Source organism: Rhizobium sp. RSm-3, assembly GCF_001854685.1.
In the GTDB taxonomy this organism is placed as follows: domain Bacteria; phylum Pseudomonadota; class Alphaproteobacteria; order Rhizobiales; family Rhizobiaceae; genus Rhizobium; species Rhizobium ecuadorense.
The window spans coordinates 1-55,118 of the sequence record NZ_MAWZ01000002.1 but is presented as its reverse complement, the minus strand read 5'-3'; the positions used below and the strand labels follow the sequence as shown (position 1 = coordinate 55,118).

Below are 55,118 nucleotides of genomic sequence, written 5' to 3'. Positions count from 1 at the left end.
AAATTGCCGAGTGTGTTGAAGAAGCGATTGCCGGAAAAATCGGGAATGGTCAGCACGCCGTCGGCACTGAGATGCACGAAGCCGGCATGACCGCCGCGATGCGAGACGTCCACCTGCCGCTCGCCATTGTCGCGATCGACATAGGAGGCGACGAAGAAGGTATCGGCGCCTTCGATCATCCCACGCATGCGATGGTCGAGTTGGCGGGAATGCAGCGGCGCCACCGCTGTCGGCCGATCGGGATCGCGGACAAAGACGGAGGAGCGCGGCTGGATATATTGCGGGCAATTGCCGAAGCTCTGGCCGACGCGCACGCGGAACGCTTCGGCATCCGTTCTGCGGATGACGCCGTTCAGCCGGTTGCGCCGCCGGGTCTCGAGCTGGATGCCGAGCATGGCAATCGCGTCGCCATCCTCCATGCCGTCATCGGCGGGATCGGCCGGGTCGCGCGGCAGGTCGACATCGAGGGCCTCCGGATCGGGCGAGGACATGAAGCCCGGTCGCCCAGCCCGCAGCGTTGCCCAGACATCGCCGTTGGCATCGACGGCGCCGAGCACCAGGAAAGGCAGCATCGGAAAGAAAGCGCGGTGCTGCTCCGGCATCGCCTTGCGGACGAAATTGCGTCCGGGCCCATCCATGCGTTCGACGACGCCGACGCTGCGCTGCATGGCGAGTTCCCCCTGATGCCAGGGTGACGTCGCGTCCTGTCTTGTCTGCTCCGGCATCACGGCCTCCTTACGGGCACCATTTCAGAAACCGGGACGATGATCCGTCCCGGCGATGTCTCATGCGGCAAGGCCGATCTTCGTCTTGCGAAAGCCGACGAAACCCGGCAGCGCCTCGATACGCGCGAGCCAGGCGCGGACGTTTGGATAGGCCGAGAGATCGACATTGCCCTCCGGCGCATTGGCGATGTAGCTGTAGAGCGCGACGTCGGCGATCACCGGATCGTCGCCGAGCAGGAAGCTGCGGCCGGAGAGCTCTGCCTCGATCAGCGCGAGAATGCGGTGCGCCCGGGCGATTACCTCGTCTGCGCGGAAATCGGCACTGAAAACCGTGACCAAGCGGGCAGCGCACGGCCCATAGGCGATCTCTCCCGCAGCAACCGACAGCCATTTCTGCACCCGTGCCGCGGCCAAAGCGCCTTCCGGCAGCCAATCGGTACGGCCATATTTGCGCGCGAGATAGACGAGGATGGCAGAGGAATCGGCAATGACCGTGCCGTCATCGTCGAGCATCGGCACCTGGCCAAAGGGATTGAGCTTCAGAAACTCCGGCGCCTTGTGGGCGCCTGCCGCCATGTCGACCTCGACCAGTTCATAGGGCAGGCCAAGCAGCGACAGAAACAGGTGAACCCGGTGAGAATGACCGGAAAGCGGGTGATAGTAGAGTTTCATGATGGTTTCCTTTGGTCTTCCCGAACGACGGGCTTGATGATGGCCGCTTGACCACCTGCGCATAATTTATTGCCTTCCATCTGATTGCAGTAGAATGCTATTCCGGAAGGCATATTCCCAATTTGCGGAAGGATAGAATGGACCGCCTCGACGCCATGACCGTGCTTCTTGCCGTCGTCGAACAGGGTAGCCTGTCGGCCGCCTCCCGGCATCTGCGCTCGCCGCTGGCAACTGTCAGCCGCAAGGTTTCCGAACTGGAAACGCATCTGAACGCCCGGTTGCTGCAGCGAAGCAACCGCAAGGTCACGCTGACCGAAGCCGGCCGCTCCTATGTGGAGGCGGCGCGGGAAATTCTCGATCGGGTGGACGAGGCGGAACGGGCGGCGGCCGGCGAATACAGCGCGCCGAAGGGCGAGTTGACGATGACCGCGCCGATCGTCTTCGGGCGGCTGCATGTCCTGCCCGTGGTGGTGGATTTCCTCAAAGCCTATCCCGATATCAATCTGCGGCTGATGCTCGGCGACCGGCTGTCGAACCTCGTCGAGGATCACATCGATGTGGCGCTCAGGATCGGCAATCTGCCGGACAGCAACCTGATCGCCGTCAGGCTCGGCGCGATCCGCCGCACCGCCTATGCCAGCCCGGATTATCTGACGCGGCACGCCACGCCTCGGCATCCGGGCGATCTTTCCGCACATGACTGCATCACCTTCGAGAGCCTGGCCTCGACGCTGAGCTGGACATTCACCGAGCGAAAACGCGATCTCACCGTGCCGATCCGCTCACGGCTTGCCGTCAATACCGCCGAGGCGGCGGTCGATGCTGCGGTCGCCGGCCTCGGCATCACCCGGGTACTGTCCTACCAGGCCGCCCGCGCCGAGATGGCCGGGCAGCTGGTGCCGCTGCTTGTCGATTTCGAACCGCCGCCGGCACCGGTGCATCTCGTCTATCCCGCGCAGGGGATGGTGCCGTTGAAATTGCGGGCGCTCATCGATTTCGCGTCGCCGCGCCTGCGCGCGACGCTCAACAGATCTCAGGCGAGCCTGCCCTCTTCCGCCTTGTAGAAATATTGACTGGCCACCAGCCAGCCCTTCAGCGGCCTGAGCGGCGGAATGCAGGTGGCGAGCATGAAGGGGCCGGTGACCAGAAGCTGCACCCAGATCGGCGCCGTAAAGGCCACCTCCAGCCAAACGCCGAGCAGCACGCTCGGTATGCAGGCAAAGCAAATGACGAAAAAAGCCGGACCGTCGGCCGGATCGGCAAAGGAATAATCGAGGCCGCAGGTCTCGCATTCCGGCTGCAAGGTCAGGAAACCCTTGAACATATGGCCCTGGCCGCAGCGCGGGCAGCGCCCCCTGATGCCGGTCTGCAGCGGAGGAAGCGGGGGATATTCGGTCTCCATAATGATCACACCTTATTCTGCGCGGGCATAAAACCAATCAATGCCCAACAATGAATGCATTCAATGCAAATACATTGTTGGGACATTGCCAGTCAACTCGTCAGAATGCCGCAGATGTCGGCAGGGCGGCCGACCGCAGATCGTGCAGACATGATGGAAGGGTTGGAAGGACTTATAACTTGCCTGAAGGCTTCGCGGCGGCGTTGCCGGGTCAGAAGAACGAAGCCGCCATTTCCGGCGGACCCTGAAGCGCATGGGCCATAAATTCCAGCGCGCCCTGCAGTTTGTCCCGGGTGATCGGGCCGCCGAGGCAGACCCGCACGGCCTCGGGCGCTGCGCCCTCGACCGTGAAGGCATCACTTGCCACGACGCCGATGCCGGCGGAGCGCATGTGGCTGCCGAAGGTGGAGCGGGTCCAGCCGTTGGCGAGCGGCAGCCAGATGTTGAAACTGATCGGATCGGCGCGGTAGCTGCCTTCAGGCAGGATGGCGGCGACCATCTGCTGACGCGCGGCGGCCTCGGTGCGGATGAAGCATAGGATCGCATCGGCAGTGCCGTCCTCGATCCAACGGGTGGCAAGCGCCAGGGTCAGCGGCGAGGCCATGACATTGTTGGCGCGCATGGCGCTGACGAAGGGCCAGACGGCCTTGCTATCCGGCGCTACGACATAGGCAAGGCGCAGACCGGCGCCGATGCATTTCGCCAGGCCGCCGATATGCCAGGTGAGATCGGGGGCTATTGCCGCGAGCGGCGCCGGGCCCTGCTGCGGAATGAAGCCGTAAGCATCGTCTTCGACGATCGGCACGTGATATTTGCGGGCAACCGCTGCGATTTCCTCGCGGCGCCTGGCCGGGATGGTCAGCGTCGTCGGGTTCTGCAGCGTCGGATTAAGATAGAGCGCCTTCGGCTTCAGCCGCTCGCAGGCTCTCGCAAAGGCGTCCGGCAGGATACCGTCCTCGTCCATTGCCAGGCCAGTCAGATTGAGCCGCAACTGGGCAGCGACCGAACGCATGCCGGGATAGGTGATGATTTCCGAGAGCACGGTCTCGCCCGGTTTTGCCAGCAGGCCGAAGATCGCCAGCAGGGCCGGATGGGCGCCGGGGGTGACGAAGATCCGCTCCTGCGAGGGCCCGAGCCCGCGACGGCTGAGCCAAGCGGCGGCGGCCTCTTTGTCGATCTCGGAACCGCCGAAGCCCTGATAGCGCAGAAGCGGAATGAGGTTTGCTGCTACTGCCGCCATGCCCTCGCGCATGCGGGCAAGCAGTTCCGGATCATCCGGTTCCGGCGGCATGTTCATCGAGAAATCGACGACGGATGCGCGGCGCGGATCGGGCGCGGCGTCAAGCGCGAGACCCTGGCGCTCCCCGTCCGCGCGCCCGGTGACGAAGGTGCCGCGGCCGACATGCGAATCGACAAGTCCGCGCTTCTGCGCCTCGACATAACCTCTCGCTACCGTGGTGAAATCGACATTCAGCCGCTTGGCGAGTTCGCGCTGCGGCGGCAGCCGGTCGCCGGCCACCAGGTGGCCGCTGCGCAGATCCATTTCGATCACATCGGCGATCGCCATATAACGGGGGCTGCTGCTGCGCCCGAGATCGGGATGCCAGTCTTTCATGTCGTAATCCGTGCAGCCTGAGTCTTGATGGGATTGACTGTATATTGTTGCACGATGACGCTGTCACCCAAAATATCCTGTCCGGAAATTGGGTGCCGGCAGCGGATGGCATGGCGCGGCTTTTTCCATGCGATTTGATTGCCCATTGGATGCATTGCGCATTGGGTTCCAGCGGCTTGGAATTTCCATCGGCCACAGCCTTGCCGCCGCCCACCCATCTTCTTACCTATTCAAGACAGAGTGCGCCGGATTTTCCGCCTCTCGCGCCGGCGCCTATCGGGATGAAAGCATGAATATCGATCCGATCTTGCGGTCAGTCGTGGCCGTTCGTTCTTCCATTCCGGACGATGCCTTCACAGCGGAGACGCTGGGCACTGTCCGGGAGGGCAGCGGCGTAGTCATTCGCGACAATGGGCTGGTGCTGACCATCGGTTATCTCATTACCGAGGCCGAAGAGGTCTGGCTGACCACCCATGACGGGCGCGTCGTTCCCGCGCATGCGCTTGCTTATGATCAGGAAACCGGTTTCGGCCTGCTGCAGGCGCTTGGGGTTCTGAATGCGCCGGCAGTGGATCTCGGCGACGCGGCAAGCGCCAAACCCGGCGATGCCGTCGTGCTTGCCGATGGCATCGGCGAATTCGTCGAGGCTAATATCGTCGCCCGGCAGGAATTCGCCGGCTATTGGGAATATCTGCTTGATGAGGCGATCTTCACGGCGCCGGCCCATCCCTCATGGGGCGGTGCGGCGCTGATCGGTTCGGACGGCAAGCTACTGGGCATCGGTTCGCTTCGCCTGCAAATGAGCCAGGGCGACGAGGTCGCCGATATCAATATGGTCGTGCCGATCGACCTTTTGACGCCGATCCTCGACGATCTGCTGAACCGCGGCCAGGTCAACAAGCCGCCGCGGCCCTGGCTCGGCGCATTCTCCGCCGAGAGCAATGGCGGCGTGGTGGTGATGAGCGTGGCCGAAGGCGGTCCGGCCGCCCAGGCTGGTCTGCGCCAGGGCGATATCATCTCGGAGATCCGCGACGAAGAAGTCGACGGCCTGGCGGATTTCTACCGCAAGGTCTGGAGCAGCGGCCCGGCCGGCGCCGAGATCCCAATGCGGATTCTCAGGAACGGCCGGGAGGCCTGGCTGCGCATCAAGTCCGCCGACCGCAACAGCTTTCTCAAGAAGCCGCAGCTGCAGTAACTCGCCGCTGCTGCTTCGACGAATTCTACCGGCGGAGATCTCCGGCGATCCAGCCGATCGCGGCCTTCACCCGGCGCGGCACGAATTGCCGCGACGGGTGCACGGCATGGATCGGCAGGCTGTACTTTTCCCAATCGGCGAGCACCTCGGTCAGCCGCCCGGCGGCGATGTCTTCCTCTACCAGGACCAGCGGCGCATAGACTATACCGGCGTCCTCAACTGCGGCAACGCGCATGGCTTCGCCATTGTCGATACCGATATTGCTGTCGATCTTTGCCGCCAGCACCCGTCCATCCTGATCTTCGAAATGCCATTGATCGCGCGGGACGAGGTTGAGGCTTAGGATGCAGCGGTGCTGTTGCAACTGCTCGGGATGTGTCGGCACGCCGTTCTTGCCGAGATAACCGGGAGAGGCGCAGCAGACGAAGCGATAGGTGCCGATCCTTCTTGCGATCAAGGACGATGGCCGCAGATGCGCCACCCGAACGGCAAGGTCATAACCCTCAGCGATCAGATCGACGTTCCGGTCCGTAAGATTGAGCTCCAGACTGACTGCGGGATGCTGATTGGCAAAGCGAGCAATGGACGATGCCAGCCGCTTGACGCCGAGCGTCGTCGGGCCGCTGATGCGGAGGTGGCCGGATATTTCGTGGTTGGCTGGGCCGGCGAGGTCGTTCAACTGCTCCAGCTCATCGATGACCTTGCTCGCTCTCTCCAGAAATCTGAGGCCGATTTCGGTCAGCCTCTGGGTTCGCGTGGTGCGCTCGATCAGCTTCACACCATAGTCTGTTTCCAAAGCCTGAATGCGCCGGCCGACCATGGCGGGCGACAGGTTGAGTCTGGCGGCAGCTTTGGCGAAACTACCTGATGTCGCGACGGCGACAAAAGTCTTCAAATTGGTGAGATCGGTCATTCGATACTTTTATGCAATTATATACCGCCATTCAATGCCATTCATGATGGGATCGCGGTCGGCTATATCCAAGTCATTCAACTCGATGAAGGAACCGACCACATGAAAACCGCTATTATCGGAACTGGAAACATGGGCGCCGGCTTGGCGCGTCGCCTGGCAGGCAAGCGCGATCTCATCCTCGCGTCGCGCAATGAGGCCGCGGCAAAGTCGCTTGCCGAGGAGATCGGCGCCACAGGCGCATCGATCGCCTCCGTGGCGGAAGCCGATATTCTGGTGCTGGCGCTGCCTTATGCTTCGGCTCTCGAATTTGCAGGAACGGCGGCATTGCAGGGCAAAATCGTCGTCGACATCACCAATCCGCTGAAGCCCGATTTCTCCGGCCTGCTGTTTGGTCACGACACGTCGGCCGCCGAGGAAATCCAGCACAGGGCCAAAGGCGCCAAGGTCGTGAAGGCCTTCAATACGATCTTTGCCGAGCTGTTTGCGGCCTCCCCGAAGCACACCGCCACCATACCGGTCTTCCTGGCCGGAGACGACGATGCTGTCGAAACCTCCGCAGCGCTGGTGACGGACGCCGGCTTTGCTGTCGAGAAAACCGGCTCGCTCGATGCCGCTCGCCTTCTCGAGCCCTTGGGAATGCTTAATATCCGCCTTGGTTACGGCCTGGGTCGCGGTACCGGGATTGCTCCGAAATGGGCTGCCGTCGACGGCTGAGATCGCGGCTGGTCCCGCCCACGTGGGGCCAGTCACTCCTATCGGCTGATTGGACGGCTGACCGACTTCTCCAGCAGAACTGGATCGCCTGACATGAATGGGCTGCCGGGCCGTCAGACCCGTTCGTTGACTTGGGACGGCGGTTGAAAAATGGTGGCGTCGTGCCATCTTGAGGATGGGAGCGGTGATAAGGAGTTCTGCGGCCCATGTTCGATCATGTCTCCATTGGCGTCAAAAACCTGGAACGAGCCCGCCGTTTCTACGATGCGGCGCTGGCGCCGCTCGGATATGAGCGCCTGTCCAATTCCGACACCATGATCGGTTACGGCCCGGAACGGGTCGGGCTCTGGGTGATGCAGGTCGAGCAGCCCGTTCTTGCCGATCTGCGATCCGGGCTGCATTTCTGCTTCGTCGCGCCTGATGAAGCCGCCGTCGATGCCTTTTATGCGGCGGCAGTCGCCTCCGGCGGCACGGATAATGGCGAACCGGGCATCCGGCCGGATTACGGTCAGTTCTATTACGCCGCCTTCATCATCGATCCGGACGGCTACCGCCTCGAAGCCTATTTCCATAAAGGCGAGCTGTAACAGGCTCTAACTTTTTTACGCCGCCGCTCTCGATATCGAGACGCGGCAGCCGGCGGCTACGAGCGCCTCGCCGGCGACGTCGAGGAATAGACCGCGGAACCAGCGTGCCCGGCCGTCGGCCTGATCGACCCGGCGATAGAGCATGGTCACCGGATCGGCCGGCAGCGACAGCGGCGGCGCTGCGATCGTCAGCCCATGCAATTGCGCCATGCAGCGGCCGATCGATTCCGGCACGATTGAAATGGCGGGCATCGCCCGCAGCGCCGTCGGCAGGGCGGAAAAGCGCGGCACTGTCGCCACCACACGCCTGACATGGCCGGTGCGGCTCAGCGCGGTGTCGATACTGGTCGAGGCATTGCCCTCGAACGAGACGGTGAGATGGGCGACGTTGGCGAAATCCTCAAGGCTCAATGGCGCCCTCAACTTGAGTTGAGCGTCATCGTAAATGCAGATCGAGGCCTGGTTGAACAGCGGCGCGCGGATATGCCAGGAGGCCGGTTCATCATGCACGGAAACGCTGAAGTCGAAGACCCCTTCGTCCAGCCGGCGGGCGGCATCGCGCTTTTCGGAAGCGATGCCGATCAGCCGGGCGCCGGGCGAAAGCTGGAGCAGGCGGGCGGCAAGCGGGCCGAAGAAAGCGGATTCGAGATTGTCGCACATGCCGATGCGGAACTCGCCCTGCCAGCTCGCCGGATCGAATTCGGCCTGCGGGCGGATGGCGCGCTCGATGCCCGACAGCGCATCCTCGATCGCCGGTGCAATCGAAAGGGCGCGCGGCGTCGGCTGCAGGCCGCGGCCGACGCGCACGAACAATTCATCATCCAGCGCCTCGCGCAGACGTCGCAAAGCGGCGGACAGGCCTGGCTGGCCAAGCAGCAGCCGTTCGGCCGCGCGGCTGACATTGCGCTCCTGCATCAGCACCGAAAAGGCCAGCAGCAGGTTCAGATCGATTTTGCGAAGCGTGGCATCATTCATCATCGTGAGTAATACCTGGCATGGCTACTATCAATTTGCAATAGGTCAGGAAGCTGTACATTTTCTCGTTCCCTGCCGTCCGCGCACCCTCCCTCGACGAGGCGGCAGCAAAGAAGGAACGATTTCGATGACACTTTCCAAATCGAAAAGCGGAGCGGGGCTGGCATTACTGCTGCTCTGCGCCGCCAACTTTCTCGACGCCATGGACGTCTCCACCATCGGCGTCGCGCTTCCCGCCATCCAGGCCGAACTCGGCATGGAGGCGACATCGCTGCAATGGGCCGTCAGCGCCTATGTGCTCGGCTATGGCGGCTTTTTGCTGCTCGGCGGCCGGGTCGCCGACGTCTTCGGCCACCGCCGCGTCTTCCTCTGGTCGCTGGCGATCTTTGCCGCCGCCAGCATCGCCGGCGGCTTCGTCGGCAGCGGCCCGACGCTGATCGCCGCCCGCTTGATCAAGGGCATCGCCGCCGCCTTCACCGCGCCTGCCGCCCTTGCGCTGCTGCTCTCCGTCTTCGGCGAGGGGGCGGCGCGGGCCAAAGCGCTCGGCGTCTTCGCCTCCACCGGCGCCACCGGCTTCGTGCTCGGTATGGTGCTCGGCGGTGCCGCGACGATCTTCAGCTGGCGGGCAACGCTGGTGATGGGCGCGCCGGTCGCCATCCTGACGCTCCTTCTTGCGCCGCTGGCGCTGCCGGTCGACCCGAAAAGGACCGGGCCGCGACCAATCTTCGACTGGGCCGGCGCGCTGACGATCACCCCCGGGCTGCTGCTTTTCGTCTTCGGCATCACCAATGCCGCGGCCGCCGGCTGGCAGGCTTTTGCGACCTGGAGCTCGCTCACGGCGTCGCTGGCGCTGATCCTCCTCTTTCTTCTGGTCGAAGCACGCCACGCCGATCCGATGGTGCCGCTCGGCATGTTCCGCCGGGCGAAGCTCCGCCATGCCAATGCAATTGCCGCCCTCTTCCAGGGCGCCTATGTCGGCTTCCAGTTCCTGGCGACGCTCTATTATCAGAACGTCATCGGCTGGTCGGCCTTCACCACCGGCTTCTGCTTTGCGCTTGGCGGCGTCTTCGTGATGTTTCTGGCGCCACGTTTTGCGAGCCTCGCGCAAAATCGCGGCGCCACTGGCCTGATGGCAACGGGTGTCGGCCTGCAGGCCTTCAGCTATATCTTCTGGGTAACCGCACTCGGACATGTCGACCCGATCCTGCTTGTGCTGTTCTCGCAGATCCCGCTCGGCCTCGGTTACGCATTGACCTATCCTTCGGTACAGGTCGCAGCCCTTTCCGACGTCGAGGACGACAAATCGGGGCTCGCCTCCGGACTGCTCTTCGCTTCCTTCCAGATCGGCGGCGGCATCGTGCTCGCAGCCGCCTCGGCGGTGTTCGGTGCCGCACCGCATTTCGGCTGGGACCCTTATGTCGCCGGCATCGCGTTCGTGGCGCTGCTTGCGATCGCGATCACCCTGCTTGCAGCCGCCGGCCCGCGGACACCGGCCGCCCGGACGTCGGCCTATCAGGCGGCGGAATGACGCTTGCGGCCCGCACCCCGAAACGGTGCGGGCCATTCATAAGAAAAAACGAATATTAGCATCAGAATCCCATTGCCTTGCCTCGGCGAAAGGAGCATGGTCTCGGCCTTCGGCAGCCATTGTACGGGCGCTGCCGACTGAGGGTTTCATACCCTCGCCCCGACGAAAGGAGGGCCCATGTCTTCCACTTCCGCAAAGCCGCACCTGACCTCGTCGGATCTCGACATGCTGCAGGGCGTGCTCGATGAGGCTGGCTACGATGCCAGAATCCCGACCGACGATGAGCGCGTCTTCAACGTGGCGGCCGTACTGCTGATCCGGCTGTTCCAGGAGGGCGTTACCTCACCGGCCATGCTCTCGAAGGCTCTCGAATACCATTTCGGCAAGCCGAAGGCGCCGCCGAAACCGATCACCCCTATCTGCAATCGATATGCGATACAGGGATTGCCGCGCGAAAGACGCGCCGCCGGCTGATACCGGCATGTTCCGAATGGCGAGGTGACTTTCCGCAGATGAAGGTTTTCCTTCATCGAAGCCAGCCTGGCTGAAGGACAGGCTGGGGTGCTGAAATATGGCTTTCTTGCGGCAGCGCCTTAATGGAGTCTCATTTTCATGCCATAGGAATGTCATTGATGATTGACCGAAACATGCTGTCGCGGGTTTCCGGCGCTGCTGTTTTCCGGGCGAAAGCCCCGGCATCGGGTTCAGCCAGCGTTTTCATTCCATTCCCTGCGGTCCGCCGCTGCCGGGTTGCCTTCGCTACGATCCCGCGAACTTCGATCGCGACCGACAAGCGGGGGTGATTGCGGCGCAGCCCGCAGCTTTCAATTGCAATGAGAGAGGAGATTTCATCCATGGCAAAAGGGCAAATGAGAAGCAACCGCGAAGTCCGCAAGCCGAAGAAGGACAAGCAGGCGGCGAAGACGGACAGCACATTCTCCAACCAGATGAAGACGGCGGCCAATAGTGCGCCGCACGGCAGCGCCCCGAAGAAGTAGCGCCTCACATCTGCGTGGCGGGGACGGCTTGCGCCCCCGCTGCCGGCAGGACTGCATAATTCCTCAACGCGGAATCGATTTTCGGAATGGATCGTGGCAGCCTCGAAGCGGTGGAGCGTCTTTGGCGCATGCCGCCGGACGCGCCGCGCTCCGGCGCGGCACTATCACCCATTGACATGCTTTCAGAAAAACGGGAAGTGCTGCGACCATGACCTCTCTTGAAAGAATGCACCCGTTGGATCATCCGCCCTTCCTCCTTCGCTCGGCCTTCGGCCTTTCGAACATCGCTGCTTTTCACGGCTTCATTCTGTGATCGAATCCGCGCGCCGCAACGAGAGCGAGGAAATGCAGTTTGCCGCTTCGGGCCAGCCGGATGAAAACCCGGCGCGATCCGATGCTGATAAAGGGGCTTTCGCTGAAAAGCACTGGTTGAAGATCCTTGCCGGATATCGCCAGCCACGGACCGGACGCAGCGCTTTCGAGCTTGCCGTCACGGTCGTCCCGTTCGCGCTGTTCTGGGCTGCCGCATGGGCCGCGGTTCATTACAGCTTCTGGCCCGGCCTGATCCTCGTCATTCCCGCCGCCGCTTTCCTGCTGCGGCTGTTCATGATCCAGCATGATTGCGGCCACGGCTCGTTTTTCGCGCGTCGCCGCCTCGACGACTGGGTTGGGCGCATAATCGGCATCCTGACGCTGACGCCTTACGACTATTGGCGCCGGGCGCATGCGGAACACCACGCCTCGGCCGGAAACCTGGACGAACGCGGCGTTGGCGACATCGAGACGCTGACAATCGCCGAATATAATGCGCTGTCGCGCTGGGGCCGGCTCGGCTACCGGCTCTACCGGCACCCGGCCGTGATGTTCGGGATCGGGCCGGCTTGGCTGTTCATCTTCAAGCAGCGCCTGCCTTTCGGCATGATGCGCTCCGGCGCCCTGCCCTGGGTCTCCACAATGGCGACCAATCTTGCCATCGCGCTCGCCGCCGCTCTGCTGATCTGGGCGGTCGGGATCATCCCGTTCCTGCTGGTGCACCTGCCGATCGTGCTGCTTGCGGGTGCCGCCGGCGTCTGGCTGTTCTACGTCCAGCACCAGTTCGAGGAAACGCATTGGTCGAAGAAGCCGGAATGGCAGTTCCAGCATGCGGCCCTCCACGGCGCCTCGCATTACGACCTGCCGCCGGTGTTGCGCTGGATCACCGGCAATATCGGCATCCACCACGTGCACCATCTGTCGAGCCGGGTGCCCTATTACCGGCTGCCGGAGGTGCTACGGGACCATCCTGAACTCGCCGACCTCGGCCGCATCACGCTGATGGACAGCCTGCGCTGCGTCAAACTGGTGCTGTGGGACGAGCAGACAAAACGGCTGGTGTCGTTTCGTGAGGCGGCGGCCCGGTAACAGGCAGCCTCAGCGGTAGCCCGTGACATCCGCCGGTTTGCCGGGCTCCTGCACCTCCACCATGTAGCGCCAGCAATCCGGCCGCGAGCCGTCGATGTCGTCGAAGCCATAGAGCCTGGCCAGTCCGCCGCTCGACAGCGACTGACCGTTCCAGCGGGCGCGGTCGGGATCGGCGGCAATCGCCGCTACGGCGCGGCCGACGAAGCGCGGCGTTTCGGAAATGGCGAAATGCGGCTGCACCTTGGTCGCCTCGCGCCAGTTCTCCTCACGCACGCCATAGGCATCCAGCATCATTTCGGAGCGCAGCCAGCCGGGCGTGATCGAAACCGCCATGGCACAGTGTTTTCCCAGATCCTGCGCATGCGCCCAGGCCATGCGGGTAACGCCCGTCTTGACGAGGTCGTAGAAGGGCGACAGCCGGTAATGCGTGGCATTGTAGTCGGCCGTGCCGTCGGTCACCTCGACCAGCAACCCGCCCCGCCGCTCGATCATCAGCGGCAGCGCGTAATGGGCGGTGATCAGATGCGTGTCGATACCGAGCCGCAGCATGCGCAGGCCTTTGTCCAACGAATGCTCCCAGACAGCCTTGTCCCATTCGAACAGTTTTTCACCGCCCCAGATGTCGTTGACGAGAATATCGAGCCGGCCGGCCTCCGCCCGGATACGGGCAACCAGCGCCTCGACCTCAGCCTCGACGAGATGGTCTACCCGCACGGCGATCCCCTTGCCGCCCGCCGCCGTTACCAGCTCGGCCGTCTCTTCGATCGTCTCCGGCCTGGCATATTCGGATTGACGCGCGCGCGTCGTGCGCCCCGTCACATAGACGGTAGCGCCGGCAGCGCCGAGCTCCACCGCAATGCCGCGGCCGGCGCCGCGCGTGGCACCCGCCACCAAAGCCACCTTCTCCCGCAAGTCCGCTGTCATGTCTCCATCCTCCACACCGAAATTGGAAAAAGTCCTTGTATATAAACGAACGTTCGTTCATAAATAAGGCAAATGCAAGAGGAATTACATGCCGCGCCGCCGCACGCTTTCCGATGAACAGCTTCTCGCCATGGTGCTGGCGCTAATCCATGCCGAAGGGCCGGATGCGGCGACCTTTGCGGCGGTGGCCAAAGCCAGCGGCCTTTCCGGCTCGACGCTGGTGCAGCGTTTTACGACCAAGGCGGCAATGCTGCGCGCAGCCCTGCTTTATGCCTGGGACAGGCTGGATGCGGAAACGGCAAGGCTTGCCGGCAGCGTTGAAAAAACGCCGGACGGCGCCGTCGCGCTGCTCGTCGGCCTGTCGCAGGATTACGGCGAGAATGCCGCCGCCTATGGCGAGGGATTGCTGGTGCTTCGCGAAGATTTTCGGGATGCGGTGCTGCGCGCCCGTGGGGCCGCCTGGGGCAAGGCGCTGACGGCGGCGACCGCACGCTGTTTCGGATCGGCGAGCGCGCCTGAGACGATCGCCCGGCTGATGCTGTCGCAATGGCAGGGCTCACTCACCTGGTGGGGTTTTGGCGCAGAAGGCCGAGTGGATGAATATGTGGAGACGGAGCTGCGGCGGTTCCTCGCCGCGATCCCCGTCCATTCGGCTTAAGAGGCCGTGAAGATCATCGCCTTGATAAAATAGAGCAAGGCGGCGGTCGCGACGATCGTCGCCGATGTGAGCAGCAGTCCGATCAAGGTGACGAGACCATCCCGCTCCATCAGGGCGACGGCGAGCACGACCAGCGACAACACCGGCAGAATATTGCCGAAGGGGATCGGCAGCGCGATCACCACGGCAAGCAGGAAGACAGGAATGCCAAGAAGTGCCTGCGCTGTCGGACCAGTGAGGGCCCGCAGCCGGCCGGCGCGCACGAGCTTTTCCACCCGGGCGATCATCGGGACGGCGTGCCCCACGATAAGATCAAGCGCCGCGGGCGAAACCCGGCGATCGCTGACGATGGCGGGCAACCAGACCTTCCGGCCACCGGCGACGATCTGGAGAGCGACCAGCGCGAGCGCGATGCCGAAAACCATTCCGAACGGCCCGGGAATTGGGGTCAGCGCCGGGATTGCCAGAAACAGGATGGTGAAGGCGATGCTGGTCTGGCCCATCGCTTCCAGAGCCTCGCCGATGGAGAGGCCGCCCTTCACCCGGGCGATTTCCAGCATCTCCCGAAGCCGCGCAGTGGCGACACCGCGCGGCAGTTGTCCATTTCCGTCTTGATCGGTCACACGGTCTATTTTCAGCTGGTTGCCGTCACGCACCCTCGCCGTCTCCCTTCAGGGCACTGGCGAGGGCTGCGCATTTGGGGTCGCTGCCGTCGAGAAGTTCTGCCGGCGCGGTATGGCCGATCGCTATGCTGACGACTGTGGCCGCCGCCCAGCCGTAGTCGCCGGTGGCGCGCTCGATGAGCTTTGGTCCCTGGGATGTCAGGCAGGCCTGGGACTGGCGGACGATCTCCACGGGAAGCCTGGCGCGCTCAGCCTGTTGCTGTATCTCAGCCTGCAGAGGGCCGACGACGAGGATGGCAAAAATCCAGCCGATGAAATCCGAAATCATATCTGTTTCCTTCCTTTGTTAACGTATTCCTCGCAGAGCCCGCTCAGGCGGGCTGCTGCGGATCCCGCGTCTTGAGGAGGCTCCAGACCACACCGGCGGCGATGATCGCGAAGGTGATGCTCAGCGAGAGCGCAGCCGGGAATTTTTCCAGGCCCAGCAGATCGGCGAGGAAGATCTTCGAGCCGATGAAGATCAGCACGATGGCAAGCGCCGGCTTCAGATAGCGGAAGCGATGGATCATTGCCGCCAGCGCGAAATAGAGGGCGCGAAGGCCGAGGATCGCGAAAATGTTCGAGGTGTAGACGAGGAACGGATCGGTGGTGATCGCGAAGATCGCGGGAACCGAATCCACGGCGAAGATGACGTCGGCCACTTCGACCATCACAAGCGCCATGAAGAGCGGCGTGATGAACCATGTCATCCTTCCCGTCCTGGGGTTTGCCTTTCTGACGAAGAACCGTTCACCGTGATGTTCCTCGGTGACGTTGAAACGGCTGCGCATGAAGCGGACGAGGACGTTCTTCGAGACATCGGGCTCGGCCTCCTTGACGAACAGCATCTTGATGCCGGTGACGATCAGGAACGCGGCGAAGATATAGAGAAGCCAGGCGAATTCGGCGACCAGCGTGGCGCCGACGCCGATCATGATGGCGCGCAGTAGGATGACGCCGAGAATGCCCCAGAAGAGCACCCGGTGCTGGTAGATGCGCGGCACGGCAAAGAAGGAGAAGATCAGGGCGATGACGAAGACATTGTCGAGGGCCAGCGTCTTTTCGACGACGAAGCCCGTCAGATAGGCAAGGCCGGCCTCGGAGCCGAGATACCACCATACCCAACCACCGAAGGCGAGACCGAGCGCGATATAGAGGGCGGACAGTCTGACGCTTTCGGCGACGCCGATTTCCTTGTTCTGTTTATGAAGAATACCGAGGTCGAACGACAGAATGGCGATGACGAGGGCGAAAAAGCTCGACCACATCCAGAGCGGCGTTCCCAGCCACTCGACGAACAAAAAAGACAGATTCAAGGATAATCCCCTGTCGGCACTGGTTGTCGGAGAAGAGGTCCGACATCGCAAGAGTGCCGAAGCTCTCGCCAGAGGGGCCCGGACCAGCGGGTTGCACCGCAAGTGGGGTCTCACTTTTCAACAATCAAGCAGCCGCCGGTGCCAATTTTATATTTTTGCGCCGGAGAAAAGGCGGCCGTGCAAATGCGTCATTCGCCCCGCAGGAAAAAGCCGCGGCGCCGGCCGCTTCAGGCTTCTTCCTCGTCCTTCTCTTCGCCGACGGTCAGCGGCCAGTCGACGACGTAATCCTCGAGATCGTCGATATCGATCTCGTTTTCGTTGATCGTGCGGCCGCGCGCGGAAATGCCGGCGGCATGAACGGTGTCCGGATCACCGGAGATCAGCGGATGCCACCAGTAGAGGTCGTGGCCTTCATTGACCAGCCGATAGCCGCAGGTGGGCGGCAGCCAGGCGATATCGGGGACGTTCTCCTTGGTCAGCTGCACGCAATCCGGCACGAAATCCCAGCGGTTCTCGTAGCTGGAGCAGCGACAGCTTTCGCCGTCGAGCAGCTTGCAGCGGACCGAGGTGAAATAGATATCGCCGCTATCCCATTCCTCGATCTTGTTGAGACAACAGAGGCCGCAGCCGTCACAGAGGCTTTCCCACTCGGCGACAGTCATTTCGGCAAGCGTCTTGCGCTTCCAGAAGGGCAGATCGTTCATCGTTCGTTTCTTGCAACAGCGGCCCGCAAATTCACGTGACCGCCATCTATCTCTCTTGTTATCAGCCGCAAAATCAATCAATTCTTCAGCATGCTCCTGGTATCGGAGAGCTTTGCGGCCATATGGCGGCCCCGTGCTTTCGTCGTTTTCCGACAGCCGGAGAAGAGCGAAGCGCGATCAGGCGGGAATACAGGACGTGCAGGATCCGGACAACCCCGAAACGGGGACTGAAGCAGGCCCCAAAAAGGCGGCGCATGACGCGGCGGAGAAGCGGCCGGCGAAGAGCCGCCACATTCTGCTGCGCATCGATTCGTGGATCGATTCGACCGTCTGGAACGCCGGCTTCCGCGCCGCCGAGATCTGGGAAGATATCACCATCTTCTTCCGCCGCTTCCGCGTGCGCGGCTGGAAGCGCATGGTCTTCGAACTGGCCGGCGAAGGGCTGACGCTCGGGGCGGCCGGCTCGGTGCTGATGCTGCTGCTTGCCCAGCCCGCCTTCGAGGCGACCAAGGAGGACTGGCGCAACCGCGGCGATTTCGCCGTCACCTTTACCGACCGCTACGGCAACATCATCGGCCATCGCGGCGTCATTCACCAGAATTCCGTGCCGATCGACGAGCTGCCGGATTCCCTGATCAAGTCGGTGCTGGCCACCGAAGACCGGCGCTTCTTCGACCATTTCGGCATCGACGTGATCGGCCTCTTCCGCGCCATGGTCACCAACGCCCAGGCCGGCGAAGTCGTGCAGGGCGGCTCGACGCTGACCCAGCAGCTCGCCAAGAACCTGTTCCTCTCCAACGAGCGCTCGATCGACCGCAAGGTCACCGAAGCCTTCCTCGCTCTATGGCTCGAGTCGAACCTTTCCAAGAAGGAAATCCTCTCCACCTATCTCGACCGCGCCTATATGGGCGGCGGCACGTTTGGCGCGGCCGCGGCGGCGCAGTTCTATTTCGGCAAGAACATCACCGATGTGAACCTGGCAGAATCCGCCATGCTCGCCGGCCTGTTCAAGGCGCCGGCAAAATATGCGCCGCACGTCAACCTGCCGGCGGCGCGTGCGCGCGCCAACGAGGTGCTGACCAATCTCGTGCAGAGCGGGCTGATGACCGAGGGACAGGTGATCGCCGCCCGGCGCAATCCGGCCACCGTCGTCGACCGCAACGAGGTGGAATCGCCCGACTTCTTCCTCGATTGGGCCTTCGACGAGGTGCAGCGGCTTTCGCCGCGCTTCCACCAGCATTCGCTGATCGTGCGCACCACGATCGACATGGGCATCCAGCAGGCGGCCGAGGAATCGGTCGAAACGTCGCTGCGCGAATATGGCGAGGCCTATCACGCCAAGCAGGGCGCCATGGTGATGATCGAGAACGGCGGCGCGGTACGCGCCATGGTCGGCGGCCGCGATTACGGCGAGAGCCAGTTCAACCGCGCCACCAGGGCACTACGCCAGCCGGGCTCCTCCTTCAAGGTCTATACCTATTCGGTGGCCATGGAGAGCGGGATGACGCCGCAGACGACGATCGTCGACGCGCCGATCTCCTGGGGCAACTGGAGCCCGCACAATTATGCGAACCACTATGCCGGCCGCATAACGCTCGAGACAGCGATCGCCCAGTCGATCAACACGGTGCCGGTGCGGCTGGCCAAGGAGAAGCTCGGCATCCAGCCGATCCGGGCCATGGCCAAGAACCTCGGCGTCGAAACGCCGATCCGCGACGACGTCACCATCCCGATCGGCACATCAGAGGTGACGGTGCTCGACCAGGCGACAGCCTATGCCACCTTCCCGGCCGGCGGCTACCAGTCGCGCCGCCACGGCATCACCCAGGTTCTCGATTATGACGGCGACGTGCTCTACGATTTCGACCGCGACGAGCCGGCGCCCAAACGTGTGCTGTCGGAGCAGGCCGACGCCTATATGAACCAGATGCTGTCGCGGGTTCCCTATGTCGGCACGGCGCGCAAGGCAGCACTCGACAACGGTATCGTCACGGCCGGCAAAACCGGTACGACCCAGGCCTATCGCGATGCCTGGTTCGTCGGTTTCACCGGCAATTACACCTGCGCCGTCTGGTTCGGCAATGACGACTATACCTCGACCAACAACATGACCGGCGGCTCGCTGCCGGCAATGACCTTCAAGCGCGCCATGGACTATGCCCATCAGGGTGTGACGCTGCGCGCCATTCCCGGCATCGAAAATCCCCTGCCCTCGGAAAAGGATCTCGCCAAGACCGTCGCCGCCAAGCCGCAGGACGGATTGCCGCAGCTCATCCGGCCGCGCATGCTCTCGGTTCAATCGACCGACATCATCAAGAAGCTCGGCGAAAAACTGAAAAATGCCGCCCCGCTCGCGCCGGCGAAGGTGGCGAGCGCGGAGTAGATGCTGCGTGGATGGCGTCGAATGATGCCCGGGAGATCGGCGAGACCCGCCCTCATCCGCCTGCCGGCACCTTCTCCCCGTAAACGGGGCGAAGGGGATATGCGGCGACCTCTCCGTTCCCATCAACTTCGCGCAGGGCACGTCCCCTCGCCCCGTTTACGGGGAGAGGGTTAGGGTGAGGGGCAGACATCGGCGTTAACCGGACAGATCAACGTCCCATGTCGTCGCATGGCATTCCACCCTGCCAGAATCAGTGGTAACCCTTCATCTGATATGGTTTCCAAGGTCTTGACGTGTTTCGATTCCCCCTCTTCATCCTGGTCACGCTGATCGTCGCCTTCGGCGGTGGGATCATGATTTCGCTGTACGCGCTGGATGCGACACAGGGTTTCGGGGCGATCAAGCTCGGTGCCTGGGAGGCCTTCCCGGCGCTGCAGACGGTCGATGCCGATCCTTACGCCAAGTCGCACAGGGCGCGCGCCGGCAAGCTGCTTTACGGCAGTGCCGAAGGGCTGACCTTCACGGCAAGCGTCGATGACGACGGCGCGCGGCTGAATGCCGGCTGCCGCTACCGCATTAGCGGACAAACGCCACCTGCCCGGCTCTGGACGCTGTTTACCGCCGACAATGGCGGCAGTCCGGCGGCGGTCAAGACCGGGCATCCCGCAGCGCTCAATTCCTGGACGGTGCTGCGCCAACCCGACAGCAGCTTCTCGATCGAAATCTCGGCCGCGGCGCAGCCGGGCAACTGGCTGGCCTTACCGGAGGCCGGCACCTTCAGACTGGTGCTGACGCTGTTCGACACGCCGACCGCCGGCAGCTCCGGCGTGATCGACCTCGCCATGCCGAAGCTCGCCAAGACCGGATGCGGCAATGCTTAGGATCTTCTTCGCCATCCTGACCGGGCTTTTCGGCGCAGCGCTGCTGCACCTCGTCATCATCCTGTCGCTGCCGCATTTCACCGGCAGGGATGCAGCGACCCGCGTGGCGGCGGAGGGCGACCTCAACAATTTCACTCTGCTCGGCGGCCAGTATGACGAGGCAGGCCTTGCCAATGGCGACCCCTTCGTGCGCACCGCCGTCTGCTCCTTCAACGTCGATGACGCGCCGGTGCATTTCACCGCCAAGGGCAATGTGCCGTTCTGGTCGATCGCGATCTACGACAGCGCCTCGAACGAGGTCTTCAGCATGAACGACCGGACCTCGGTCGGCGGCGCGCTCGACGTCGTGGCCGGCGGGCCGATCCAGCTGACCGACCTCCGCAAGAACCTGCCGCAGGAATTGCAGCAGGCGATCCTGGTGGAGATGGCGCGGCCGGACGGTTATGCCGTGCTGCGGACGCTGGCGCCGCAGGCAAGTTTTGACGACGCGGCGCGAAACTTCCTGACGGAAGCCGGCTGCGAGCAATTCAGCGCCCGCTGAAGTTGAACGGACGTTACTTCTTGTTGACGCGCGGCGCCGGCGCCGGGCCATGTCTAGGGCTCTCGGCCAGCCGTTCGTAGCGGACGCCGGTGAACCAGAGGATCTTGGCTTCGCGGGGCTCTTTGTCCGGGCGGCGCGGCGCCCGCGGCTGCCGATCCGCCAATGCGACTACTATTGCCATTCTCGTCTCCATGCACTGCCCGAGACGGATGAACTTGCGATGGATTTCACCCTGCCCGCCAAAGTGCGAGCCGGCGCGTCCTGCGGTGGCGGAGTGACCGGACCGAGGGCATTCGCGCCTTTCCCACGGCACCTGATTGAAATACCGTGACCAGGAGTTTCTACGATCCAAACACTCAAATCGCGTCGTTCCCATCCGAATTGAGACAGATGACAGTTAACAGTTTACTAATATTCGGCGGAAGCCAAACATAGTTCACGTCACTTCTTCTGTAACGCGCAACGAGTTGATTTGGTTTCACGCCGCCCGCTCAAAGCGCCGACCGTGTATCGATGTATAAACTTAGAAACAATTCATAGGGTTGGCATGAATGCTGCAAGCCTACTCACGGGCAAAGCGGCGATGTTGCAAAAATGCTTCATGAAAATATTTAATTGCGGCGACCTCGGATGCGCGTATGGTTGCTCCAGTCGATCACCTATTTCCGGCCCCGATCGATTGCGGATATGCACGCTTTCGCCGGAATGCGGAGGCTAGCGATGTCTTTGCTGGTGAATTCATATTTCTCGCCTGACGATCTCGACGTGCTGCGCGGCGCGCTCGATGCGTGGTGCGCGGAACGGCGCGTCGACATCAAAAGCGTCGAGGCGCAGTATGCGGCATCCGCAGCGCTCGACCTCTATCAAGCCGGCCACGACAGCCGCGAAAAGCTGCTGGACGCACTGCGCGATCGCAAGGCCGCCTGAACTTTTCCCCCATCGCGCCAGCAATGTGCAATCGTTGCAGTGGCCCCTTCAAACCAGGCTTTTTATATTGCCGGCTCATCATCTGGCGACACGCTCCGCGTGTACATTTCTGTTACATTTTAATAAAATCTTCAGCATGCATTAACCCTGTCGGTGTAGGATTTGTTCATAACCCATGTGGCCCGGTATGCGTTCCGCCAGCGCATATCGGCCCGTGGATCCCCTTGGTTCGGCGTTTTCGGGGTGTTCTTGTGCGTGACCGGTTTCGAGACCTAGAGGGCCCATTGGCCGTCAGGAAAAAGGACGTGGTATTGATGGCGACCGTTAGCAGTTTCGAGAACCTGTCTCATCCGACACGGTCCGAACTGCGCCAATTTGCCGAGCTTTTCATGCCGCTCTTCCAGGCATCCTCCGACGAGGCCAAACGCCAGGCGGTCGCGGCACTCTCCCAATGCGAAAACATGCCGGCGGCCGTGGCGCTGTTCATCGGCAACCAGCCGATCGAGATCGCCGCCCCTTTTCTTGCCGCCTCCAAGGCAATCGCCGACGAGACGCTGATCACCATCGCGCGCATGCAGGGTGCAGCGCATGTCAAAGCGATCGTCAGCCGCGATTCACTCTCGCCAAAGGTCATCGATGCGCTGGTGGCGCTGCGCCAGAGCCAGCCGCGGCCGGCCGCCGCATCGACGCCTATGACGGAATCACAGACGGTGCCGCTTTCACCGGCGCCTGGAGAAACCAACGAGGCGGATGCGCTGCAGGAACAGCGGGTTGCCAATGAGGAGGCGTTGCGCGAGCGTATTCTCGGTCTCGCCGGTCATCTCGGCCGGGCCGACGAGGACAGGCTCGGCTTGCGTACGCTCACCGACATTCAGGAGGCGCTGCTGGTGCGATTCGCCCGCTCGCGCGAGGCGATGCATTTCGCAACCGCGCTTGCCGATGCGCTGTCGGCCAGCCGCTGGCTTGCCGAGCGCATCATGCTCGATCTTTCCGGCCAGCAGCTCGCAACGACGCTGACGAGCCTCGGCATGGGCTTTCTCGACGCCGTTTTCGTGCTGGAAAAGCTCTATCCGCATCTTGCCGAACAGCAGCACAATGTCACGCGCGGCTGGATGGTGCTCGATGCGCTCGACCCGGAAGAATGCCACGAACGGGTAGAAGCCTGGCGGCGCGCCGATCGCTACACCTACAAGCCCGAGGTGGCCAATGCGCCCGCGCTACAGGAAACGGCGAACCACCGCTTCCTCAATCAGGCGCCGGCGCAGCGCGACATGCGCATCCTGGGGCGGCGATCCCGCTGAGATCAGGAGCGCCGCCGGCCCTCAGCCATCCCGCGCAAGCGGGATCATGTCTCCCAGTTCCTCCGCCTCGAGCTCGACGATCCAGAGATCGGGGTCGAATCGGCGTTCACGCTCCAGCATGGCGCGCACTGCTTCCGGCTCGCTGCGCAACAGGCGGATTTCGAACAGACGGCTGCCCGCCTCCCCCTCGCCGAAGGCGGTCTGCGGCGCCGGCGCGTAGAGGGTTTCCAGGCCGTCGCGAAAATGCTGGCGGATGAAGACCGCCCCCGCCTCCTCCGCCCCCTTCTTCTCGACGGCGGCGAAATCGCCACTGGCGAAGACGCGGCGCAGGAGGGCGGAAACGAAGATGTCGGCGCGTAATCTCATCGGCGCGGTATAGACCGGGGCGCCGTCGGCGGCAATGCGGGGCAAACATTGCCCCGGGCAATCAGACCTTGACGGCCAGCCGCACCCCTCCCCAATGCCGTCCGCGGACGGTGATCGGAGCGGAAATATCCTTCATCATCACGAAATTGCCGCCGCCCATGTCGCGCCGATAGGTCTGGACGAGGAAGGGCGCGGTGCTGCGGCCGGCGGCAAGGCCGACACGATCGGCGAAGATGCGGCGATTGCGGCAATTGGCGGTGTTCCAGACGACGTCGCCGGGTCGTTGCGGCTGCGAGAATTTCCGGTTGTGGGTGGGGAGGTAGCCGTTTTCGTCGATCGCCGCGCAGAAGGCGATGCGCTCGTCCGCGGCTGCCGCGGGTTCCTGGATCGGCGGCAGCAGGCGGTCGGTGAGCTCGGTAAAGGCCGCCATCATCTGGGCCGGATCGGAGCCCGGTATCGGCCGATAGCGCCGGTCGAACAAAGCATCGAGACCGATCTGCCCCTCGGCGACGGCCCGTTCGAAGGCGCCGGAAATCTGCCCTGCTACCGATTGCGCTTGCTCGATCCAACGGCTGTCGGCGGTCTTGACGCCGGCGCTCGCCGTCAGCTGGATCAGCGTTTCGGAAAGGCCGACGACGCTGTCGACACGTTTGGCCGCCTGCTGCAGGGCGACATTCGAGCCGGTGACCTCGGCCGACATCTCGCCGAGTTTTTCGACGAAGCCGGCGCATTGCTGGTCGACCGCCTCGGTGGTGTTGGCCATGACCGTCGAACTGTCGAGGATGCGGGTGATGACATGTTCCATGCTTTCGAAGGCCCCGCGCATCGCCTCCGACTTGTCACGCACGCCGCCGGCACTATCGCGCGCATCGCTGCCGACGGCCGATAGCCGGTCGATCTTCACCCGCAGTTCGTCCAGCGTCTGCTGGATCGAGCCCGTCGCCTTGGACGTCTGCAGCGACAGCGCCCGGACCTCGGCAGCGACGACCGCGAAGCCCTTGCCCGCATCGCCGGCGCGTGCCGCCTCGATCGCGGCGTTCAAGGCCAGCAGGTTGGTCTGGCGGGCGATGATGCTGATCTCCTCGGCGATACCGTCGACATCGGCAAGCGACTTGGAGAATCCGGCAATCTCGGTGCCGATCTCTTCAGAGGACCGAACCATGTGGCCGATTTCGGCGACCGAGCCCGTCAGGCGGTCGGCCGATTCTTTCAGCATATGGCGGGCCTCGGCCGCCGTGCGGTCGGTCTCCCGCAGCGACATAGCGACCGAGCGGTTGGTCTCGGCAATCGACAGTGCGGTACGGGTGACATGATCGAAGGCGGAGGCATGCCGGGCCGACATCGCCGCCATGTCCTGGATGGCGCCAGCGATATCGACGAGATCGATGCCAAGGGTGGAAGCCTCTTCGGCAAGCCGCATCAGGATGTGGCGTAGCGCCGCCTGATCAGTGCCATCCGCTTCCGCCGGATCTCCGGCCAGATCGTCTATCCCTTTCAGCGCATGCATGACCGACGCTCCCCCGTCCCAATCGGAAAAGCTTCGGGCAACATGGTTAACAACTTGCAAACAGCAGCCGCACCTTAGACTTAGGTTGCAGGGCAAAGCCGCGGTATTGCTAAATTGCGCCGATTTCCTTGAGCTTTTTCAGCACCGCCTGGGTCGGCTCGCCGTTTTCGGGCAGGTTGTAGTGCTTCTGGAAATGGCGGATGGCCGCGCGGGTCTGCTCGCCGGCGACGCCGTCGACGCCGACATTGGCATAGGCCATGTTGGAAAGGCCCTTCTGGATCTTCAGCACCAGGTCGACATTGGTGATTTCGCTCGATGGTACCTGCTTTGCGGCCGAAGGAGCGGTTTTCACCGACTTTTCGGCGCTGCGGATCGCCGCGGCCACCGGGTCTTCGGCCGCCGCCTTCGAGTTCACATCCTCGGGCGGCCTTTCCACGGGCACGGTCGAAGGGCCTGATGCATCCGTCTGCAGCGCCGCCAGCACCTCCGGCGTCGGATCGCCGGTCTGGGCCATGCCGACGGTTTCCTCGAAGAAGAGGATGGCCGCACTGGTGCGTGGGCCGATGACGCCGTCGGGTATGCCATTATAGAGGCCGCGGCGCACCAGTTGCTGCTGGATGTCCATGACGAGCTGGCTCGGCTGCTGACCGGGCGCGGCAGGCGCCGGCGTCGCGTTGGTGGTGGTCGCGGCATCCTCCGGCCGTTCGATGCGGAAGGTGGTGACGTCGCCCTGCTGCTCCTCGGCCGGGCGGCGGGCGCCGAGCACATTGGGAGACTGCGGATCGCGGGTGCGGAAAATCGGGTGCGGATGCAGGCCCGGCTGATACCAGAGCGCGTTGGCGGCGACGAAGGAGAAGATGACAACGAAGGTGATCGTGCCGCCGGCAACCGACGGATTACGGCCGATGACGCCGCCGAGCACCGATGCGCCCTGCAGGCTAAGGCCGCCGAGCGCCGCCGCACCCGACATCAGGAGGCCCGGCTGCTGCCGTCCCCTTTTTCCCTTAGGCGATTTTCGCTTGCGCGCGGCCATCGAAACGCCCCTCCCCCAATTCTGCACCTGCATTGACCGCGCCCTTCAGCCGCGGCGGGAACTCGACAGTCGCACCATGACCGGCGTCTTCGGCGCATACGGCACCCGAGCCGTCCACCGCGATCTCGATGGTGATGATCGTGCCTTCGCCGGGCTGGCTGGCGATGGCGAAATGCCCGCCATGCAGCGCCACCAGCCCCTTGACCAGGGAAAGACCAAGGCCGGTGCCTTCAAAGCGGCGGGTATAATCGTTCTGGATCTGGACGAAGGGCTGGCCGAGCAATGCCAGCTTGTCGGCCGCAATACCGATGCCGGTATCGCTGACCGTCAGCTTGAGGATGCCGTCGCGCGCCGCCGCATCGACCGAGACGACGCCGCCGGCCTCGGTGAATTTTATGGCATTGCCGACGAGATTGATGAGGATCTGCTGGATGGCGCGCTGATCGGCGACGATCTCACCGAGGCCGCGCTGGATCCGGCTCGTCAGCGTCAGGCCCTTGGTCTTGGCCTGCAAAGCCAGCATCGATTCGCAGGATTTGACCGAGCTTGATATATCGAAAGCTTCGAGGATCAGCTCGTAACGGCCGGCTTCGATCTTGCTCATGTCGAGCATGGTGTTGACGACGGACAAGAGATGCGCGCCGGATTCGCGGACCAGGCCGACATATTCGCGCTGGCGGTCGTTTTCGAACTTGCCGAAATATTCACCGATCAGGATGTCGGAAAAACCGAGAATGGCGTTCAGCGGCGTGCGCAGCTCGTGGCTGACGGCGGCGAGGAAGCGCGATTTGGCGTCGTTTGCCGATTCGGCATCGGCGACGCGATTCTGGGCTTCGGCCCGCAGTTGCTGCTCGACGGAGACATCGCGCAGCTGGGCAATGACGGCGGCAAGCTCGCCGTCGGCGTCGCGCCGGGCCGTCATGTCCATTCTGAGATAAGCGAACTGGCGCTGATCGCGCGCGACCGAGGGGCGGTCGATGCGCAGATCGACGCACTCGGCATCCTCGCCCCGGCGCAGACTATCGAGCGCCTGCAGGAAAAGGATGCGGTCGGAGACATGCACCTGCTCCAGGAACCCCCTGCCCTTGGGATCGCGCATCCAGGCGAGAAAATCGCGGCGGTCGCGGCCGCCGATCGTGGCCACACTGCCATGCGGGTCGAGGAAGAAGACCAGGCCCGGCGTGGCGGCAAGGAAAAAATCCTCGGCCGACTGCGTCGCGATGCCGGCCGACGAACCCTGACGGGCGAGCGCGATGCTACCGACGGCGGAAAAGAGAAAGGCGGCGCAGACCATGGCGACACCCGCCGGCAAGGCGACGGCCGGACTGGTGACCGCCGAAAGGCCGATGGGCGCAGCAATAAGAGCGGCCGACGAGAACAGCACGAGGCGGCGCAGGATCGCGAGCTCACGCTGGCGCACGGCTTCGCCGCCGCCCGTCCGGGAGAGCCAGCTTGTCGCCGCCCGGTCTACGAGCGCCGTCACCCAGCCGCCAATGTTACTCAATACTCGCACGCAATACCCGCCCAAAAAGGCTGTCTGTCGATCCGGACAATAGGCCCCGGCGGCTTAAAGAAAGGATAAGGCAAAAGCGCTGTTCACAGCCGGAAAGGGCCGAAAATCCCGTTTTGAAGCATCCGGAAGCCTCTTTGCCTTTTGTGGTTAATAGCGGGTAAGCGACGGATATTCCTCATATTTCAGCATTGCGTTAACTCCTGTGGCAAGGCGAGCCGGCAAAAGCCCTGCAATTGCAAGCAGGTGCTGCCCTGATGCTTAACGGCGATCGCTCGCATTCGACTAAAACGCCCGTCAAATACCGTTCGCTAAAATTTGAACTAAATTTGCCGCAAATGCGCGTGAGTTTCGAAAAGCGGCATTCGCAACTTGGCGGTAGGGTGAAATCACACCGGACAACCGGCCTGATTCGGCGACAAGAACCGAACGGGAAAACAGGATGGGCAACGACAATGTGGTTTCTGATCAAAGGATCCTTCTGGTTTGGCCTTGTGCTCGTGCTTCTTTCCGTCTTCAGCACGGAGAGTTCCGACAAGCTCGCCGGCGGCCCGCAATTGCAGCTTTCCGACGCGTTTACGGCGGCAAGCGGCGCCTATGACTATCTCACCGGCATGTGCTCCGAAAAGCCCCAGGTCTGCGCCAAGGGCGCCGAAACCGTCACCGCGCTCGGCTACCGGGCCCGCGAAGGCGCCCGCGTCGCCTATGAACTGCTCGACAGCCAGTTCAAGGACGAGGCGCCGGCGACTGCAAGGCATGCCGAACCGCAGACGCCGGTGGCTCTCGCCATGCCTTCGCTGGCAGCGCCCGCCATCCAGGAAAAGATGCGCGAAGCAAAGGCCGCGCTGAACCAGCCGATGCCTTACCGCCCGCCGGTCGAGGATGACGCCTCCGCCGAGACTGTTGTCACCGGCGCGATCCCGCTGCCGACGCCGAAGCCGGCAATCTGAATTTTCCGACCTTGCATCGGTGGTCCGCATGACGCGGAAATGCCCCATGCCTGACGTGCCTGCCCTGTTTAATTCAGCATGTTGCTGCGCCGTGAGGATGCCCATCCCTCACGGCGTTTCTTTTTAATGCATGTCATCAGGAAGTGTGCCGCGGTTGCGGGATAACGACCTACATAAAACAAAGAAACCAAGCCCGTCGCATGAATCCTGTTCGATGCGACGCGCTTTAACGGTTCAAATCCGCCGGTCTTTCACCTATATGCAGTTTAGAGCTTTTCCTGGCGCATTCCGGACGCAAAACCGCTGTGCACTTTTGCGGGAAGTGCTTTAATAGTGAAAGGCTTTTCCATGGCATCCCTCGACCAGATCATCGACGACTTCGCCTTCCTGGACGATTGGGAAGATCGCTACCGCTATGTCATCGAACTCGGCAAGGCGCTGCCCGACCTGGCCGAGGAGAAGCGCACCACGGAAAACAAGGTGATGGGCTGCGCCAGCCAGGTCTGGCTGGTGACGCATACGACAGGCAATCCCGACAATCCGGTGATGAGCTTCGAAGGTGATTCCGACGCCCATATCGTGCGCGGCCTCGTCGCCATCGTGCTTGCCACCTATTCCGGCAAGACGGCGTCCGAGATCGCCGGGCTCGATGCCTTCGAGATTTTCTCGAAGATCGGCCTGGTGGAAAACCTGTCATCGCAGCGTTCGAACGGATTGCGGTCGATGGTCAACAGGATCCGGGAAGAAGCAAAGGTCCGCGCCACAGCCTGAACGCGCTTGTGTGGAGGGGCTTTGCAAGATCTAGAGTCGAGTGATTCGGAAAGCCCTGACTCAGCAGATCAGTATATTAACACTTGCTCATAGTACAGGAATACATCCCGCGGCCGCCGGCGAAGCATAGTGCAGCGCCCCTGCCGCAAGCGCAGACAGAAAAGCCGGGCACAAGACCCGGCTTTTGTCGTTGGTGGCTTTCGAAAAGCTCAGCCGCGGCCGCGCTTGCGGCGCTGACCCAGGCCCATTTCCTTTGCCAGGCGCGAACGCGCTTCGGCATAGGCGGGCGCTACCATCGGGTAGTCGGTCGGCAGGTCCCACTTCTCGCGGTATTCTTCCGGCGAGAGGCTGTGATGCGTCATCAGGTGACGCTTGAGGGACTTGAAGTTGCCGCCGCATTCCAGACATGTGATCTGCTCGTCCTGTACGGACTTGCGGACAGAGACTGCAGGCTTCTGTTTTTCGACGATCGCCGCAGCAGGCTGCGGTACGGACGTGTTGCTGAGTGCCGAATGCACGTCGGAAATCAGATTTGCCAGGTCGCTGACCGGGACAACATGGTTGCTGACATAAGCCGCGACGATGTCGGCCGTCAGTTCCACAAGCAGCTCCGGCGCATTGCCGGTCGCCATTTCCGTCATATTTTTTCTCCTGTTAGCATGCTCAAACGGCCTCTAACTGTTACGTCAAAGACCCGCCTCGTAGAAGCGAACAGCAAAAGCACGGGAACCGACCTTCTGTTTCGAAAAACGCGAATCCACCCCTAGATTCCGAAGAGCGAGACCTGTTCTTATACTGCCTGACTGCAAACCACTACGTCATGCCCCAGGCGACGGCCTCAGTTTAGACATGAAAAATCAAAACTGAGGGACTTGGAAGCAGTACGATTGCGATTCACAATCAGAACTCTACTTGCATTTTCAAATACCATCGTTTGGTCGAAAGGCCAATTATTATTTGTCGTTTTTCTTGAGAAAAAATGACGGATGAAGAATTAAGGCACTCAGAAGCAAGCTTTACTCACATCTTCCTGTGCATAAGTTTTGCATAAATCTGGTAAAGCAGCGAAGTAGCACAGGCTCAGCGCTTGCGCATATCGTCGCGGACCGAGACGGCACCGAGCGCATGTCCCGAAAGGTGGGCGGCTCTGGCCAGCAGATGGGCAGAGACCGGCGCCGTCAGCAACAGGAAGACGAAGCCGGCAATGGCCCGGGCAAGAATCGCCAGGTCCTGCGAATAGAGACCGGCGGCAAGGAGCAGCAGGCCGGAACCAACAGTCCCCACCTTCGAGGCGGCGTGCATGCGCGTATAGAGATCGGGCAGCCTGAGCAGGCCGATCGCCGCCGAAAGAGCAAAGAGCGCGCCTGATATCAGCAGCAAAGCGGCGACGGCAGCCAGGATATAATCCATCACCGCTTCTTCCCCCCCGCATGACGCCTTTTGACGCCGGCCTGTGGCGGAGATGCAGAGGCCGGCGATTTGATGTTGCCGCGCGACCGCACGAATCGGGCGAAGGCGACGGTCGCCAGGAAGCCGACGAGGCCGAGCGAGATGGCGATATCGATATAGAGCGAAAAACCGGTTTTGACCGCGATGACGGCGATGAAGCCGATGGCGATGCCGGTCAGCATATCGAGGGCGAGGATGCGATCCGGCAATGTCGGCCCGGCAACGACGCGCCAAACCGTCAGAATCAGCGCCAGGCCGAGGATGACGAGGGCGGCCGAGGATGCGGCCGCGACGATGGCGGCAGGGGTGATCATCGGAAAGCCTCCATGATCTTGCGTTCGAAACCATTGGCGATATCACGCTTGCTTGTCTCGGGATCGGAACAATCGAGCGCGTGGACATAGAGCGTGCGGCAATCGGCGGAGACATCGACCGAAAGCGTGCCGGGTGTCAGGGTGATGAGGTTTGCGAGCAAAGTGATCTCGAAATCGCTCGTCACCGTCAGCGGGAAGGCGAAGATGCCGGGCTTCAGCTTCATATCGGGCGAGAGGATGGTGAGCGTGACCCTCCAGGCCGACAGCGACAATTCCTTGAGGAACAGAAGGGCAAGCGACAGCACCAGGCCGGCACGTCGCAGATAAGCCTTGCCGCCGAAGGGCTCGCGGATGACGGTGAGCGAAAGGGCGGCAAGCAGGAAGCCGAAGACGAGATTGTGCAGCGAGGCGCTGCCGGTAACCGCGACCCAGACGATGGCGAGCAGCAGATTGAAGAGGAAGGCGATCACCTGAAGCCTCCGGGAAAGACCGACTGGAAATAGGCCTGCGGATCGGCAAGGCCGGCGGCTGATGATTGCGACAGCGCCAGCAGCCGTTCCGGCAGGATGCCGAAGCCGACGACCAGCGCCGTCAGCGCAGCAAGCGGCAGGCCGGTGCGCCAGACGGCTGCCGACGGCATCGCTGCTGTCGGCGCCGGCCGCCAATAGGCGAGCAGAAAGAGCCGACCGAAGGCGATCGTCGTCAGAAAACCGCCGACGAGGATGACGGCCGCCAGCCACCAGGCGCCGCTATCGAGCGAGGCTTTGACCAGAATGACTTTCGGCCAGAAGCCGGAAAAGGGCGGCAGGCCGCAGGCAGCAAGGAAGAGCATGAGGGAGAGCGCGGTGAAGCCGCCGCTTTGCCGATAGAGGCCACCGAGCCCCGACAATAAAAAGCCGCCGCCGCGCCGGGCGATCTCGCCGGCGGCAAGGTAAAGCGCCGTCATCAGCACCATCGAATGAACGGCATAGAAGACTGCGCCGGCGATACCTCCAACACCGCTGGAGTCGCCGCCGAGTGCAACGCCGGCCAGCATATTGCCGATGCCCGATATGACGACATAGCCGAACAGCCTGCGGATATCGTTTTCGGCAAGTGCGCCGAGTGCGCCGACGAGAATGGTCGCACCGGCCGCAAGCGCGATCAGCAGGCTCAATTCCTGGCGCTCCACCGGCAGCAGCATGACCACTACCCGGATCAGCGCGTAGATGCCGACCTTGGTAAGCAGGCCGGCAAACAGTGCCGAGACCACGATGCGCGGCGTATGATAGGCGGCGGGCAGCCAGAAATTGACCGGGAAGGCTGCTGCCTTCATGCCAAACGCAAGCAGGAAGAGGCTTGCCAGCGTCATCAGCGGCGCCGTGGCCCGCAAATCCTTCGCCTTTGCCGCGATGTCGGCCATGTTGAGCGTGCCGAAAGCGGCATAGAGGATGCCGACGCCGATCAGAAACAGCGTCGTGGCGATGAGGTTCAGCACCGCATATTTCAGCGCGCCGTCGATCTGCTGGCGTTCGGAGCCGAGGATGATCAGCCCGAAGGAGGAGATCAGCAGCACCTCGAACCAGACATAGAGATTGAAGACATCGCCTGTGAGAAAGGCGCCCGTCACGCCGGCCATCAGCAGCATGAGCAGCGGAAAAAAACCATATCGCCGGCCGCTTTCGCCGATATCGGCCAGCGCGTAAATGCCGGCGGCGAGCGCCACAAGGGCTGATGTGAAGGCCATCAGCGCCCCGAAGAGGTCGACGGTGAAGGCGATGCCGAAGGGCGGCAGCCAGCGCCCCATGACCATGGTGAGCGGGCCTTCGGCTGCGACTTTGGCAAGCAGCGCCGCATCGATCAGCGCCAGCATCGCAAGGCCTGAGATGGCAAGCCAGGCCTGCAGCCGGAGATGCGCGCGCAGCATCAGCAGGACGGCGCCGAGCGTGATGCAGTGAGCGACCGGCAGGATGGCGAGCCAATGGCCGATCGGCACCGGGGCGGTGACCAAGGCGGCGGAGAGATCGATGGTGGAGGTAGGAGCGGCCATCAGGTGCGGCCTTTGGTATTGCGGGGGGCGGCTGCTTCCCTCTTCTCCCCAGCGGGGAGAAAGTGGCCCGAAGGGTCGGATGAGGGGGGCCACACGATATAGGCTATCCTTCGCCGTGCCGAAAATACTGCCCTTTGCTTGCGCTTCGGGCGCTCGTCGCTATTGCTCCTCACCCCCCTCATCCGCCCTGACGGGCACCAACCGGGGTCGAGCCACGGGTCTCGACCCGTCCTTCGGACCCCCGCTGGGGAGAAGAGGGAAGCAGCCGACAGCGCTTCAACCAAGCTCCACATCTCCATCCTCAATACCCCAATGGCGGCAGCGGCCGGTCGTCGGGTTCGGCGGCGCGCATTTCGCTGGTGTCGTCGGTGCCGAGGTCCTGATAGGCGCGATAGGTCAGCACCAGCAGGAAGGCAAGGAAGGAGAAGGAGATGACGATCGCCGTCAGGATGAGGGCCTGCGGCAGCGGGTTGGCGGTGCCGGCGGGCAAGGCGTCGAGACCGGCCGGGATGATCGGCGGAACCTCGCGCGTCAGCCGGCCCGATGTAAAGAGCAGCAGATTGACGGCATTGCCGAGGATGGCGATGCCGAGCATGATGCGAATGGTGAATTTCGACAGCATCAGATAGATGGCGGCGGCGAAGAACAGGCCGACGAGGATCGCCAGAAGCGGCTCCATCACTCCACCTCCTTTTCTTCCAATGTCACTTCCTTTTCTTCCAATGTGAGGGCGATCGAGGCAATGGCGCCGAGCACGACGAGATAGACGCCGAGATCAAAGAGCATGACGCTGGACAGCGGCACTTCGAGACCGAAGAGGTTCGGATAGACCCAGAGGCCGGTCATGAAGGGAACGGCGAAGAGGATGGACAGAAGACCTGATAGCGTCGACAGCAGCAGGCCGAAGCCGGCGATCGACAGCGGATGGAAAAACAGCGCGCGGCGAACGGCGGCAACGCCGAGGGCGATGCCGTAAATCGCCAGTCCCGAGGCGGCGATCAGCCCGCCGATGAAGCCGCCGCCCGGCTCGTTATGGCCGCGCAGCAGCACGAAGACGGAAAAAAGCAGCATCAGCGTGGTGAGGAACGGAGCGATGGTGCGGAAGATCAGGGTGTTCATCAGCCCTCCGCCTCCAACGTGGGATCATTGGCGGCAAGCTTGCGCTCGCTGCCGGCGCGGATGCGGATCAGCGCCAGGATGGCAAGGCCGGTGACCGCGACGACGGCGATTTCGCCGAGCGTGTCCGTGCCGCGGAAATCGACGATGATGACGTTGACGACATTGGCGCCGTGGGCGATCGATTTCGAATAGGCGTTGAAGAAGAGCGTCAGCGCATCGTTGAACGGCGCCTGCGTTGCCCGCATCAGCAGAAGCGTGAAACCGAGGCCGCAGGCCAATGCAAGCGCGCCGTCGAAGAGCCTGTGTGCGAGCGGGCGCCGATCGCCCGGCGAGAGGCGGAGCCTGGTCATGACCAGAGCGAGAATGACCACCGCCAGGGTTTCGACCATGAACTGGGTGAAGGAGAGATCCGGCGCGCCGAACAGCAGAAAGATGATGGCGACGGCAAAACCCTGGATGCCGAGCGAGACAATCGCCGTCAGCCGGTCGCGGGCAACGAGCACGGCGGCAAGGCCGACGGCGGCGATCGACAGGACCGCCCACTCATGGAGCCTGACATCGGAGGGCCAGGCGGGAAGGTGCGGCAGTTCACCATAGACGATCGCCGGAATGATGAGGATGGCGGCGACCGAGAGGAAGGTGCAGGAGATATAGATCTGCAGCCGCCCTGGCTGGAGGATACGCATGAGGCGACCGGCCAAGCGCACAAGGCCCGATATGGCAAGGTCGAAACCGTGATCCGGTCCGCGCCCGGCCGCGCGCAGGAAGACGGCCATCGCCGCACGGACACGGGCGAGCTGCCAATAGACGCCGATGCCGAGCAGCACCGTCAAGGCGGAAAGCGCCAAGGGCACGCCTGGATGCAGCGCCAGCGAAATGTCGATTTCAGCAGGGGTCTGGCGGATGGCGGCTGAGATCGGCGCCGACAGGACTGTGTGGGTGAAGGTCGAAAAGATCGCGGCAAGCAGGCCGAGGGCGGCGAGAACGGCCGGGCCGAGCCAGAGCAGGACGGGCGCTTCGTGCGGATGTCTCGGCGTCTCCACCGGCGGGCCGAGAAAGGGTGTCAGCGCCACCGCGAAAGCGACGGCGAACATCAGCGCATTGCCGAGGACGGTGATGGCTGTGAAGGTAAGCGCGCGGACATCGGCCCCGGTGAGCGCCGTATAGATCTCCTCCTTGGCGAGGAAACCGAAGAAGGGCGGCAGGCCGGCCATGGAGAAAGCCGTCGCAAGTGCGACGACCCATGTCAGCGGCATCACCCGCCCCAAGCCGCCGAGGCGGGTGATATCGCGTGTGCCGGTTTCATGATCGATGATGCCGGCGACCATGAAGAGCGCACCCTTGAAGAGGCAATGCGCCACCAGATAGAGGGAGGCCGCCGCCACCGCATGTCCCGAGCCGACGCCGATCAGCATGACCAGCAGGCCGAGCGAGGAGACGGTGGTATAGGCGAGCTTGAGCTTCAGGTCGGTCTGGCGAATGGCAAGCGCGGCGCCGACAACCAGCGTCAGCCCGCCGAAGAAGGGCAGCAGGATTTCCCAGGCGGATGTTGCCCCCATCACCGGATTGAGCCGCATCAGCAGATAGACGCCGGCCTTCACCATGGTGGCCGAATGCAGGTAGGCCGACACCGGCGTCGGCGCCTCCATGGCGTTCGGCAGCCAGAAATGAAAGGGGAACTGCGCCGACTTGGTGAAGGCGCCGGCAAGAACCAGAATGAGGGCAGCGAGATAGAACGGGCTTTCGCGCACGACATCGCCAAATCCCATAAGCTGCGACAACTGCGTGACGCCCGAGACGTTCCAGAGCAGCAGCAGGCCGGCCAGCAGGCAGAGCCCTCCCCCGCCGGTCACGACAAGCGCCTGCAGGGCGGCGCGGCGAGCCGCCTCGCGCTCGTGGTCGAAGCCGATCAGCAGGAAGGAGGTGATCGACGTCAGTTCCCAGAAGATGAAGAGCATCAGGAAACTGTCGGAAACGACGATGCCGAGCATGGCGCCCATGAAGAGGAAGATGAAGGAGAAGAAGCGACCCTGATCCTTGTGTCCCTTGAGATAGCCGCCTGCAAAAAGCACGATCAGCGTGCCGATGCCGGTGATCAGCAGCGCGAAAGCCAGCGACAGGCCGTCGAGGAACCAGGAGAAGGAGAGATTGTAGCTCGGCACCCAGGCATAACCGCCGGTCACGACCTTGCCGCCGGCAATAACAGGCACGAAGCGCAGGAAATGCAGGAAGGCGAGCAAGGGGGCGATCGCCAGGAGCCAGGCACCGTTGGCGCCGAAGATGCGGATCATGAAGGGAGCGGCAAGAGCGCCGGCAAGCGGCAGACACAGGGCCAGAAATGTCAGAGCCGTGACATCGGCCATGTTTCCTCCCCAACAGCGATAAACGAAGCACCAGCGAAAACCAGCCTGTCTTCTGACTTAGGCGAAACGGGAGGGCGTCTCAAGCGATTTCGGCGGCAAGAGATGTTCGACGCGATCAGGCGGCCGATCGGGAAAGACGCGTCAGCAGCCGGACGACGCAGCCGTGCAGGATAAAGACCACAAGCGTCAGCGGCCACAGCAGGCAGGCGAAAAGCCCGGCCAGACGATGGAACGTCAAGCCGTCATGATTGGCCCAGCCTTCCAGCAGCGTGACCGCCATGGCGGCTGCGGCTACGAGGCCGTAGAGCAGGACGATTGCTGCTTCAAACACCAGTGATTCCCCAATACACGTAACATTAACCCTAACAGAAAACCCCTCACGGATGTAAGAGCAAGCGTCCTCCCCAAAAAGCGGTACATGGCGAATGGGGCAGGATGGTGCCCAAGTCTTGATGAACTGCCGATGGCGCACCACATTTTCTGGCAAGATGGAACCGCCCCTCGGCGAAAGGAGCATGGCATGTCCGAAACTGCAACCACCGCCAAGATCCACAAGACCGATGCGGAATGGAAAGAGCAGCTCACCCCCGAGCAATACCGCATCACCCGCCAGCACGGCACCGAGCGCGCCTTCACCGGCCCCTATTGGGATTCCTTCGAGACAGGGCTTTACCGCTGCGTCGGCTGCAACGCCCCGCTTTTCCGCTCCGACACGAAGTTCGATGCCGGCTGCGGCTGGCCGAGCTATTTCGAGGCCGTCTCGCCCGATGCGGTGACCGAGCATCGCGACACGGCCTTCGGCATGGTTCGCACCGAAATCCGCTGCGGCAGCTGCGAAGCCCATCTCGGCCACGTCTTCCCCGACGGCCCGCCGCCCACCGGCCTGCGCTACTGCATCAACGGCCATTCCATGGTGTTCGAGGCGGGGGAATAGGCGTTCGGCGTGGCAAGCGGCTCATCCCGACGCGTTGGGCCACTGATGGACGGGTAATCCAACGGGCAGGAGAAGGCCGATGGCGCGAGATATTCTCAGTACCGACCGGCTGACGCTGCGGGAGATCACGACTGCCGATCTACCGCTTCTCCACCGCATTTTCGGCGATGCAGAATGCATGCGTTATTACCCGGGCATCAAGAGCGTCGACGAAACCGCAAGCTGGTTTCAGCGCCTCGCCTTCGACAGTTATGCCAATCATGGCTTCGGCCTCTGGGCGGTGACGGACCGGCAGAGCGGGACGCTGCTCGGCGATTGCGGAATCACGCTGCAGGAAACATCCGCGGGGTTGGAACCCGAAATCGGCTACCATTTGCTGCGCGATCACTGGGGCAAGGGATATGCGGGCGAGGCTGCCGCCGCCTGCCGGGACCACGCGCTCGATTCTCTTGGCCTATCGCGAATCGTCTCCATCGTCAGGCCCGACAATACGCGCTCGCAACGCGTCGCGGAGCGGGTGCATCGGCGGCGGGAGACATTCGTCAAAGCCGCGAGCTCAGATGGAGGCAAGGTGGAGTTCCACCTTTATATTACGGACAAAGCATAGGGCAAATTCATACGAGGCGATCAGCCCCTCATCCGGCTGCCGCCACCTTCTCCCCGCTTGCGGGGCGAAGGGGATATGCCGCAACCTCTCCGTCCCTCACCAGCGTCTCGCAGGGCACGTCCCCTCTCCCCGTAAAACGGGGAGAGGGCTAGGGTGAGGGGCAGCTTTCGGCGCTACCGCGCCTTCAGGACGACGCTCCGGCTGGCGAGGCTCGCCCGACTACTCATGCTCAGCAGGGCATGGCCAGGTCGTCGGTGCCGACAGGCCGGCGGGGAGCTTGGTCGAGGTGTCGCCGCAGGCGAGGTCGATCTGGGCCTGTTCGAGGCCGGATGCAGCCGAGAGGTCGAGGCCTTCGATGCGGGTCAGGAACATGAAAGCGCGCTCGAAGATCGCGGGGCCTTCGAAAGTGGCGTTGGAGAGATCGGCGCGGGAGAGATTGGCGAAAGCGAATTTCGCGCCCGTCAGCACCGCCTTGTCGAAATCGGCGCGGCCGAGTTCGGCCTTTTCGAAGCTGGCGCCGGCAAGCCGGGCGCCGGCGAAATTGGCGCGCTGCAGCTCGGCGCCGGCAAAGGACGCGCCGTCGGCGGCAATATTGGCGAAGCTGGCGCGATAGGCCTCGATCTTGGCGAAGTTGGCGCCTTCGGCGTGGGCGCCCTCGAGCGAGGCGCGCACCAAAGTCGCCTTTTCGAGATTGGCGGATTTGACATTGGCGCCGGCGAGATCGGTCAGCGAAAAATCGGTGCCGAAGAGGTTAGCGCCTTCGAGATCACTGCCCTGCAGCATCAGGTTCTTCTTGGTGCATTCCTGCCAGTCGAGCTTCGGCGAGGCCAGGTTGCCGCAATCGGCGGCCCGGGCGGCAGCCTGCGGAAATGCCAGAAGGACGAGGGCAAGGAGACCGAGCGACGATCCGTGCATTGCCATTGAACTGTACACCTCCATACCATTCTGAAGCCGCCCACGAAGCAGGCTGCCTGCACTTTCTTACACAGCTCAGACTACAATAAAAAGATGGTGAGCGCCGTTCACAATGGCAATGCCGGGGCTTGCCGGGAGTGCCGGATCAGACCGAGGGCAGGCGAAGCTCCATGCAGGTGAGGTCCAGCCAGCGGCCGAACTTGGTGCCGACCTCGGAAAATCTGCCGGCGATGCGGAAACCGAGTTTTTCATGCAACCGGATCGAAGCGGTATTCTCGGCCTCGATGCCGGCGATCATCACATGGATATTGCCGGCGACCGCCCGGACGATCAGTTCGCGCATCAGCCGCTCGCCGACGCCGGCGCCGCGGCAATCCTTATCGACATAGACGGAATGCTCGACCGTGTGACGATAGCCGTCGAAGGCCCGCCAATCGCCGTAGGAGGCGTAGCCCGCGACCTTGCCCGACAGCTCGGCGACGATGACAGGAAAGCCGCGGCCCTTACGCGCCCTCATCCATTCCCGCCGGTTTTCGAGATCGACCAGCGTATCGTTCCAGATCGCCGTCGTGTGTTCGACGGCGTGATTGTAGATATCGCGGATAGCGGAAAGATCAGCTTCGGTGGCGTCGCGGAGGAGGACGGCGTCTGTCATGATGGCCCGGTTCGAATTGACTGCCGGGATGGCATACGCCCCGCTCCTGAAGATGTAAACGGCGGATGCAGCGTGCCGGCTGCGTCGGGAACAGCCCTTGTCAGACACCCGGCGCCGACAGGCTGAAGCAAGTGAAGACGGCCGAATAATGCACCGCCGCGGCGGTGACGACGAAAGCGTGCCAGATGGCGTTCTGGAAGCGCAGCTTCTCCCAGACATGGAAGATGACGCCGAGCGAATAGATGACGCCGCCGATGACGATCAGCAGCATCGAGGCGGTGGGAATGCGCGCGGCCACAGGGCCGGCCACCAGCACGCCGCTCCAGCCCATGGCGAGGTAAAGGAGGATGGCAAGACGGTCGTAACGGTCGGGGAAGACGCATTTCAGCACGATGCCGGCGGCGGCAAACAGCCAGATCGCCACCAGCATGAAGAGGAGCAGCGGATCGTCGGCGCCGCGTTCGAGGAAAGGCGTGTAGGTGGCGGCGATCAACAGGAAGATCGCCGAATGATCGAAGCGGCGCAGATACCATTTGGTGCGCGAGACCGGCCAGGCATTGTAGGAAAAGGAAATGGCAAGCGTCAGCACCAGCCCGACGCCATAGATCCAGGCGGCGGCGAGCGCGCCATTGGAACTCCAGAGCGTGGCGTAGAAGATCAGCACCGTGGCCCCGATCAGCGCCAGCACGAGACCGACGCCATGGACGATACCGTCGGCGATCAGTTCATATCTGTCGTAAGCCCAGCGAATGCCGTTGAACTCGGCCATGCACGCCAATCCGTTTCAGACCCGATTGCAATCGTCGCATCGAACGAACGGGCGCGCAACCGCGGCAAAGCGCACGGCCGGTAAATCTTCGTGACAGGCTGTTCGGCGGCGGGACGACTCGCGCAAATCAAACCTTTTGCCGGTCGACCAGCACCGAGCATTTGGCGTGGCGCACGACCCGGTCGGCGGTGGCGCCGATGAAGTAGTTGGAAAAATCCGGAACATGCGAAGCGACGATGATGAGGTCGGCACCGTAACTTTCGGCGGTCGAGATGATTGCTTTGGCGGGCGGGCCGTTGCGGATCTCCACGGTTGCCGCAATGCCGGTTGAGGCGATCAGCGCGTGCAACTGGTCGCGGCTGTCCTGCATGGCGTCCTCGACCATATTGGCCGGCAGTTCGATGGCGACATAGGTCGGCACATCCTCGATAACGTTGAGCGCGACGATTTCGCCGCCGTCGTCGAGCAAGGACGCGGCCTTGCGGAGGATCTTCTCTCCCTTTTCGATGCCGCCGAGCGCGATCGCGACGATGATCTTCCTGTACATGGCTCCCTCCATGACTGAGATGTATAAGTATCCTCTAAAGAAGATATGGACGCTTTGACCGCGATCAAGTGGGCGCAAATCATCGTCAACGCCTGCTCAACAGTTCATCGTCAAAATCCGGACTTCTGTGAACAATCGCAATCGGCCATATAGGTATCAAGTACGGCAGGCCAGAGGAGACAGTGGCGAATGAACCGGCGAAACTTCCTCGGCCTTGCTGCGGGCGGCACATTTGCCGCCACCGCCGGCGCGCCTTCCATTCTACAGGCCAGATCCGTGGCAGGAGAACAATCCATGAGGACCGAAACTTCCTATGCGCTGACGCGGCCCGCCTATATCGACCAGTCGCATCTCGTCGTGGCGGACCTCGATCTTGTTTCAGGCTTCTATCAATCGATGCTCGGCCTGAAGGTCATCGAGAAGACGGCGAGCGGGCAAGTGTTGGGGGTCGGCGATCTGCCGCTGCTGACGCTGACGACCGCCAAAGATGCCGCCATCGCGCCGCGCAATGCCGCCGGCCTTTTCCACACCGCCTTCCTGATGCCGGACCGGGGCGAACTCGCACGCTGGCTGCGCCACGCGGCACACAACAATGTCGTGCTCGACGGCGCCTCGGACCACCTCGTCAGCGAGGCGATCTATCTGTCCGACCCGGAGGGCAACGGCATCGAAATCTATGCCGACCGGCCGCATGAACAATGGAAGTTCCAGCAGGACGGCATGGTGGAGATGGCGACGCTGCGCCTCGACCTGCAGGCGCTCTATGACAGCGCACCCGACGAGCGCTGGGGCGGCATGGCTGATGGAACGGCGATCGGCCACCTGCATCTGCAGGTCGGCGATATTCCACAAGCGGACGCCTTTTACCGCGACGTGCTCGGTCTCAAGCTGATGGCGAGCCGTCCCGGCGCAAGTTTCTTTGCGACCGGCGGCTACCATCACCATATCGCCGCCAATATCTGGAACAGCCGGGGTGCTACGGCACGCGCCGACAATATCACCGGGCTTTCGGACTACAAGCTCCGGTTCAACGACAAGGCGACGCTGGATGCGGCGATCTCCAAGCTCGATGCGCTGGAGATCAAGAGCGAGAAGCGCGATGGCGGTACCTTCCTCAGGGACCCCTGGGGGATCGGCCTGACGCTTTCGGCGTAATTTCCTTGCCACGACAGTCGTTCACGCGCGGTAGTGCTCTCCGCGTGAACATGAGGCATGTGCCCTGGAGGCCCCCACGGAACCGGAACCGCGTCGGCGCGTTTCCGTGACGAAGCAATGGGGCTTCGGGGACCTCACCGCATGGGCATCGCCAATGGCATCCGCAAACAGGCCAAGAAGATCGCGATCGGCGAACGCCGCACCAGCGCCTGGGCGCAGACGCTGAGGGAGGCAGCCGAAGAGCTGCCGCCGGCACCGCTGCACCGGCTTGAAAAGGACGGGCTGGATATCAGCATGGCCTGGGCGATCATCGGCATCTTCGGCATTCTGGGGCTTGCCGCCGTCTACCTGATGTCGCTGATCCTGATCCCGATCACTCTTGCTGTCGTCGTCGGCATGATCCTCGGCATGGCGGCGGAAAAACTCAGCCGGATGGGCGTGCCGCGGCTTGCCAACGCCGTCATGCTGTCGAGCAGCGTGGCTCTGGTGATCTTCCTGCTGATCAACTCGCTCGCCGGCCCGCTGATGACGCTTGCCAATGAGGGGCCGGCTTTTGCCGAGCGGACAATCAACCGCGTCATGCCCTATCTCGAGCGCATCGAATGGCTGCATATCACCCCGGCGACCTTCGAAAGCGGGCCGATGTCGATCGGCGCGCTGCTCGAAAACACCGGCAACGTGCTGCATGTGGTGACCACAAGCCTGACGCCGGCGCTGGTGCAGGGGCTGATCTTCTTCGCGGCGCTGCTGCTCTTTCTCGCCAGCCGCGTCAACCTGCGCAAGACGATCATCATGACCTTCCGCACCCGCACGCAGCGCCTGGCGGCCATCCGCGTCATCAATGCCGTCGAGCAGGTGCTCGGCTTCTATTTCGCCACCGCCTCGCTGATCTATGTCGGGCTCGGCGTCGTCATGACGATCATCGCCTATGCGGGCGGGCTGGCGGCGCCGGTGCTCTGGGGCTTCTTCGCCTTCCTGTCGAGCTTCATTCCCTATCTCGGCATCACGCTGATGACGTTTGCGGTCGCGGTCGCCGGCATCCTCACCCATGATGACCTCGTCATCGGGCTGATGCCGGCCGCGGCCTTCTTTACCGTGCATCTCGTCATGGAAAACCTGATCTTCCCGGCGGTGATGGGACGGCGGCTGGAAATCAATCCCTTTATCGTCTTCCTCGCCATCCTGTTCTGGACATGGATGTGGGGGGCCGTCGGCGCCATGCTGGCCCTGCCGCTGTCGCTGATCGTCATCACCATCATCGAGGAATTGCTGATCGAGGAAAAGCCGCAGCCGCAATTGCCGAAATGAGCGACCGGGGAGACGTCCGTGGCATCTGATCTCGATCTCAAGGAATCCGATCACGACCAGATGGTCAGCGGCCGCTCTCTCTGGGGGGAAAGCGGGGTTCGGCCGGAATGGCGGCCGATCGAGCAGAGTTTTTCCGCCGACGTCGCCGTGATCGGCGGCGGCATCACCGGCGCATTGGTTGCCGAACATCTGACGGCGCGCGGCTTTTCCGTTGTCATCATCGACCGAGAGCAACCCGGTTTCGGCAGTACCGCGGCGAGCACGGCGATGCTGCAATGGGAAATCGACAGCACGCTCACCGAGCTTGAGGATTATTACGGCTTCGAACGCGCCGCCGGCATCTACCGCCGCAGCGGAGCAGCGGTCGCCGGCCTTTCCAAGCTGATCGCCGCACACGGGATTGCCTGCGGATTCCGGCCGCGCAACACGCTCTATCTCGCCGCCAACCAGGAAGGGGCGCGCGATCTGCTGGAGGAGCGCCAGTTGCGCCGCCGGGCCGGTCTGCCCGGCGTCTACCTCGAACATCCCGATCTCTTCACCCAGTTCGAATTGGACCGGGACGGCGCGATCTATTCGCCGGGTTCGGCCGAGGCCGATCCGCTGCTGCTGACCTGGGCATTGCTCGAAATGTCCGTCCGCCGCGGCGCGCGGCTGGTCAACGCTTCCGTCACGGCGCTTCACAGCGAAGGCGATCACGTCACCGCGGAGACGGACGCAGGCCATGTCATCGAGGCGCGGCGCGCCGTGCTTGCGACCGGCTATTCGATGCCGGGCATCGATATGCCGAAGCTGCACCGCACCAGTTCGAGCTGGGCGCTCGCCACCGTACCCCAGGACCCCGAAAATTTCTGGCGCGACAGGGCGCTGATCTGGGAGGACAGCCACCCCTATCTCTACATGCGCACGACCGAGGATGATCGCATCGTCGCCGGCGGCGAGGATGACGGCACGGCCGATCCCGAAGCCCGCGACCACAAGCTGCCGGCAAAGATCATGGCAATTCGCGAGAAGATGAAGCGGCTATGGCCGAAAGCCGATACGCGGGTGGAACACGCCTGGTGCGGAACCTTCGGCGAAACCGCCGACGGCCTGCCGCTGATCGGTCCCGTGCCCGGCATGCCGCATGTCCTTGCCGCCTACGGCTACGGCGGCAACGGCATCACCTTCTCCTATCTCGCCGCCCAGATGATCGGCGCCATGCTGGCCGGCATGCATCGCGACTGGTTCGAGGATTTCGCGCTCGACCGGGATGGGCCGGGCCTGCGGCGGTTTGGGGAGGATAGGCTGGGGGCTGGGAGTGAGTTGAGGTAAAGGCTTGGGATTAACGAGCGTGCCGTGGCAGCCCTTACAGAATTTACTCCGTCGTCCGATCGTCGCCCATATCCTCGACGTCCTCCAGACGAACAAATTCCGTGCCCTTCGCCTTCAGATCAACTAGCGCCTTCGCTACCCCCTCGCCTGCCGCATGGGTCGGCTGGTTGATGTGGGAGATGACGACATCGCCGTCCTTGGCCGAGGCGATGCGTTTTTCGGTGATCACGGCGCCGAGCAGCGAGCCGCCATCGCCGTTTACCGAATAACCGGCGATGCGATAGCCCATGGCGCGGATTTCGCCGATGGCGGAAAGGTCGTATTTGGCGGTTGAGCCGCGGAACCAGTGGGGTGCCGGAATGCCGGCCGCGGTCATCGCCGCGGCGCCGCCCTCGACTTCCTGCTTCACCGCCTGCGGCGAGCCGGCCGAGGCGATGCCGTAAATCAGCGTCGGCGTATCGACGGCCGGAATATGGTTCTCTCCGTGATTTTCCAGTTCGAACAGATCGGGATTCTGCAGGAACACGGCAAGGGCAGCGGGGTTGTGCCTCAGCCAGCGGGCGGTGACGAAGATCGTCGCCGGGATGCGCTCGCGCACCAGGGTCGACAGGATGCGCTCGTCTGCCTGCCCCATGCAGGCATCGAAGGTCAGCGCGATGCGGGCATGGCCGGCAAGGTTGGAGCGGGCGATATGCAGATGCGGCTCGACGAGTTTTACTTCAGGCGTCTTTGTTGCCGAAGCGGCTACGGCCGGCGGCGCCGGCGGTATTTCATCCGCTGATGCGACTGGTATCGCGGCGAAAAGCAACGCCGAAGCGAGCAGGATACGGTTCATATCAGGACTTCTACGATTTCGTCGGCCGATTTTAGCGGCTGCTTCTCTATGGCGCCATGTGGCCGGATGTCACCGCCGCTACCCGAACAAAGGCAACAGCATCAATCGTAGAGATAATATTTGTCCCACTTCTCGCGCGGCACCTTGTCGCCGATCTGGTAATTGAGCTCGCGCACGTTGATATGCTGCGGACCGGTGATGCAATTGTAGGAGAGATGGTACCAGTCGCCCTTGCTGCGGAAGACGGCGCCCGGCGCCTGCAGCGAATTGTCGCCGGGGATCGGGTCCTTGAAGGTATAGGCGATCACCTTGTCGGGCTTGAAGCCGGTGCTGTCCTGGTTGATGCGGCTCATCGCCTCGGTGTCGCAGCTCTGCTCCAGACGCGTCGAGGGATCGAGTTTTTCCAGCTGCTTCTTGATGGCCGGATCGACGGCAAAGGCGGGGGCGGCAAGGCCGATGAGGGATACGAACAGGAGCAGACGTTTCGGCATTGCTGAGAAAATCCCTTGCTGTTGTCCAGTCTTCACCCTGCCCCGGGCAGCTTGCCGGGGGCTTGGCACGTGTAAATTTCGCTCTGCGATAGCGGACATTCTTAAATATTGTGGTGACATCAAGGCAGGGCGAGCCGAGCCGCCTCCTTGTCTGTGGAAGGCCGCCCGCACTCTTGGCGCAGCCTTGCCGCTTGATCCGGCGGCGGCGCGCCTCTATCTCTTGCCAAACTGATATCCCGATCCGGAGCCATTCCTTGTCCGTTTTCAAGAGCCTGCCGACACCGCCCGCCGCCCCGAAGAAGCCCGTCTCCGATACGCGCCACGGCATTACCCGCACGGACGATTATGCCTGGCTGCGCGCCGATAACTGGCAGGCGATGTTCAAGGATCCTTCGATCCTCGATCCCGAGATCCGCCAGCATCTCGAAGCCGAAAACGCCTATATGAACGCGGCGATGGAGGACACCAAGCCGCTGCAGAAGGTGCTGTTTTCCGAAATGCGCGGCCGCATCAAGGAAGATGACAGCTCGGTGCCGATGAAGGACGGCGCCTATGCCTATGGCACGTTTTATGTCACCGGCGGCGAACAGCCGCGCTATTTCCGCATCGCCCGCGACGGCGACGTTGCCGACGAGACGATCCGCACGGTGCTGCTCGACGGCGACAAGGAAGCCGCCGGCAAAGCGTATTTCCGCCTCGCCGGCCTCGACCATACGAGCGATCACAGCCACGGCATCTGGGGCTATGACGACAAGGGCTCGGAGTTCTTCACGCTGAAGGTGCGCGACCTCTCGAGCGGCCAGGATCTCGACGACGTGATCGAGAATACCGGCGGCGGCGGCGTCTGGGCGCCTGACGGCAAGAGTTTCTTCTATTCGGCGCTCGACGAGAACCACCGGCCGTCGAAGGTGTTCCACCATATCCTCGGCCAGCCGCAGTCGGCAGACCGGCTGGTCTATGAGGAAGCCGATGCCGGCTTCTTCATGGGCGTCGGCGGCTCGCTGCTCGACGATGTCATCTATATCGACATTCACGACCACGAAACCAGCGAATACCGGCTGCTGTCGACCAAGGATCTGACGGCGGAGCCAAAGTTGGTGGCGGCGCGCGAGGAAGGCATCGAATATTCGCTGACCGAGGGCGGCGACATCTTCTACATTCTCACCAATGACGGCGGCGCCAAGGATTTCAAGATCATGGAAGCGCCGGTGGACAATCCGGGCAAGGAAAACTGGCGCGAAGTGGTCGCCCACAAGCCCGGCACGCTTGTTATCAGCCATATGGCCTATGCCCGCCATCTCCTCTGGCTGGAGCGCAAGGACGGGCTGCCGCAGATCATGATCCGCGACCGGAAGACCGGCGAGGAACATGCGATCGCCTTTGCCGAGGAAGCCTATTCGCTGGGGCTTTCGGGTGCCGCCGAATACGACACCGATGTCATCCGCTTCTCCTATTCCTCGATGACGACGCCGTCGCAGCTCTACGACTACAATATGGTGACGCGCGAGCGCACGCTGTTGAAGACGCAGGAGGTGCCGTCCGGCCACAATCCCGACGACTACGTCACCCGCCGCGTCTTTGCTCCGGCATGGGACGGTGAGACGGTGCCGGTCACCCTGCTCTATCGCAAGGACACGCCGCTCGACGGCAGCGCGCCCTGCCTGCTCTATGGCTACGGCGCCTACGGCATCACCATTCCGGCCGGCTTCAACACCAATTGCCTGTCGCTCGCCGACCGCGGCTTCGTCTATGCCATCGCCCATATCCGCGGCGGCAAGGACAAGGGCTTTGCCTGGTACGAAGACGGCAAGATGGAGAAGAAGACGAACACCTTCAAGGACTTCGTCGCCGCGGCCGATTATCTGAATCAACAGAAGTTCACCTCCTACGCGAAGATCATCGCCGAGGGCGGCTCGGCCGGCGGCATGCTGATGGGCGCGGTCGCCAACATGGCGCCGGAGAAGTTTTCCGGCATCATCGCCGCCGTCCCCTTCGTCGACGTGCTCAACACCATGCTCGACGACACATTGCCGCTCACCCCGCCGGAATGGCCGGAATGGGGAAACCCGATCGACAGCCGCGAAGACTACGAGCAGATCGCCGCCTATTCGCCCTACGACAATGTCGGCGCCAAAGCCTACCCGCCGATCCTGGCGCTCGGCGGCCTGACCGACCCGCGCGTCACCTATTGGGAGCCGGCCAAATGGGTGGCCAAGCTGCGTGAGGAGACCACCGGCGCCGCACCGATCCTGCTCAAGACCAATATGGACGCCGGCCACGGCGGCGCGTCCGGGCGCTTCCAGCGGCTGGAGGAGATTGCGTTTGAGTATGCGTTTGCGATCAAGGTGGCGGGGAAGATGTGAGGGGTTGATAGAGGGGAATAGCGTAAGGCATGCCGTGGTTGCCCCCCTCTGCCCTGCCGGGCCCGGGGCGAGCCACGGGTCTCGCCCGTCCTTCGGACCCCCCACAGGTGGGGAGATCGGCAAGTCGCCAAACCTTCGCGTCCGTCTATCGTTTCACCGGGCCGCGACGTCACTTGTTTGGGCAAGCCAGCGCTCCCAGCCAATCTCCCCACCTGTGGGGCCGGCAGGGCAGAGGGGGCTGGCACGGTACAACAGCCGAGGGAGGAGGAAATGCCAATTTACATCGCCCTCCTGCGTGCTGTGAACGTCGGCGGCACCGGCTCCTTGCCGATGGCCGAGCTGAAGGCAACCTGCGAAGACCTCGGCTTCACGGATGTGAAAACTTACATCCAGAGCGGCAATGTGCTGTTCCGCTCGGGTGATTCCGCAACGGTCGTAGAGGAAAAGCTCGACGCGGCGCTCGGTCAGAAGATGGGCAAGCGGCCGGGCGTGATGGTGCGGAGCGCTAAGGAACTCGACGCGATTGCCGCCAACGCGCCCTTCCCCGACGCCAAGCCGAATTTTCTGCTCGTCTATTTCCTCCCCGAAAATCCGCCCGCCGATGCACTCGAAAAGATGGTGGCGCCCGATGGCGAGGAAGCGAAGCTCGGGACCTGCGAAATCTATGTGCATTATCCCAACGGTTCCGGCCGCTCGAAGCTGAAACTGCCGGCGCTGAAGCCGGGAACTTCGCGCAATCTCAACACCGTGCGCAAACTCGCAGACATGGCGGCTGCGATGGAAGGCTGAGGGGCCGGCGCAGAGTTTGATTCAAGCGAGGGACCTCAAGCCTTTGTTTTCACGCGCGTCGCGTCAGCCTTCAGCGGCAGGTTTCGTTCGCTTCGCCTTGTAACCGCTGATCTCCTCGCCGGCGGTCGCGGAGAAGCGCAAGTTCCAGAAGGTGGCGGTGATCGAGATGATGGTGACGACGATGAAGGCGGTGGAGAAATCGCTGAGCTCAGGCGTTTCGACATTGTTGAAGGCCATCGAGCCGTGCAGCGCCAAGGCCCCGATGCAAATGCCGAGCGACAGCATCAGCTGCTGGAAGGTGGTGTAGAAGCTCGTGGCCGAGCTCATCCGCTCCTTGTCGATCTCGTCATAGGCGATGGTGTTATAGGCGGTGAACTGGAACGACAGGAAGAAGGCGCTGAGCACCAGGAAGATGAAGATCAGCGGCATCGGCCAATCCGGCCGGAAGGCGGCGCAGAGGCCGTAACCGACGGTGCCGAAGATGCCGTTGAGGACGAGGCTGCGGCGGAAGCCCAGCCGGCGGAAGACGAACTTCGCCATCGGCTTCATGGCGAGCGCGCCGAGCGCCGTGGCGATGACGATCTGGCCGGCCGCGGCAGCCGACAGGCCGAAGCCGATCTGGAAGAGCAGCGGCAGCAGGAAGGGCTGCGCGCCTTGGGTGATGCGCGTCAGCGAACCTGCAATGACCGATGTACCGAAGCTCGGCACCTTCATCAGCGAGAAATCCATGATCGGCGACGGATGCCGGCGGGCATGCCTGAGATAGGCGATGCCGAAGAGCAGGCCGAGGGCGATCAGGAAGATCGAGAAGGCGCCCTCGCCTTCGTGGCTCGACATTTCGAAGCCGAAAAGCAGCGAGCCGAGCGAGAGGCCGGAGAGCACGAAGCCGATCGTATCGAAGGGACCACTCGCCTTGCCCTTGACCTCGTCGATATAGATCGAGACGAAGATCATGCCGATGATGCCGACCGGCACGTTGATGTAGAAGATCCAGCGCCAGTCGAGATAGGTGACGAAGAAGCCGCCGAGCGGCGGGCCGACGATCGGGCCGATCAGCGCCGGCACCAGCAGCCAGGACATGGCGCTGACCATATCCTTGCGGGCGACGCTGCGCATCAGCACCAGGCGACCGACCGGCATCATCATCGCGCCGCCCAGGCCCTGCAGCAGCCGCGCCAGCACCAGGAAGGACAGCGTCGGCGCCAGCGCGCAGAGAATGGAGCCGATGACGAAGACGGCGATCGCCGCGCGGAAGACGGTGCGAGAACCGAAACTATCGGCCATCCGGCCGCTCGCCGGAATGAAGATCGCCAGGCTGAGGAGATAGGAGGTGAGCGCAATCGACATGGCAGGCGCGCTGACGGCGAAATCGCGCGCCATTGTGGGAAGCGCCGTCGCCAGCACGGTTGCGTCGATGTTTTCCATCAGCATCGCGCTCGCGACGATCATCGCGATCACCCGGAAATTGGGCGCGGCGCGCCGAACCATCGGCGCCTGGTAAATCTGATCCGACATCGTCCGGAATCACTCACGGTGGCGCGGCGGAGCACACGAGGCTGCAGGGCCGCGGGGGATGACATGGCGTAATGCCAAGGGGAGACGATTTGGTATACGCCCGCGATCATGGCGGCGCTATGTCCTTTATGGCAAAGCAGCTTTGACGAGAGGGAAAAGCAGATCACGATTGCTTGCATCGGCCTCATGCTTCGTGAAGAGCTTGCGCCGCAGGCCGCCCGGCCCTACCTATCGATCATGACCTCCGCTCTTGAGAAAAACCGGCCCGGTGCGGCCTTTGCCTTCGACAACAGCTATGCCGGCCTGCCGCAGCACTTCTTTGCGGCGCAGCTGCCGACTGCGGTGGCGGAGCCCTGGCTGATCAAGCTTAACGAACCGCTGGCGGCCGAACTCGGGCTCGACGTCGAGGCGCTGCGGCGCGACGGCGCGGCGATCTTTTCCGGCAATCTCGTGCCCGAAGGGGCGCAACCGCTGGCCATGGCCTATGCCGGCCATCAGTTCGGCGGCTTCTCGCCGCAACTCGGCGACGGGCGGGCGATCCTGCTCGGCGAGGTGATCGACCGGAGCGGCAGGCGCTTCGATATCCAGCTGAAGGGCGCCGGGCCGACCCCGTTTTCCCGCCGCGGCGACGGGCGGGCGGCAATCGGGCCGGTGCTGCGCGAATATATCGTCAGCGAGGCGATGTTTGCCCTCGGCATTCCCGCCACGCGGGCGCTGGCGGCGGTGACGACGGGCGAGCCGGTCTATCGCGAAGAGGTGCTGCCGGGCGCGGTCTTCACCCGGGTGGCGGCCAGCCACATCCGGGTCGGCACCTTCCAGTATTTTGCGGCGCGGGGCGATAGCGACGGCGTGCGGGCGCTCGCCGATTATGTCATCGACCGGCACTATCCCGCGCTGAAAGATGCTGACAATCCCTACCTTTCCCTGTTCGAGGCAGTCTCCGAGCGCCAGGCGGCACTGATTGCCCGATGGCTGCATGTCGGCTTCATCCATGGGGTGATGAACACCGACAATATGACGGTTTCCGGCGAGACGATCGATTTCGGTCCCTGCGCCTTCATGGATGCCTATGATCCGGCGACCGTCTTCTCCTCGATCGACCAGCATGGCCGCTACGCCTATGCCAACCAGCCCGGCATCGGCCAATGGAACCTGGCAAGGCTCGGCGAGACGCTGCTACCGCTGATCGACGAAGAGCCGGACGGCGCGGTCGACAAGGCGAATGGCGTGATCCGCGCCTATGGCGAACGCTTCCAGGCACATTGGCTGGCCGGCATGCTGGGAAAGATCGGCCTTGCCGGCAAAGAGGATGGCGATCTCGAACTGGTGCAGGCGCTGCTGACGCTGATGCAGGCGCAGGGCGCCGATTTCACCCTGACCTTCCGGCGGCTGTCGGACTTTGCCGGCAACGATGCCGCGGAGCCTGCCTTTGCGGCAAGCTTCCGGGAGCCGGAGGCCTGCGGATCCTGGCTTGCGCAATGGCGCGAGAGACTGTCGCGCGATCCGCAGACGGCGACTGAGCGCGCCGCCGCCATGCGCCGCGTCAATCCGGCCTTCATTCCGCGCAATCACCGCATCGAACAGGCGATCGAGGCGGCAGTCGAGAACGGCGATTTTTCGCTGTTCGAAGAGCTGCTGACCGTGCTTGCGAAACCCTATGAGGACCAGCCCGGCTTTGCCGCCTATAGGGAGCCGCCGAAGCCGAGCGAACGGGTGCTCGCGACTTTCTGCGGGACGTAAGCAGGCTCAATACAACCGTACCGTGACATAGGCCTGCGGCAAATGCGGCCGTTGAAAGGCATCTCCCTCGCGCTATCTGGCTGATCGGCGGCGATTTTCCGCCGCCCCTTCACCCGGCTAAATCAAGCGGGAGACAGCCTTATGGCGATCGTCATCACCTCTATCCTCTTCATCATCATCGGGCTTACGCTCGGCGGCGGAGGGCTCTGGCTCGTCACGCTCGGCGGCAGCGTCTTCTATCTGTTCGCCGGGCTGATGTTCCTGATCACCGCCGGGCTGCTTCTGATGCGCAAGGCGGTGGCGCTCTGGGTCTATGCGGTGCTCGTCGTCGCGGCACTCGCCTGGGCGATCTGGGAGGTCGGCTTCGACTGGTGGCAGCTTGGGCCTCGCGGCGGCATGATCATTCTGCTCGGGCTCTGGCTGCTGACGCCCTGGATCCGCCGGCCGCTCGGCTTTCGCAGCCCGACCGGCATCACCTACGGCGCCAATCCCTGGCCGCTCGCCGTGCCGGTTCTTCTCGCCATCCTCGTCGCCCTCTATTCGATGACCACGGATCCGCACGATCTTGCCGGAGAGCTGCCGAAGGATCAGGTCGCCGCCAATCCCGCTTTCGGCGGCAATGTGCCGGATGGCGAATGGCATCAATATGGCCGCACGCCCTTCGGCCAGCGTTATTCGCCGCTGGACCAGATCACCACGGAGAATGTCGCCAGCCTGAAGGAGGCGTGGCGATACCAGACCGGCGACGTCAAGCGGCCTGAGGATGTCGGCGAGACGACCTATCAGGTGACGCCGCTCAAGGTGAAGGACACGCTTTATCTCTGCACCCCGCACAATTGGGCGATCGCCCTCGACGCCAAGACCGGCAAGGAGAAATGGAAATACGACGCCAACTCCGGCATGAACCCCGACCGGCAGCACCAGACCTGCCGCGGCGTCACCTATTATGCCGATCCCGATGTCGCCGCCGGCCAGCCCTGCGCCGAACGTGTCTACCTGCCGACCTCGGATGCCCGGCTGATCGCGCTCGATGCGGCGGACGGCAAGGTCTGCACCGGCTTTGCCGATCAGGGCGTGCTGCATCTGGAAGCCGGCATGCGCTATAATCCGGCCGGTTATTATTATTCCACCTCGCCGCCGGTGGCGGTGGCGGGCAAGATCATCGTCGGCGGGGCGGTGAACGACAATTATTCGACCGAGGAGCAGTCCGGTGTCATCCGCGCCTTCGACATCAAGACCGGCGCGCTGATCTGGAACTGGGATTCCGGCAATCCCGATGTGACGACACCGCTTGCCGCCGGCCAGACCTATACGACCAATTCGCCGAACAGCTGGTCGGTCTTCAGCGTCGATGAGGGCCTCGGCATGGTCTATATCCCGCTCGGCAACCAGGTGCCCGACCAGCTCGGCATCAACCGCAGCGACAATGTCGAGAAATTCTCTTCCTCGATCGTCGCCCTCGACATCGCCACCGGTCAGCTGCGCTGGGTGCGACAGACGGTGCATCACGATCTCTGGGACATGGACGTGCCGGCCCAGCCGGCGCTGATCGACCTGACGAAGCCGGATGGCACGGTGGTTCCCGCCCTCGTCGGCCCGACCAAGCAGGGCGATCTCTATGTGCTCGACCGGCGCAGCGGCGAGCCGATCATCCCGGTCAAGGAGATCCCGGCACCCGGCGGCGCGATTTCGGGCGATCATACCGCGCCGACGCAGCCGATCTCCGACCTCAGCTTCTCGCCCGAGCCGCTGAAGGAAAAGGACATGTGGGGTGTGTCGCTGTTCGACCAGCTCGCCTGCCGCATCGATTTCCACCGCTACCGCTACGAGGGCCGCTATACGCCGCCGTCGCTTGCAGGCACGATCGTCTATCCGGGCAATTTCGGAACCTTCAACTGGGGCAGCGTCGCGGTCGATCCCGAGCGGCAGATCATGTTCGGCATGCCGACCTATCTCGCCTTCACCTCGCGTCTGGTGCCGGCCGCCGACATTCCGCCGCGCGGCCAGGACGAGAAGGGCAGCGAACAGGGGCTGAACCGCAATGACGGCGCACCCTACGGCGTCTTCATGGGCCCGTTCCTCGGGCTCTTGAAAATCCCCTGCCAGGCGCCGCCATGGGGCTATGTCGCCGGCGTCGACCTGCGCACCGGCAAGATCGCCTATATGCACAAGAACGGCACCGTGCACGACATGACGCCGCTGCCCCTGCCCTTCAAGGTGGGCGTGCCCGGCATCGGCGGACCGATGCTGACCAAGGGCGGCGTCGCCTTCCTCGGAGCCGCGGTCGACAACTATCTGCGCGCCTATGACGTGACGAACGGGCGAGAACTCTGGCAGGCGCGGCTTCCCGCCGGCGGCCAGGCGACGCCGATGACCTATACGACTGACGACAACAAACAATATGTCGTCATGGTCGCCGGCGGCCACGGCTCGGTCGGCACCAAACCCGGCGATTATGTGATTGCTTATACGCTGCCGTGATGGGAGGCTGCCCTCTCGTTGCGGAAGGAAAACCCCTCCCCAACCCCTCCCCACAAGGGGGAGGGGCTAAGATGCCGCACCGCTTCACATAAACTCTATCGTATCAATCCGTCGAACGGTAACAGCCAGCAAGACCTTTGCTTTTGGTTGCCGCCGGACAACACAGCTTAGTCCCTCCCCCTTGTGGGCAGGGCTATCGCATATGAGCAAAGAGCTGGAAGAAGAATTCTTTGTTCCAGTTTGCCCTGCGCATTTTGCTTGCGATTG

Annotated in this window: 58 protein-coding genes (1 of these 58 running past the window's edge); 25 read left to right on the top strand and 33 right to left on the bottom strand. The window is 63.0% G+C overall.

The genetic code is table 11. The annotated features are described in order from the left end of the window. On the bottom strand, window positions 1–725 hold the 5' portion of the coding sequence (locus BBJ66_RS03505) for a pyridoxamine 5'-phosphate oxidase family protein (protein WP_071085082.1). The gene continues 229 nt to the left of window position 1, outside the view; 725 of the gene's 954 nt are visible here — the first part of the coding sequence; the start codon lies at window positions 723–725; the stop codon falls past the left edge of the window. Window positions 726–785: 60 nt separating this feature from the next. Continuing rightward, window positions 786–1,397 carry a glutathione S-transferase family protein gene (locus tag BBJ66_RS03500; RefSeq protein ID WP_071085080.1) on the bottom strand — a complete coding sequence of 204 codons (612 nt, stop codon included), beginning with the start codon at window positions 1,395–1,397 and terminating at the stop codon, window positions 786–788. Window positions 1,398–1,534: 137 nt separating this feature from the next. Here BBJ66_RS03500 and BBJ66_RS03495 point away from each other — a divergent pair, with 137 nt between their 5' ends. Then, entirely contained in the window at window positions 1,535–2,461 is a 927-nt protein-coding gene (locus BBJ66_RS03495; RefSeq protein ID WP_049734411.1) for a LysR family transcriptional regulator, read from the top strand. Here the strand turns inward: BBJ66_RS03495 and BBJ66_RS03490 are convergent. Together BBJ66_RS03490 and BBJ66_RS03485 are read right to left on the bottom strand one after the other, a co-directional pair. Beyond that, entirely contained in the window at window positions 2,431–2,799 is a 369-nt protein-coding gene (locus BBJ66_RS03490) for a DUF983 domain-containing protein (protein WP_071085078.1), read from the bottom strand. The two genes, BBJ66_RS03495 and BBJ66_RS03490, sit on opposite strands and share 31 nt — an antisense overlap. A 211-nt stretch (window positions 2,800–3,010) precedes the next feature. After that, on the bottom strand, window positions 3,011–4,414 hold the full coding sequence (locus BBJ66_RS03485; RefSeq protein ID WP_049734413.1) for an aminotransferase-like domain-containing protein: 1,404 nt from the start codon (window positions 4,412–4,414) through the stop codon (window positions 3,011–3,013). Between the two features lie 289 nt (window positions 4,415–4,703). On the opposite strand from BBJ66_RS03485, the gene BBJ66_RS03480 reads away from it, so the two are divergent. After that, window positions 4,704–5,609 carry a S1C family serine protease gene (locus tag BBJ66_RS03480; protein ID WP_071085076.1) on the top strand — a complete coding sequence of 302 codons (906 nt, stop codon included), beginning with the start codon at window positions 4,704–4,706 and terminating at the stop codon, window positions 5,607–5,609. 25 nt (window positions 5,610–5,634) lie between these two features. Here BBJ66_RS03480 and BBJ66_RS03475 read toward each other — a convergent pair whose 3' ends face one another. Next, window positions 5,635–6,522, bottom strand: coding sequence for a LysR family transcriptional regulator (locus BBJ66_RS03475; protein ID WP_071085074.1), 888 nt, complete (start codon window positions 6,520–6,522; stop codon window positions 5,635–5,637). 102 nt (window positions 6,523–6,624) lie between these two features. Here BBJ66_RS03475 and BBJ66_RS03470 point away from each other — a divergent pair, with 102 nt between their 5' ends. Both BBJ66_RS03470 and BBJ66_RS03465 read left to right on the top strand, forming a co-directional pair. Further along, window positions 6,625–7,239, top strand: a complete 615-nt coding sequence (locus tag BBJ66_RS03470; RefSeq protein ID WP_071085071.1) for an NADPH-dependent F420 reductase — start codon at window positions 6,625–6,627, stop codon at window positions 7,237–7,239. 206 nt (window positions 7,240–7,445) lie between these two features. Beyond that, window positions 7,446–7,826, top strand: coding sequence for a VOC family protein (locus BBJ66_RS03465; protein ID WP_071085069.1), 381 nt, complete (start codon window positions 7,446–7,448; stop codon window positions 7,824–7,826). Between the two features lie 15 nt (window positions 7,827–7,841). On the opposite strand, the gene BBJ66_RS03460 is transcribed toward BBJ66_RS03465, so the two are convergent. After that, window positions 7,842–8,804 carry a LysR family transcriptional regulator gene (locus tag BBJ66_RS03460; RefSeq protein WP_071085066.1) on the bottom strand — a complete coding sequence of 321 codons (963 nt, stop codon included), beginning with the start codon at window positions 8,802–8,804 and terminating at the stop codon, window positions 7,842–7,844. 124 nt (window positions 8,805–8,928) lie between these two features. On the opposite strand from BBJ66_RS03460, the gene BBJ66_RS03455 reads away from it, so the two are divergent. Beyond that, window positions 8,929–10,329 (top strand): MFS transporter, encoded by a 1,401-nt coding sequence (locus BBJ66_RS03455; protein WP_071085064.1) that lies wholly within the window; start codon window positions 8,929–8,931, stop codon window positions 10,327–10,329. Between the two features lie 177 nt (window positions 10,330–10,506). Beyond that, the gene (locus BBJ66_RS03450) at window positions 10,507–10,803 is read left to right on the top strand and encodes a hypothetical protein (RefSeq protein WP_049734420.1); all 297 of its coding nucleotides are present in this window, start codon (window positions 10,507–10,509) and stop codon (window positions 10,801–10,803) included. 136 nt (window positions 10,804–10,939) lie between these two features. Here the strand turns inward: BBJ66_RS03450 and BBJ66_RS34520 are convergent, their stop codons facing one another. Next, window positions 10,940–11,185 carry a hypothetical protein gene (locus tag BBJ66_RS34520; RefSeq protein WP_128146110.1) on the bottom strand — a complete coding sequence of 82 codons (246 nt, stop codon included), beginning with the start codon at window positions 11,183–11,185 and terminating at the stop codon, window positions 10,940–10,942. Between BBJ66_RS34520 and BBJ66_RS34845 the strand changes: the two genes are divergently transcribed. After that, the gene (locus BBJ66_RS34845; protein ID WP_164896004.1) at window positions 11,184–11,327 is read left to right on the top strand and encodes a hypothetical protein; all 144 of its coding nucleotides are present in this window, start codon (window positions 11,184–11,186) and stop codon (window positions 11,325–11,327) included. The two genes, BBJ66_RS34520 and BBJ66_RS34845, sit on opposite strands and share 2 nt — an antisense overlap. Before the next feature lie 345 nt (window positions 11,328–11,672). Beyond that, the gene (locus BBJ66_RS03445; RefSeq protein WP_184345165.1) at window positions 11,673–12,728 is read left to right on the top strand and encodes a fatty acid desaturase; all 1,056 of its coding nucleotides are present in this window, start codon (window positions 11,673–11,675) and stop codon (window positions 12,726–12,728) included. 9 nt (window positions 12,729–12,737) lie between these two features. Here BBJ66_RS03445 and BBJ66_RS03440 read toward each other — a convergent pair whose 3' ends face one another. Further along, window positions 12,738–13,652 (bottom strand): SDR family oxidoreductase, encoded by a 915-nt coding sequence (locus BBJ66_RS03440; protein ID WP_071085060.1) that lies wholly within the window; start codon window positions 13,650–13,652, stop codon window positions 12,738–12,740. Window positions 13,653–13,740: 88 nt separating this feature from the next. On the opposite strand from BBJ66_RS03440, the gene BBJ66_RS03435 reads away from it, so the two are divergent. Beyond that, on the top strand, window positions 13,741–14,310 hold the full coding sequence (locus BBJ66_RS03435) for a TetR family transcriptional regulator (protein ID WP_071085058.1): 570 nt from the start codon (window positions 13,741–13,743) through the stop codon (window positions 14,308–14,310). Here BBJ66_RS03435 and BBJ66_RS03430 read toward each other — a convergent pair. The 4 genes from BBJ66_RS03430 to BBJ66_RS03415 form a co-directional block, all read right to left on the bottom strand. After that, the gene (locus tag BBJ66_RS03430) at window positions 14,307–14,933 is read right to left on the bottom strand and encodes an exopolysaccharide biosynthesis protein (protein ID WP_071085710.1); all 627 of its coding nucleotides are present in this window, start codon (window positions 14,931–14,933) and stop codon (window positions 14,307–14,309) included. The two genes, BBJ66_RS03435 and BBJ66_RS03430, sit on opposite strands and share 4 nt — an antisense overlap. Before the next feature lie 25 nt (window positions 14,934–14,958). After that, window positions 14,959–15,261, bottom strand: a complete 303-nt coding sequence (locus tag BBJ66_RS03425; protein WP_071085055.1) for a hypothetical protein — start codon at window positions 15,259–15,261, stop codon at window positions 14,959–14,961. A 43-nt stretch (window positions 15,262–15,304) separates the two neighbouring features. Beyond that, window positions 15,305–16,288 (bottom strand): TerC family protein, encoded by a 984-nt coding sequence (locus BBJ66_RS03420; RefSeq protein WP_071085053.1) that lies wholly within the window; start codon window positions 16,286–16,288, stop codon window positions 15,305–15,307. 227 nt (window positions 16,289–16,515) lie between these two features. After that, window positions 16,516–16,992, bottom strand: coding sequence for a YcgN family cysteine cluster protein (locus BBJ66_RS03415; RefSeq protein WP_071085051.1), 477 nt, complete (start codon window positions 16,990–16,992; stop codon window positions 16,516–16,518). Between the two features lie 196 nt (window positions 16,993–17,188). On the opposite strand from BBJ66_RS03415, the gene BBJ66_RS03410 reads away from it, so the two are divergent. The 3 genes from BBJ66_RS03410 to BBJ66_RS03400 all read left to right on the top strand — a co-directional run bounded on the left by BBJ66_RS03410 (window position 17,189) and on the right by BBJ66_RS03400 (window position 20,797). Continuing rightward, a complete protein-coding gene (locus BBJ66_RS03410) occupies window positions 17,189–19,375 on the top strand; it encodes a transglycosylase domain-containing protein (RefSeq protein ID WP_071085049.1) in 2,187 nt (728 codons plus the stop codon). Window positions 19,376–19,668: 293 nt separating this feature from the next. Then, on the top strand, window positions 19,669–20,256 hold the full coding sequence (locus BBJ66_RS03405) for a DUF1214 domain-containing protein (RefSeq protein WP_049734429.1): 588 nt from the start codon (window positions 19,669–19,671) through the stop codon (window positions 20,254–20,256). Then, on the top strand, window positions 20,249–20,797 hold the full coding sequence (locus tag BBJ66_RS03400; protein ID WP_049734430.1) for a DUF1254 domain-containing protein: 549 nt from the start codon (window positions 20,249–20,251) through the stop codon (window positions 20,795–20,797). Before BBJ66_RS03405 ends, BBJ66_RS03400 begins: the two co-directional genes overlap by 8 nt. A gap of 13 nt (window positions 20,798–20,810) precedes the next feature. On the opposite strand, the gene BBJ66_RS34840 is transcribed toward BBJ66_RS03400, so the two are convergent. Beyond that, window positions 20,811–20,978, bottom strand: coding sequence for a hypothetical protein (locus BBJ66_RS34840; RefSeq protein WP_003578079.1), 168 nt, complete (start codon window positions 20,976–20,978; stop codon window positions 20,811–20,813). 539 nt (window positions 20,979–21,517) lie between these two features. Here BBJ66_RS34840 and BBJ66_RS03395 point away from each other — a divergent pair. Then, window positions 21,518–21,724 (top strand): hypothetical protein, encoded by a 207-nt coding sequence (locus tag BBJ66_RS03395; RefSeq protein ID WP_003569406.1) that lies wholly within the window; start codon window positions 21,518–21,520, stop codon window positions 21,722–21,724. A gap of 251 nt (window positions 21,725–21,975) precedes the next feature. Then, a complete protein-coding gene (locus tag BBJ66_RS03390; RefSeq protein ID WP_083335515.1) occupies window positions 21,976–23,025 on the top strand; it encodes a DUF2336 domain-containing protein in 1,050 nt (349 codons plus the stop codon). A gap of 21 nt (window positions 23,026–23,046) precedes the next feature. Here the strand turns inward: BBJ66_RS03390 and BBJ66_RS03385 are convergent, their stop codons facing one another. From BBJ66_RS03385 to BBJ66_RS03370, 4 genes are all read right to left on the bottom strand, one after another. Beyond that, a complete protein-coding gene (locus tag BBJ66_RS03385) occupies window positions 23,047–23,391 on the bottom strand; it encodes a DUF1491 family protein (RefSeq protein ID WP_071085708.1) in 345 nt (114 codons plus the stop codon). Between the two features lie 61 nt (window positions 23,392–23,452). Beyond that, window positions 23,453–24,898 carry a methyl-accepting chemotaxis protein gene (locus BBJ66_RS03380; protein ID WP_071085046.1) on the bottom strand — a complete coding sequence of 482 codons (1,446 nt, stop codon included), beginning with the start codon at window positions 24,896–24,898 and terminating at the stop codon, window positions 23,453–23,455. 109 nt (window positions 24,899–25,007) lie between these two features. Continuing rightward, the gene (locus BBJ66_RS03375; protein WP_071085044.1) at window positions 25,008–25,931 is read right to left on the bottom strand and encodes a peptidoglycan-binding domain-containing protein; all 924 of its coding nucleotides are present in this window, start codon (window positions 25,929–25,931) and stop codon (window positions 25,008–25,010) included. Next, window positions 25,903–27,444 (bottom strand): sensor histidine kinase, encoded by a 1,542-nt coding sequence (locus BBJ66_RS03370; protein ID WP_049734434.1) that lies wholly within the window; start codon window positions 27,442–27,444, stop codon window positions 25,903–25,905. The genes BBJ66_RS03375 and BBJ66_RS03370 overlap by 29 nt, the downstream gene beginning before the upstream one ends. Before the next feature lie 452 nt (window positions 27,445–27,896). On the opposite strand from BBJ66_RS03370, the gene BBJ66_RS03365 reads away from it, so the two are divergent. Together BBJ66_RS03365 and BBJ66_RS03360 are read left to right on the top strand one after the other, a co-directional pair. Continuing rightward, window positions 27,897–28,391, top strand: coding sequence for a DUF5330 domain-containing protein (locus tag BBJ66_RS03365; RefSeq protein WP_071085042.1), 495 nt, complete (start codon window positions 27,897–27,899; stop codon window positions 28,389–28,391). A 348-nt stretch (window positions 28,392–28,739) separates the two neighbouring features. Further along, the gene (locus BBJ66_RS03360; RefSeq protein WP_049734436.1) at window positions 28,740–29,162 is read left to right on the top strand and encodes a SufE family protein; all 423 of its coding nucleotides are present in this window, start codon (window positions 28,740–28,742) and stop codon (window positions 29,160–29,162) included. Window positions 29,163–29,371: 209 nt separating this feature from the next. Here the strand turns inward: BBJ66_RS03360 and BBJ66_RS03355 are convergent, their stop codons facing one another. The 9 genes from BBJ66_RS03355 to BBJ66_RS03315 form a co-directional block, all read right to left on the bottom strand. Next, complete coding sequence (locus BBJ66_RS03355; protein WP_003569414.1) at window positions 29,372–29,803, bottom strand: MucR family transcriptional regulator; 432 nt, start codon at window positions 29,801–29,803, stop codon at window positions 29,372–29,374. Window positions 29,804–30,242: 439 nt separating this feature from the next. Beyond that, window positions 30,243–30,575, bottom strand: coding sequence for a monovalent cation/H(+) antiporter subunit G (gene mnhG, locus BBJ66_RS03350; RefSeq protein WP_071085040.1), 333 nt, complete (start codon window positions 30,573–30,575; stop codon window positions 30,243–30,245). After that, complete coding sequence (locus tag BBJ66_RS03345) at window positions 30,572–30,925, bottom strand: cation:proton antiporter (protein ID WP_071085038.1); 354 nt, start codon at window positions 30,923–30,925, stop codon at window positions 30,572–30,574. The genes mnhG and BBJ66_RS03345 overlap by 4 nt, the downstream gene beginning before the upstream one ends. Next, the gene (locus BBJ66_RS03340) at window positions 30,922–31,395 is read right to left on the bottom strand and encodes a Na+/H+ antiporter subunit E (protein WP_071085036.1); all 474 of its coding nucleotides are present in this window, start codon (window positions 31,393–31,395) and stop codon (window positions 30,922–30,924) included. Before BBJ66_RS03340 ends, BBJ66_RS03345 begins: the two co-directional genes overlap by 4 nt. Then, entirely contained in the window at window positions 31,392–32,954 is a 1,563-nt protein-coding gene (locus tag BBJ66_RS03335) for a Na+/H+ antiporter subunit D (protein WP_071085033.1), read from the bottom strand. Before BBJ66_RS03335 ends, BBJ66_RS03340 begins: the two co-directional genes overlap by 4 nt. 301 nt (window positions 32,955–33,255) lie before the next feature. Beyond that, window positions 33,256–33,633 (bottom strand): Na+/H+ antiporter subunit C, encoded by a 378-nt coding sequence (locus BBJ66_RS03330; protein ID WP_049734441.1) that lies wholly within the window; start codon window positions 33,631–33,633, stop codon window positions 33,256–33,258. Next, window positions 33,633–34,073: a Na(+)/H(+) antiporter subunit B gene (locus tag BBJ66_RS03325; protein ID WP_049734442.1), complete on the bottom strand. Its 441-nt coding sequence runs from the start codon at window positions 34,071–34,073 to the stop codon at window positions 33,633–33,635. The genes BBJ66_RS03330 and BBJ66_RS03325 overlap by 1 nt, the downstream gene beginning before the upstream one ends. Next, window positions 34,073–36,436, bottom strand: coding sequence for a putative monovalent cation/H+ antiporter subunit A (locus BBJ66_RS03320; RefSeq protein ID WP_071085032.1), 2,364 nt, complete (start codon window positions 36,434–36,436; stop codon window positions 34,073–34,075). The genes BBJ66_RS03325 and BBJ66_RS03320 overlap by 1 nt, the downstream gene beginning before the upstream one ends. Before the next feature lie 115 nt (window positions 36,437–36,551). Next, on the bottom strand, window positions 36,552–36,767 hold the full coding sequence (locus BBJ66_RS03315) for a hypothetical protein (protein WP_049734444.1): 216 nt from the start codon (window positions 36,765–36,767) through the stop codon (window positions 36,552–36,554). A gap of 189 nt (window positions 36,768–36,956) precedes the next feature. On the opposite strand from BBJ66_RS03315, the gene msrB reads away from it, so the two are divergent. Both msrB and BBJ66_RS03305 read left to right on the top strand, forming a co-directional pair. Further along, window positions 36,957–37,370, top strand: coding sequence for a peptide-methionine (R)-S-oxide reductase MsrB (msrB, locus tag BBJ66_RS03310; RefSeq protein ID WP_049734445.1), 414 nt, complete (start codon window positions 36,957–36,959; stop codon window positions 37,368–37,370). A 79-nt stretch (window positions 37,371–37,449) separates the two neighbouring features. Then, window positions 37,450–37,977 (top strand): GNAT family N-acetyltransferase, encoded by a 528-nt coding sequence (locus tag BBJ66_RS03305; protein ID WP_071085030.1) that lies wholly within the window; start codon window positions 37,450–37,452, stop codon window positions 37,975–37,977. A 219-nt stretch (window positions 37,978–38,196) separates the two neighbouring features. On the opposite strand, the gene BBJ66_RS03300 is transcribed toward BBJ66_RS03305, so the two are convergent. The 4 genes from BBJ66_RS03300 to BBJ66_RS03285 form a co-directional block, all read right to left on the bottom strand. Beyond that, the gene (locus BBJ66_RS03300; RefSeq protein ID WP_049734446.1) at window positions 38,197–38,898 is read right to left on the bottom strand and encodes a pentapeptide repeat-containing protein; all 702 of its coding nucleotides are present in this window, start codon (window positions 38,896–38,898) and stop codon (window positions 38,197–38,199) included. Window positions 38,899–39,037: 139 nt separating this feature from the next. Continuing rightward, entirely contained in the window at window positions 39,038–39,547 is a 510-nt protein-coding gene (locus BBJ66_RS03295; RefSeq protein WP_049734447.1) for a GNAT family N-acetyltransferase, read from the bottom strand. Between the two features lie 100 nt (window positions 39,548–39,647). Then, window positions 39,648–40,316: a PAQR family membrane homeostasis protein TrhA gene (gene trhA, locus BBJ66_RS03290; protein WP_049734448.1), complete on the bottom strand. Its 669-nt coding sequence runs from the start codon at window positions 40,314–40,316 to the stop codon at window positions 39,648–39,650. 127 nt (window positions 40,317–40,443) lie between these two features. Continuing rightward, window positions 40,444–40,863 carry a universal stress protein gene (locus tag BBJ66_RS03285; protein WP_049734449.1) on the bottom strand — a complete coding sequence of 140 codons (420 nt, stop codon included), beginning with the start codon at window positions 40,861–40,863 and terminating at the stop codon, window positions 40,444–40,446. Window positions 40,864–41,052: 189 nt separating this feature from the next. On the opposite strand from BBJ66_RS03285, the gene BBJ66_RS03280 reads away from it, so the two are divergent. The 3 genes from BBJ66_RS03280 to BBJ66_RS03270 all read left to right on the top strand — a co-directional run bounded on the left by BBJ66_RS03280 (window position 41,053) and on the right by BBJ66_RS03270 (window position 44,637). Continuing rightward, complete coding sequence (locus BBJ66_RS03280) at window positions 41,053–42,018, top strand: VOC family protein (protein WP_190238012.1); 966 nt, start codon at window positions 41,053–41,055, stop codon at window positions 42,016–42,018. A gap of 141 nt (window positions 42,019–42,159) precedes the next feature. Further along, window positions 42,160–43,326, top strand: a complete 1,167-nt coding sequence (locus BBJ66_RS03275) for an AI-2E family transporter (RefSeq protein ID WP_071085028.1) — start codon at window positions 42,160–42,162, stop codon at window positions 43,324–43,326. Between the two features lie 18 nt (window positions 43,327–43,344). Then, the gene (locus tag BBJ66_RS03270; protein ID WP_071085026.1) at window positions 43,345–44,637 is read left to right on the top strand and encodes an NAD(P)/FAD-dependent oxidoreductase; all 1,293 of its coding nucleotides are present in this window, start codon (window positions 43,345–43,347) and stop codon (window positions 44,635–44,637) included. A 43-nt stretch (window positions 44,638–44,680) separates the two neighbouring features. Here BBJ66_RS03270 and BBJ66_RS03265 read toward each other — a convergent pair whose 3' ends face one another. Next, window positions 44,681–45,472, bottom strand: a complete 792-nt coding sequence (locus BBJ66_RS03265) for a polysaccharide deacetylase family protein (protein WP_071085024.1) — start codon at window positions 45,470–45,472, stop codon at window positions 44,681–44,683. 101 nt (window positions 45,473–45,573) lie between these two features. Continuing rightward, window positions 45,574–45,963, bottom strand: coding sequence for a DUF930 domain-containing protein (locus BBJ66_RS03260; protein WP_049734453.1), 390 nt, complete (start codon window positions 45,961–45,963; stop codon window positions 45,574–45,576). Window positions 45,964–46,217: 254 nt separating this feature from the next. Between BBJ66_RS03260 and BBJ66_RS03255 the strand changes: the two genes are divergently transcribed. Both BBJ66_RS03255 and BBJ66_RS03250 read left to right on the top strand, forming a co-directional pair. Next, window positions 46,218–48,326, top strand: a complete 2,109-nt coding sequence (locus BBJ66_RS03255) for a S9 family peptidase (protein ID WP_071085022.1) — start codon at window positions 46,218–46,220, stop codon at window positions 48,324–48,326. A 270-nt stretch (window positions 48,327–48,596) separates the two neighbouring features. Then, window positions 48,597–49,115 carry a DUF1697 domain-containing protein gene (locus BBJ66_RS03250; protein ID WP_071085020.1) on the top strand — a complete coding sequence of 173 codons (519 nt, stop codon included), beginning with the start codon at window positions 48,597–48,599 and terminating at the stop codon, window positions 49,113–49,115. A 63-nt stretch (window positions 49,116–49,178) separates the two neighbouring features. Here the strand turns inward: BBJ66_RS03250 and BBJ66_RS03245 are convergent, their stop codons facing one another. Further along, a complete protein-coding gene (locus BBJ66_RS03245) occupies window positions 49,179–50,630 on the bottom strand; it encodes an MFS transporter (protein ID WP_071085018.1) in 1,452 nt (483 codons plus the stop codon). A 237-nt stretch (window positions 50,631–50,867) separates the two neighbouring features. On the opposite strand from BBJ66_RS03245, the gene BBJ66_RS03240 reads away from it, so the two are divergent. Both BBJ66_RS03240 and BBJ66_RS03235 read left to right on the top strand, forming a co-directional pair. Continuing rightward, on the top strand, window positions 50,868–52,370 hold the full coding sequence (locus BBJ66_RS03240) for a protein adenylyltransferase SelO (RefSeq protein ID WP_071085705.1): 1,503 nt from the start codon (window positions 50,868–50,870) through the stop codon (window positions 52,368–52,370). Window positions 52,371–52,511: 141 nt separating this feature from the next. After that, window positions 52,512–54,851: a glucose/quinate/shikimate family membrane-bound PQQ-dependent dehydrogenase gene (locus BBJ66_RS03235; protein WP_071085017.1), complete on the top strand. Its 2,340-nt coding sequence runs from the start codon at window positions 52,512–52,514 to the stop codon at window positions 54,849–54,851. The last annotated feature ends 267 nt before the right edge of the window (window positions 54,852–55,118 follow it).

Coding starts and splice junctions, on each gene's coding strand:
- BBJ66_RS03235 (WP_071085017.1), top strand. CDS start 52,512: ATGGCGATCGTCATCACCTCTATCCTCTTCATCATCATCGGGCTTACG.
- BBJ66_RS03380 (WP_071085046.1), bottom strand. CDS start 24,898: ATGCATGCGCTGAAAGGGATAGACGATCTGGCCGGAGATCCGGCGGAA.
- BBJ66_RS03285 (WP_049734449.1), bottom strand. CDS start 40,863: ATGTACAGGAAGATCATCGTCGCGATCGCGCTCGGCGGCATCGAAAAG.
- BBJ66_RS03475 (WP_071085074.1), bottom strand. CDS start 6,522: ATGACCGATCTCACCAATTTGAAGACTTTTGTCGCCGTCGCGACATCA.
- BBJ66_RS03500 (WP_071085080.1), bottom strand. CDS start 1,397: ATGAAACTCTACTATCACCCGCTTTCCGGTCATTCTCACCGGGTTCAC.
- BBJ66_RS03425 (WP_071085055.1), bottom strand. CDS start 15,261: ATGATTTCGGATTTCATCGGCTGGATTTTTGCCATCCTCGTCGTCGGC.
- BBJ66_RS03485 (WP_049734413.1), bottom strand. CDS start 4,414: ATGAAAGACTGGCATCCCGATCTCGGGCGCAGCAGCAGCCCCCGTTAT.
- BBJ66_RS03415 (WP_071085051.1), bottom strand. CDS start 16,992: ATGAACGATCTGCCCTTCTGGAAGCGCAAGACGCTTGCCGAAATGACT.
- msrB (WP_049734445.1), top strand. CDS start 36,957: ATGTCCGAAACTGCAACCACCGCCAAGATCCACAAGACCGATGCGGAA.
- BBJ66_RS03265 (WP_071085024.1), bottom strand. CDS start 45,472: ATGAACCGTATCCTGCTCGCTTCGGCGTTGCTTTTCGCCGCGATACCA.
- BBJ66_RS03280 (WP_190238012.1), top strand. CDS start 41,053: ATGAACCGGCGAAACTTCCTCGGCCTTGCTGCGGGCGGCACATTTGCC.
- BBJ66_RS03460 (WP_071085066.1), bottom strand. CDS start 8,804: ATGATGAATGATGCCACGCTTCGCAAAATCGATCTGAACCTGCTGCTG.
- BBJ66_RS03365 (WP_071085042.1), top strand. CDS start 27,897: ATGTGGTTTCTGATCAAAGGATCCTTCTGGTTTGGCCTTGTGCTCGTG.
- BBJ66_RS03495 (WP_049734411.1), top strand. CDS start 1,535: ATGGACCGCCTCGACGCCATGACCGTGCTTCTTGCCGTCGTCGAACAG.
- BBJ66_RS03295 (WP_049734447.1), bottom strand. CDS start 39,547: ATGACAGACGCCGTCCTCCTCCGCGACGCCACCGAAGCTGATCTTTCC.
- BBJ66_RS03300 (WP_049734446.1), bottom strand. CDS start 38,898: ATGGCAATGCACGGATCGTCGCTCGGTCTCCTTGCCCTCGTCCTTCTG.
- BBJ66_RS03345 (WP_071085038.1), bottom strand. CDS start 30,925: ATGATCACCCCTGCCGCCATCGTCGCGGCCGCATCCTCGGCCGCCCTC.
- BBJ66_RS34520 (WP_128146110.1), bottom strand. CDS start 11,185: ATGGATGAAATCTCCTCTCTCATTGCAATTGAAAGCTGCGGGCTGCGC.
- BBJ66_RS03360 (WP_049734436.1), top strand. CDS start 28,740: ATGGCATCCCTCGACCAGATCATCGACGACTTCGCCTTCCTGGACGAT.
- BBJ66_RS03355 (WP_003569414.1), bottom strand. CDS start 29,803: ATGACGGAAATGGCGACCGGCAATGCGCCGGAGCTGCTTGTGGAACTG.
- BBJ66_RS34840 (WP_003578079.1), bottom strand. CDS start 20,978: ATGGCAATAGTAGTCGCATTGGCGGATCGGCAGCCGCGGGCGCCGCGC.
- BBJ66_RS03375 (WP_071085044.1), bottom strand. CDS start 25,931: ATGGCCGCGCGCAAGCGAAAATCGCCTAAGGGAAAAAGGGGACGGCAG.
- BBJ66_RS03305 (WP_071085030.1), top strand. CDS start 37,450: ATGGCGCGAGATATTCTCAGTACCGACCGGCTGACGCTGCGGGAGATC.
- BBJ66_RS03400 (WP_049734430.1), top strand. CDS start 20,249: ATGCTTAGGATCTTCTTCGCCATCCTGACCGGGCTTTTCGGCGCAGCG.
- BBJ66_RS03440 (WP_071085060.1), bottom strand. CDS start 13,652: ATGACAGCGGACTTGCGGGAGAAGGTGGCTTTGGTGGCGGGTGCCACG.
- BBJ66_RS34845 (WP_164896004.1), top strand. CDS start 11,184: ATGGCAAAAGGGCAAATGAGAAGCAACCGCGAAGTCCGCAAGCCGAAG.
- BBJ66_RS03320 (WP_071085032.1), bottom strand. CDS start 36,436: ATGGCCGATGTCACGGCTCTGACATTTCTGGCCCTGTGTCTGCCGCTT.
- BBJ66_RS03260 (WP_049734453.1), bottom strand. CDS start 45,963: ATGCCGAAACGTCTGCTCCTGTTCGTATCCCTCATCGGCCTTGCCGCC.
- trhA (WP_049734448.1), bottom strand. CDS start 40,316: ATGGCCGAGTTCAACGGCATTCGCTGGGCTTACGACAGATATGAACTG.
- BBJ66_RS03445 (WP_184345165.1), top strand. CDS start 11,673: ATGCAGTTTGCCGCTTCGGGCCAGCCGGATGAAAACCCGGCGCGATCC.
- BBJ66_RS03275 (WP_071085028.1), top strand. CDS start 42,160: ATGGGCATCGCCAATGGCATCCGCAAACAGGCCAAGAAGATCGCGATC.
- BBJ66_RS03435 (WP_071085058.1), top strand. CDS start 13,741: ATGCCGCGCCGCCGCACGCTTTCCGATGAACAGCTTCTCGCCATGGTG.
- BBJ66_RS03325 (WP_049734442.1), bottom strand. CDS start 34,073: ATGAACACCCTGATCTTCCGCACCATCGCTCCGTTCCTCACCACGCTG.
- BBJ66_RS03455 (WP_071085064.1), top strand. CDS start 8,929: ATGACACTTTCCAAATCGAAAAGCGGAGCGGGGCTGGCATTACTGCTG.
- BBJ66_RS03465 (WP_071085069.1), top strand. CDS start 7,446: ATGTTCGATCATGTCTCCATTGGCGTCAAAAACCTGGAACGAGCCCGC.
- BBJ66_RS03385 (WP_071085708.1), bottom strand. CDS start 23,391: ATGAGATTACGCGCCGACATCTTCGTTTCCGCCCTCCTGCGCCGCGTC.
- BBJ66_RS03450 (WP_049734420.1), top strand. CDS start 10,507: ATGTCTTCCACTTCCGCAAAGCCGCACCTGACCTCGTCGGATCTCGAC.
- BBJ66_RS03245 (WP_071085018.1), bottom strand. CDS start 50,630: ATGTCGGATCAGATTTACCAGGCGCCGATGGTTCGGCGCGCCGCGCCC.
- BBJ66_RS03240 (WP_071085705.1), top strand. CDS start 50,868: ATGACCTCCGCTCTTGAGAAAAACCGGCCCGGTGCGGCCTTTGCCTTC.
- BBJ66_RS03480 (WP_071085076.1), top strand. CDS start 4,704: ATGAATATCGATCCGATCTTGCGGTCAGTCGTGGCCGTTCGTTCTTCC.
- BBJ66_RS03395 (WP_003569406.1), top strand. CDS start 21,518: ATGTCTTTGCTGGTGAATTCATATTTCTCGCCTGACGATCTCGACGTG.
- BBJ66_RS03335 (WP_071085033.1), bottom strand. CDS start 32,954: ATGGCCGCTCCTACCTCCACCATCGATCTCTCCGCCGCCTTGGTCACC.
- BBJ66_RS03250 (WP_071085020.1), top strand. CDS start 48,597: ATGCCAATTTACATCGCCCTCCTGCGTGCTGTGAACGTCGGCGGCACC.
- BBJ66_RS03490 (WP_071085078.1), bottom strand. CDS start 2,799: ATGGAGACCGAATATCCCCCGCTTCCTCCGCTGCAGACCGGCATCAGG.
- BBJ66_RS03330 (WP_049734441.1), bottom strand. CDS start 33,633: ATGGAGCCGCTTCTGGCGATCCTCGTCGGCCTGTTCTTCGCCGCCGCC.
- BBJ66_RS03470 (WP_071085071.1), top strand. CDS start 6,625: ATGAAAACCGCTATTATCGGAACTGGAAACATGGGCGCCGGCTTGGCG.